A 55265-nucleotide genomic window follows, 5' to 3' on the forward strand; every position below is an offset into this window, starting at 1 on the left:
AGTGCTGGGCATCATCAGCGAGCGCGACTACGCACGCAAAATGGTCTTGCATGGCCGCTCCTCGGTGGGCACGAAAGTCAGTGACATCATGGTTTCGCCGGTCATCACCATCGATCCTCATCAAACCGTCGAGACTTGCCTGAGCATCATGACCGATAAGCACCTGCGGCATTTGCCGGTGGTGGAGGACGGCAAGCTGGTCGGCCTGTTGTCCATTGGTGACCTGGTCAAGGAAGCCATTGCCGAGCAGGCGGACCTGATCAGACAACTGGAGCAATACATTCGCGGCGAATGATTGGCGCGGACGGGTTGCTCATTTCCAACTCACTTCTATATTGAAGGAGTTGTCCCTGCCGAGCATCCCCATGGCCGTTACCGACCGACTGATCATTTGTGAGCATTGCGATGCGGTATACGAGCCGGTTGCGCTGGTCCCGCATCAAAAAGCCATGTGTTTGCAATGCCACGCGGTGATCCAGCGGTACAACGGCCTGAGCATTGAACAGCGCCTGGCCTTGAGCATCACTGCGGCGGTGCTGTGGACCTTCGCCAATGTGTATCCGGTGATGAGCATCCGGCTCCAGGGCCTGAGCAACAGCGCTACGTTGTGGGATTCCGTCTTGGCCCTGAGCCAGGGACCCATCACCTTCATCGCCCTGGTGGCTGCGGTCGCGATCATCATTGCTCCCGCCCTCCAACTTGCGCTGTTGCTATGGGTATTGGGCTACGCCCATGCCAATCGACGGGCACCCGCCTTCAACCTGTGCATGCGCAGCCTGGAAACCCTGCGACCGTGGAGCATGCTGGAGGTGTGCCTGCTGGGTGCGCTGGTAGCCGTCATCAAGCTTGCCGGGTTGCTCGACGTGCTGCCAGGCATCGGCCTGTTCGCCCTGGCCGTCTTGAGCCTGCTGATGATCCGTATTGCCGGTCGTGATATCCGCGACCTATGGGACAGCCTGTGAACGCTACACTGCGGGAAAACCCGCCCCGAGCCAGGGATTTCAACCTGTGCCTGTGCCACAGCTGCGGCCTGGCCTGCGACATGACCAACGAGCCCGAGGCCTGCCCGCGCTGCGATGCCGCCCTGCACCGGCGCAAACCCGATACCCTCACCCGCACTTGGGCCTACATGCTGGCGGCGCTGGTGTTCTACATCCCGGCCAACCTGCTACCGGTCATGAATACCCAGATGCTCGGCGACGGCGCGGACAGCACTATCATCAGCGGCGTCCTCGAGTTCTGGCACAGTGGTGCCTGGGACATCGCGCTGATCATCTTCATCGCCAGCATCGCGGTCCCCGGCATCAAGTTCGTCGTGCTGACGCTCTTGCTGGTGACCGTGCAACGCCGCAGCAACTGGGCCCAGGTCCAGCGCGCCAAGCTGTACCGGCTGGTCGAGATCATCGGCTACTGGTCGATGCTTGACGTGCTGGTGGTGGCCCTGGTGGCGGCGCTGGTGAAGTTCCAGGCCCTGAGCGACATCGAACCGCGACCGGGAATTCTGTTCTTCGGCCTCGTGGTGCTGTTTACCATGCTGTCGGCCATGAGTTTCGACCCACGGCTGATCTGGGATACCCAACCCTGCGAGGAGCTCGTGGATGAAGTCGCAAGCCACTGACGGACAGCCCACACCGGGCCGTGCCCATGTCACCACCCGTCGTTGGTCGGTCTCGCTGGTGTGGATCGTGCCGATCATCGCGGTGCTGGTGGGCGTATCCCTGGTGGTCCACAACTGGCTGCAGGAAGGGCCGACCATCACTATCACCTTCAAGACAGGTGAAGGCCTGACCGCCAACAAGACCCCGGTCAAATACCGCAATGTGGTGATCGGCCAGGTCACCGACGTGCAACTGAGCGACGATCAGAAAAACGTCACTGCCACGGTCAAGCTGGCCAAGACTGCCGACACCTTTACCCACGAAGACTCGGTGTTCTGGGTGGTGAGGCCGCGCATCGGCGCGGGCGGGATTTCCGGGATCGACACCTTGCTCTCGGGGGATTTCATCGGCGCCGACGCCGGGCATTCGAAGGTGCGCGCCAAAGCCTTTACCGGCCTGGAGGCGCCGCCGCCGATCACCTACGGCGAACCGGGCAAGCGCTTTACCCTGCACTCCCAGGACCTCGGCTCGCTGGACATCGGCTCGCCGGTGTACCTGCGCAAGATTCCGGTGGGCCAAGTGGTGTCCTACGCACTCGACGCCGATGGCAAAGGCGTCAACATCGAAGTGTTCATCAACGCGCCAAACGATGCCTACGTCACCGAGAACACCCGGTTCTGGAACGTCAGCGGCGTGGACGTCAACGTCGGCGCCAATGGTTTCGCGGTCAAGACCGAGTCCCTTTCCGCCTTGCTGGTTGGCGGCATTGCCTTCCGGGCTCCGGAATACAGCCCCAACGATATACCCGCTGCCGAAAGCAAGAACTTCGAGCTGTTCGCCGACCAGGAGAGCGCCCTGGCGCCGCCCAGTGGCAAGGCGCAATACCTGGCCCTGCGCTTTGACCAGGCCTTGCGTGGCTTGCGCGTCGGCGCACCGGTGGAGTTCCTCGGGATCGAGATTGGCCGGGTGGTCGCCATGAACCTGGACTTCGATGAGAAACAGCGCACATTCCCCGTCAACGTGGGAATCGTGATCTACCCACAATTGCTCGGCAAGGCCCATGAAAAACTGCTCAAGTCGCTCAACCACGATCCGGAAGACGAAGCCGCCGCTGCCCGCCTGGTCGGCAGTTTCGTTGAACGGGGCCTGCGCGCCCAGGCTCGCAGCGGCAACCTGCTGACCGGGCAGTTGTACATTTCGCTGGATTTTTACCCCAAGGCTGAAAAAGTCGCCTTCGACTCCTCCGCCCGGCCGCTCCGGATCCCGACCATTCCCGGCAGCCTCCAGCAGTTGCAGGAACAACTCCAGACGGTGGTCGAGCGAATCAACAAGCTGCCCCTGGAAAGCATCGCCAGCAACCTGGACGGTAACCTGGTGGAGCTGCGCAAAGGCTTGTCGCAATTCAACAACAAGACCCTCCCGGGCGTGCAAAACACCTTGCAGGACGTGAGCAAGACCTTGCAATCGGCAAACTCGACCCTGGCCGAGGACTCTCCCCAGCGTGAACAGTTGACCGAGACCCTCGATGACTTGGGGCGGATGTCACGATCGCTGCGCGAGCTGTCCGACTACCTGAGCCGTCACCCTGAATCGCTGCTGCGCGGTCGTCCGAAGGACGCTCCGGCGCAGAATCTGACCTTTCCGGTGAAAGAATGATCACAGGAGCACGCTTGATGCCGCTGACGCTGAAATGCTCGTTGATTGCCTTGGCGTTGCTGCTCGGTGCCTGCCGCAGCGACCCTATCCACTATCACACCCTGAGCCCGGCCCAGCCGGGCGGCTTGGCCCACGCCAGCGAGGACATCCAGATCGAGCACGTCAGTGTTCCTCCCCAGGTGGATCGCACCCAAATGGTCATCCGCCAAGGCGACAGCGGGTTGGCCATCCTCGAAACCGAATGGTGGGGTTCCAGCCTGGCAGATGAGCTTCGCAGCAGCCTTGACGAACAACTGAGCAACCCCGGGGCCCCGAAGCGGCTGTTGCGGGTAGATGTACAACGCTTCGACTCGATCCCTGGGCGCTATGCCCGCATGGACGTGCAATGGCGTTTGCGCAACCTTGGCGACGACGTTCGTACCCTCACCTGCCGCAGCAGCCTGCAGACACCGGCGGCGGGCAGTATTGACGACTTGGTGAAGAGCCATCAGAACAACGTCCGGCAGTTCGTCGCCCTGGTCAGGCAAGCCGCCTCTGGTCACGCATGCCCTTGATCACTGCGGCCAATGCAATGACAGCACTGGTGCGATCCGCGGATGGTGGTCGATGCGCTCCAGCAGGCCATAGAACTCAGGGCGAGCGCTGAGCATCGCTTCGCGCGTGTCGACCCACTTGGTGATCACCGCCGCCAGGATATCCAGCGCCCCGGGCTCGGCCCCACAAAGGAAAGGGGTCGCCGGGAACTGGTCGGCAAACAATGCCCAGTTGCGATACAAGCGTTGTTTCGTGCCCGCCACCAGTCGCTCTTGGGTAGCCTCGTCGCCGTCAGGCAGCCAGCGTTGTGGAAAATCGATGATGCCAATGGGCGTGTAGCAATTGGCGGCGATATACACCAGTCCGCGGATGATTTGCGCGCGACGGACCGGGTCTTCCGGGAGCAGTTTCGATTCCGGAAAAGACAAGCCCAGGTGAATCAGAATCGCTGCCGCCTCGGTCAGCACCGAGCCATCCGCCAGTTGCAGGGTCGGGACCTGCTTCTGCGGATTTAATGCCTCGAGCTCTTTTGCCGCCTCGTCGTCCTCAGTCGAATAGGTATCCACCCGGCGGTAAGGCACGCCGCACAGCGCCAGGGCAATCTCCACGGCCGAGGAACCGGACTGGCTGTGGCCGAATAACTGATACATGTCGTTTGCCTCCTGCGAAGGGATTCTGCCGGTAGAGCCCCGCTTGCCTATTCATGTTCCATCAACCTGACCGACAGCCAGCCAACCAGCTATCACCGCTGTCGATGTTCACCATCACGTCAATGAAGTTCTCACAATCAGTGCCCGGCGCAACAATGAGCCCACACCCAATAACTGCAACCCCGGAGCACACCACCATGAAACGCCAAATCATTCTCAGCGTCGCTTTCTCGGTTCTGGCAGCCAACGTATTCGCCGCCTCTTCCCACCCGATCGTTGCCGAAGGCGGCTCCGATCGTTTGATCGAAAACCGTGTTGCCGAAGGCGGTGCCGATCGCCTGCTGGAACGCCGCGTTGCCGAAGGCGGCTCCGATCGTTTGATCGAAAACCGTGTTGCCGAAGGCGGTGCCGATCGCCTGCTGGAACGCCGCGTCGCTGAAGGTGGCTCCGACCGCCTGATCGAAAACCGTGTTGCCGAAGGCGGTGCCGATCGCCTGCTGGAACGCCGCGTTGCCGAAGGTGGCTCCGATCGTTTGATCGAAAACCGTGTTGCCGAAGGCGGTGCCGATCGCCTGCTGGAACGCCGCGTCGCTGAAGGTGGCTCCGATCGTCTGGCTCAGAACCGTGCATGAGTTGCCTGACTGCGGCACCTGAGGAAGCCTCACGTAATGTTCAACACGATCCGTGGCGAGGACGACAGCTCGCCACGCTAACCCAGGTAGCATTGAAGCCCCCCCACTAAAAGCCCGGCCTTATCCGCCGGGCTTTTTCGTACTCATCCTGTTAGCGACCCGCAGACCGCGCCATGCACCGCTGGTAACGTTCGTCCACTCGTTTGGCAAACCAGGCGGTGGTCAGCTTGCGGGTAATCTTCGGGCTCTTGAGCACAATGCCCGGCAATATCGCCCTGGGCAGCGGCTTGCCCTCAGCCTTTTCCGCCAATTCGAACACACCCTTGTAGAGTTTGCTGTCCTCGAACGCCAGGCTGTCACCCAACTCCAATTGATTACGAATGGTCGGGTTGCGCATCCCCAATGACCTGCCCAACGTGCGCACCGCCAGTTCCGTGCTGCCGGGCATGATCGAATCGGGGAGGATCAAATCACCGTCCAAGGCCAAGGAAATGCCCGAAGCGCGACTCACGGCGTGCTGGAAAGCCGCGTTGCGGCTGGCGTACCACCCGGCGTTGAAGTCGGCGAAACGGTACAACGGCTCGGTGTAGCTGACGGGATACCCCAATAAGTGCGCGATACCGAAATACATCCCGCCGCGACGACTGAACACTTCGCGACGAATCGAGCCATCCACGGTATAGGGATAATCGCGCGCGTTGGCCTGGGCGAAGGCGATGCTGACTTGCATCGGCCCACCCGTGTGAACCGGATTGAAGCCGTCAAACAGCGTCTTGCCCAACGGCACCATGCTGATGAAGTCATCAAAAATCGCGCTGAGTTCTTTCTCGCTTCGCGCCGCATTGAGTCGATCGCTGTAGCTTTTGCCATTAGGCGAGCGCATCTGGAGCGCGCCGCTGACCAGCAGTCCGGGAATATGCACTTTCGCCGCGCGACGGTCGATTTCCTGACGGGCAATCTTACCCAGTCCCGGCACAGCCGGGTCGGCCTGGAAGGTTGATTCCTGTTCGGTCACGGCAAGCACCGAACAGATATTTTGCGTCGTGGCCGGGATCTGCTGTGCCGAAAACGCCACATAGATGTCCGTGGCCCAGCCTTCCCGATCAGCAGTCTTGGCCGGCAATAGCCGAACGATCTGCGCCTTGACTTCGGCTGGCTGGCGCTCAGGCTCTTGGACCTGTCGGCTGCCGCAGCCAGCCAGTGCCAGCAGTGCGGTGAGACTGATCATCAATCGAGTGAATTGCATGGTGCTCCGTCAGATCCAGTGTTCGGGAGCAACCATACGATCAAAAGCCAGCAGAAATCCAATGGGACGCGATGTCGGGTCAGATCCCGCTCAACGCCAGGTCCATCGCAAAATAGGTGAAAATCAGGTCTGCTCCGGCACGCTTGATCGCGCCAAGGCTTTCCCGGACCACGCGAGCCTCGTCGATGGCGCCAGCCTGGGCGGCGAACTTGATCATCGCGTATTCGCCGCTGACCTGGTAAGCCGACAACGGCAGGTTCGAGGCCTGGCGAATGTCGCGAATGATATCGAGGTAGGCACCGGCCGGCTTGACCATCAGTGCGTCGGCGCCCTCTTGTTCATCAAGCAACGACTCGCGCAGCGCCTCGCGACGGTTCATCGGGTTCATCTGATAACTTTTGCGGTCGCCTTTCAAAGCGCTGCCGCCTGCTTCGCGAAACGGGCCGTACAACGCCGAGGCGAATTTGGTCGAGTAGGCCATGATTGCCGTCTGGCTGAAGCCCGCGTCATCCAAAGCCTTGCGGATGGCCTGGACTTGCCCGTCCATGGCCGCAGACGGCGCGATGACATCGGCACCCGCGCGTGCGGCCGCCACGGCTTGCTTGCCGAGGTTGACCAAGGTCCGATCGTTATCCACTTCGTGGCCGTGCAGGACGCCGCAGTGACCATGATCGGTGTATTCACAGAAGCAGGTATCGGACATCACGACCATTTCCGGCACGGCATCCTTGCAGATTCCGGCCATGCGCGAGACCAGGCCACGCTCGCTCCACGTGTCGCTACCGTCGCTGTCCAAGTGATGGGAAACGCCAAACGTCATCACCGACTTGATGCCAGCGCGGGCGTACCGCTCAATCTCACCGGCCAGCTTGGATTCCGGAATGCGCGCCACGCCCGGCATGCTCTTGATCGGCACGAAGTCACTGATTTCTTCTTCGACAAATATAGGCAGCACCAGGTCGTTCAAGGTGAACTCGGTTTCCTGGAACAGGCTGCGCAAGCTGGCGTTGCGGCGCAGACGGCGTGGACGCGCTTCGGGGAACTGGCTGGACATGGGACTCCTGGGTAGACGATTGATCGCGAGGCAAAGCTTATGCCCTGACCCGGCAGGGCACAAACGCCGGCAACAGAACAGAGTATTACCCGCGCCGCAATAATCCGCCTACAACGTCAACGAGCCATTGATGCACGTCACCACCGCGCCACCAATCCAGACTTCTTCGCCAATCTGCTCGACATGAATCCGCCCGGCCCGGCCCATGGTCAGCCCCTGGCTGACCACATAGGAGGACGGCGCCAAACCCTCGCCCAGCATCCATTGGGCGAGCCCGGCGTTCAGGCTGCCCGTGGCTGGATCCTCCGGCATGCCGTCACCGGCAATGAAACCGCGCACTTCGAACTGCGCGGCGTCGCCATCCACGGCGGGGTTCCAAGGCGCGATCACGCCCACGGCCAGATCCAGCAATTGATGATAATCGGGCTTCAATGCCAGGACTTGCTGGCGGTCCTTGAGCATCAAGGCCAGCCAGCCGGCGCCGTTATCGACCCATTGCGCGGCGACAATCGCCTCGGCCGCCAGGCCAAGCCCACTGCGTACCCGTTCCACCAATCCGGCTTCCAGCGGGCCGGACTTGACCAGGGGCGGCGCCAGGAACGCCAGCCCGTAATCGCTGCGGCGGATCCTCACCAGCCCAACGCCACACTCCTGCACGATCTCCGGCCCTTTCGGAACCCCTCCGGCCTCCAGCCATGCATGGCAGCTGCCAAGGGTCGGATGTCCAGCGAATGGCAACTCGGTCATTGTTGTGAATATACGCACCCGGTAATCGGCTTCCGGGTGCCGGGGCGCCAGCAGGAACGTGGTCTCACTGAGGTTGGTCCAGTTGGCGAAAGCGCTCATGCGCTCATCGGTGAGGCCATCGGCACCCAGCACCACCGCCAGCGGATTGCCCTTGAGCGGCGTCTCGCTGAAGACATCCAACTGCTTGAAATCGAATCGGCGGGTCATCGGCGGCATCACTCAGGAATCTTCAAGCCGCGCGCCACTGCCGGGCGCGCCAGGAACCGCTCCAACACCCGAGTCACGTTGGGGAAATCGTGGATGCCCACCAGATCACCGGCCTCGTAAAAGCCGATCAGGTTGCGCACCCACGGGAATGTCGCGATATCGGCGATGGTGTAACGCTCGCCCATGATCCAGTCCCGCCCTTGCAGGCGCCCGTCGAGCACCTTGAGCAGGCGCTTGCTTTCCTCGACGTAACGATCGCGGGGACGCTTATCTTCGTAGTCCTTGCCGGCGAATTTGTTGAAGAAGCCCAACTGGCCGAACATCGGACCGATACCGCCCATCTGAAACATCAACCACTGGATCGTCTCGTAGCGCGCCGCCGACTCCTGGGCCAGCAGTTGGCCGCTCTTGTCTGCGAGGTAAATCAGGATCGCTCCTGACTCGAACAACGCCAGCGGCTGATCCCCAGGCCCATGGGGGTCGAGGATGGCCGGGATCTTGTTGTTGGGGTTCAGGGACAGGAATTCGGGGGACAGCTGGTCGTTGCTGGCAAAGTCGACCTTGTGCGGCTCGTAGGGCAGGCCGGTCTCTTCCAGCATGATCGAGACCTTCACCCCGTTGGGGGTCGGCAGCGAGTAGAGCTGGATCCACTCCGGGTACTGGGCGGGCCATTTTTGGGTGATGGGAAACGGGGTCAGGTTGGGCATAACGTGGATTCCAAGTGTCAGCCAGAAAGCTGAAGCATAAATCAGCTGATGGGGTTTTGGTGCCTCAATCATGCCCCCCTGCAAGGGACCGGACTGCCTGTTCTTAAAACCGCAACATCCTGTCGCTAACATTCGCCCCACCTGCCGGAAGGACGCCGCTACAGTGCATGGCGCCGGCCAGGATCGAACCAAAGGGCAGAAAGGGACTCAGAGAAGTGCCCCGAGGAATCGAAGCGGCGTAACGACATGGAAAACACCCGAGCCACAAGCTCCGCGGTGCCGAGGTTTGTCAGCCTGAATCGAGAAGACCGAAGACACCTATTCCATGATGACCCCACAGAGATTCACCGGTTACCTCAAACGCCGTTCGTGGTTGATGCTACCGACGTTGCTTGTGGCCTGTGGCCTGGTGCTGTCGCTGGAGTCCAGCGTGAGTCGCGCCCAGCCCGCCGATGGCGTCCAGACCCTGGTGTTCCTGCGTCATGCCGAAAAACCTGCCGGCGGGCTCGGCCAGCTCAATTGCCAGGGGCTGAACCGGGCCATCGACCTGGCGACCCTGCTGCCGGAAAAATTCGGCAAGGCCGACTATGTGTTCGCGGCCAACCCGACTCGAAACGTCGAAGAGGGTGAGCTGGATAATTCCTACAGCTATATTCGCCCGCTGATGACCATCAGCCCCAGCGCCATCAAGCTCGGGTTGCCGGTGAACATCGAATATTCGGCCAACGACACCAGCGACCTGGCTGACGAGTTGCTGCATGACAAGTACCACAACTCCACCATCTACACCGCCTGGTCCCACGGCTACCTGCCGGAACTGATCAATAAAGTCGCGGGTGAAGCGATGGGCAAGCGCCAGACAATCACCGATGACTGGGCATCGAGTGATTTCGATTCGCTGTATGTGCTGACCCTGACCTGGCACAACGGCAAGGCCAGCCTCACCAGCCAAAGCTACAAGCAAGGGCTGGACAACGGGCAAGAGACTTGCCCGACCTGACCTGATGGCCGTTTCCATGGGCAAAGCACCCGTGGAAACGAGCCCGCCAGCGCCTGCTTCGGCTCGGCGGGATGATGAGCGTCGAGTTCATCCTTGCCGAGCAGCGCGCTCACGCAAATACGCCAATACCGCCGCGTGCTCTCCGGCAAATTCGATTCGCCCGCCCTTCTTCTCCCGCTGGAACACATACATCGGGTCGTAATATTCACGCAGCAGGCCGTCGATCCAGCCGCGATGCAAGTCGACGGCGCCGGTACTGGCCTGCTCGGCCAGGGCTGCTTCCATGATGTCCATCAATCGCCGATGACGATCGCCACCCAGGCGCTTGTGAATATTGTCCAGGCTCGCGAGCAGCCGTTCGGAAAACAGCGAGAACCCTTCATCGCCATGCACGTCGATAAATTCGGCGCACAGGTTGACCACGTAGTCGCGCAGGATCCGCTCGACCCGCCGCTCCAGGCTGTCTTCAAGCCAAACCATCGGCACCTGCTGCATACGCTGGTACAAAGGTAATGGGACGGCGCAACTGCCAACCATGCGGCTTTCATCTTCCAGCACGAATTGCTCGATGCCGGCGGCACGCTTTTTCAGCACATCCACCGCCAACAGGTTCTCGAAATCGATGTTGGATGGCTGCCCGGTGGCGCGCTTGCCGAAACTTGAACCGCGATGGTTGGCATAGCCTTCCAGGTCAAGGGCATTGTCCAGTCGGGCCAGCACTTCCGTCTTGCCGGTGCCGGTCATGCCGCCCAGCAGGACCAGGTCGCACTGGGCAGCGGCCTGCTCGACCGTTTCAAGCAGGAATGTGCGCATGGCCTTGTAGCCGCCGCCGACCCTGGGATAGTCGATGCCCGCCTCGTCCTTGAGCCATTGCTGGACGATTTGCGAGCGTAAGCCTCCACGGAAGCAATACAACACTCCATCGGGATGGGACCGGGCGAAATCTGCCCAGGCCTGGATGCGCTGGGCCTTGGTTTCACCGGATACCAGTTGGTGGCCCAAGACAATAGCAGCCTGTTGGCCCTGCTGTTTGTAACAGGTGCCGACACGTTGGCGCTCGATGTCGGTCATCAAGGGCAGATTGATCACGCCGGGGAACGCGCCCTTGTGAAATTCGATGGGCGCGCGGGTGTCCATCATCGGACGATCGTTGAGAAAAATGTCGCGGTAATCGGTAATGTCGTTGGGCATCAAGACACCTCGACCGCGTAGCTCTGTCGCTCGACCAGCTCACCGATCGGCGCCAGCGCAAGACCCAGTTCGGCGGCAACCGCGAGGAATTGTTCGTTGCCCTCGGGGGTGACGGCGACCAGCAGGCCGCCGCTGGTCTGCGGGTCGCACAGCACGCGCTTGTGCAGTTCCTGGACACGTCCGACCTTGCTGGCGTAGCTGTCGTAGTTGCGTAGCGTGCCGCCCGGCACGCAGCCCTGATCGAGATAATACTCAACCCCCGGCAAGCGCGGCACCGCGTCATAGCGAATGCGGGCGGTGAGCTGGCTGCCGTCAGCCATTTCCACCAAATGCCCGAGCAAGCCGAAACCAGTGACATCAGTCATCGCCGTCACGCCATCGAGCTTGCCGAAACGGCTGCCGGGTTTGTTGAGGGTGCACATCCAGTCCCGGGCCAGGCCAACGTCGGCGGCGCGCAACTTGCCTTTCTTTTCCGCGGTCGTGAGGATGCCGATGCCCAACGGTTTGGTCAGGTACAACAGGCAACCGGCGGTGGCGGTGTCGTTGCGTTTCATGTGGCGCTTTTGCACCAGGCCCGTGACCGCCAGGCCGAACATCGGCTCCGGCGCGTCAATCGAATGTCCACCGGCCAGGGGAATGCCCGCCTCGTCACACACCGACCGACCACCACGAATCACCTCCCTGGCGATTTCCGGGGCCAGGACATTGACCGGCCAACCGAGAATGGCGATGGCCATCAGCGGATCACCGCCCATGGCATAGATGTCGCTGATGGCGTTGGTGGCGGCGATGCGACCGAAGTCGAACGGATCGTCGACGATGGGCATGAAGAAATCGGTGGTCGAGACCACGCCGCGCTCTTCGTCGATGGCATAGACCGCCGCATCGTCACGGGAGGCGTTGCCCACCCATAGCAGCGGGTCAAGGTTCTGCGCACCGCTGCCGGCCAGAATCACCTCCAGGACCTGGGGCGAGATCTTGCAGCCGCAACCGGCACCGTGGCTGTACTGGGTCAGGCGAATCGGCTCGCTCATGGGCATACCTCTCGTAAGTCAAGGTGGGCGATTCTACCAGCAACGCCCACCGTTCACCGCCCGCGTCGCGATCGATCGCCGGCCATCCAACGGAATTTTTCCGCGGCTGGAGGACTCACTTGATTAGAACCAGACACTCTTCCCGGGAGATTGCCGATGCCAACCGCCAGCAACCACCTTGATTACGGTCTCGATACGCTGTTCGGCCGCGAGACCAAAAGCGTCGACTGTCAATTCGACGTCAAGCGCCTCGATGACGGTGAGCCGCCATGGTTTGCCCTGCATGTACGCCCACCGCTGCCGGAAGACCTGGCGAAAGCCCAAATCGTGGTGTTCAGCGCCGAAGGCCGACGCGTCAGTGGCATTGTCCGACGCACCGAGCACCTGGCCGATGACAGCCTGCAACTGGACGTCGAACCCGCCTGAACCGTTCAGGTGCGCCGCGTATTGCTGCGGTACATGAACACCAGCGCCAGTGCCAGGCAGGCCATGGCCAAGAGGCGGCTGGCGGACAGCTCGATGGCCGGGTTGCCCAGCCAGCCAAAGTTGTCGATCAGCATGCCCATGCCCAGTTGCCCGGTGATGACTGCCACCGTTGCCACCGCCGTACCGATGCGCGGCACGGCCCCGACCATGACAATCATGTAGACGACGCCGAACAATGCGCCGCCCAGTTGCCATTTGGGCACGTCCAGCAGGCTGACCGCGTGAGCCGGCTCGAAAAAGACGATCAGCAGACCCGTGACCACGGTGCCCACGACGAAGGTCAGCAGGCTACTGCGCAACACGCCGACCGTCTGGCCCAGGCGGCCATTGACCGCCGCTTGCACACTCAACACCGCACCGGCGGCGACCACCACTAACAATAAAAAGAATGCGCTCATATCAACCTCGGGCAATCAGGACAAGGGCCACGACAATCAACGCCAATGCCAGCCAGCGCTCGCCGTTGACCCGCTTTCGGCTCGTGCCGAACCAACCGAAATGGTCAATCAGCACGCTTTTGCCGACTTGGCCGGAGAGGATCGCGATCATGGTCATGGCGACGCCGATATGCGGGGTGGCCAGCGTCAGCACGACCACGTAGATCGGCCCCAACAAGCCGCCGATCAGTTGCCAGCGTGGAAGCTCGTTCAGCGCCGGACCTTGTTGCGGACCGCTGAACAGCAGCAGCAGGAACAACAGCGCCGAGCCGACGCCAAAGATGCTCAGCGTTGCCCATAAATGACCGACCTGGACACCGAGCGGCCCCAACAGCCCGGCTTCTACCGACAAGCCCATGCCTGCGAGGATGACCAGCGGCAGCAATAGCCAGCGCAGGAACGCTCGTGGTTGTGTGGCCGTCGTCATGGACGCGGCCCCGTTGGTGGAGGTTGATTGCATTGGATGACCTGCCTGGAAACGAGATGACGGCTATTATCGGCTGGCGCCGATGTGCGATAAATGGGAGCATCCCGACAACACTTTTGCGCACTACGCACAGCGGACGCATCTCATGCACGGCCTCAACGACTTGGGTTTCAAGGCGCTACGATTGTTCGTCGCGGTGCTCGATCACGGCAGTTTTTCGGAAGTGGCACGGCGCGAAGGACTGGCCCCCTCCTCGATTTCCCGGCAGATCCAGTTGATGGAACAGGCGCTGAACCAGCAGTTGCTGTATCGCCATACCCGTGCTGTCACGCCCACCGAAGCCGGCCGCCTGCTTGGGCATCATGCGCGCCTGGTGCTGGTCCAATTGGAGGAAGCTGAACAGGCCCTGCAAGAACAGCACAGCGAACCCGCGGGCCTGGTGCGGATCAACGCTCCCGTGGTGTTTGGCCAACGTCACCTGACACCATGGCTGGGCCAATTGTGCGAACGCTACCCCAAGCTGCAATTGGATATCCAACAGACCGACAGTTACATCGACCCACTGCAGGAAGGCGCCGACCTGCTCTTTCGCATCGGCCCGCTGCACGACTCCGGCATGCAGGCGCGGATTGTCGCGCCGCACCGTTTCCAGATTGCCGCCAGCCCCACCTACCTGGCCCGCCACGGCACGCCGCGCAAGCCTCAGGACCTCGCCGCTCACCAATGCCTTGCCTATAAAGGCGTGGCCGGTCAACAACGTTGGTTTTTCCGCAAGTCGGGTCAAGCCTGGACGCCCTACAGCGTCAGGGGACCGATCACTGGCAACCACGCCGACACCTTGACCCAGGCCGCCGAGCAAGGCCTTGGCCTGGTGATGTTTCCGTCGTGGCTGATCGGCGAAGCCGTGCGCAACGGCACGCTGGTGCCGGTCCTGGCAGATTACGAAACGTCCAACAGCCTCGAACCCCAGCAGATCGCCATTCTCTGGCCCGGCAGCCGACGCCTGTCGGTGAAGGTCCGCACGGTGATCGACTTTTTCCTGGAGTGTTTCGGCGAAGTGCCGTATTGGGATCGTCCTTGAAATCGCGAGCGGCGCCATCGAACTTGACCCGATTGGAATCGGTCTTGCGCTGGAACCCGAGGCAACGCCCATGGGATGATCGGCCCTCAAGCACGACCATCCGTGGAGAGTTTCAATGTCATCGCTGCGTAAACAAGCCGCCACCCTGTTGCTGACGGCGATCGCCAGCCTGGTCGTATTGCCTGCCCTGGCCGCTCAGCCCAAAGCCGCGGCGCAGGCGCCGGCCCAGAAGATTTCGATGCTCGGCGGCAAATTCAGCTTCACCTTGCCCGAGGGTTTCATCGCCACCCCTCTGTCCGCCGGTGACGCGGCCCAGGGCACCGCCGGAGCGACCGGTACGATGTACAGCAATGCCACCACCCGAACGGTGGTGATCACCGCCGAAAACGCCCTGATCAATGGCACAACGGTGAAGGATAATGACGGTACGTTCCTCGACACCTCCATGGCGGATTTCGCCGCCCAGAAAAACAAGACGCTGGCCGACGTCAAGATACTGAGCGAAAAGAGCCTGACCCTAAAAACCTCCGGCCTGGGCCTGCGCCAGCTCGACACCCGCGCCATCCAGGGCGGCGGGCCAACCCTCGACACGACCTTGCTGGGCGCCTCCGATACGCGCATGGCGGTGGTGCAGGTCATTTCCAGGGCCAGCGATAGCGCCGGTCACGAGGCTTTGGTGAAGCAGATCGTCAGCGGAAAGTGACGGGCGTGACGTTCATGGGTTAAGCCGCTCCAGCCAGGCTCGTAGATCCTTCACTTCCAGCGCGCTGATGTTGTGGCCGAGGCCCGGATACGCGTGAAATTCAGGCTCAAGAGCCAGGGTCTTGAGAAACGTGTCGGCGTCGGTGCCGTCATGATAGGGAATGATCGGGTCCGCCGTGCCGTGCCCGATGAACACGGCCAGCGCCCGCCGCGATTCGTCTGGCGTCAGTTCAGCCCGCAGCACCGACAGGACGCGCCCGCCCATCGCGGCGATGCCGCCAACGGCTTCGGGGTGTCGCAGCGCCACTTCATAACTCATCATCGCGCCCTGGCTGAAACCCACCAGGTACACACTGCTCGCATCAGTGGGGTACTTGGCCCGGGCCTTTTCGATGAAATCCAACAGCATCTGGCCGCTGGCCTTCAGGTCTGACGTGTCACCGTCATAGGCGCCCTCGCCTTTCTTGGCAAACCACTGGTAACGCCCCGGTTCCATGGACTTGGGCGCCCGTACCGAGAGGTAGTTGTAGTGCTTGGGCAACTCGTCTGCGAGCGACAGCAGGTCTTCTTCGTTACTGCCCGAACCGTGCAGGAAAATCACCAGCGGCCGGTTCCTGGCCTGCTCATCGGCGCGAGCCAGGTAATTGAGCGGCAAGTCCGTGTGCAGCGCAGGTTGGGCCTGCACGCCGGCGGATACCAGCAGCATGAACAGGGCGAACGCTTTAAGCATCTGTCTTCCTCCATCGAGTGATAACCGCACGTAAACGACCCGTGCGGTGAGGTAGACAGCACTTCTCAGTCGTTGATCAATTTGCCCGTGCGAATCGGCTCGCGCCCGGCGATTTTTGCCTGCCAAACGCCCGGCTGGGTGTAGCGTCCGCGATCCAGGGCAAACAGTACCCCGCTGGTTCCGGCTCGAACAACGGTTACCTGGTCATTCAACGGATCGACCACTTCAAACAGCGGATCGCCGCGTTCGACCCACTCCCCCGCCTCGCGCAGAAAACTCACCACGCCATGATGCGGCGCGAACAGGTATTGGGTGCCCTCGAACGGGAAACCTTCGCAGCATTGCGCTGGCGCAGCCGGCCAGTCGCCGCCAATAAAGCCCTGTTCAGCCAGGAATCCAAGGATGGCTTGGCAATTGGCCTGGGCCTGATCGACTCGGGTGTCGCTCATGCTGCCCAGTTCCAGCGTCGTCGCCAGGTTGGCCGCCGGGATGGCCGCATTCGGGAAAATCCTCGCCAGGCGCAACCAGGGCGTGGAGCAGGACTCGTCGAACGAGCTGCCACCGGAATCTTCGCATAACAACGCCACCCTGGCCTTCAGCCGCGCAGCCAGTGAGCGCCATTGCGGCCATTGTTGTGGCAAGGCATACAGATGGATCGCGGCCTCGAAATCACAATGAAGGTCCAGGGTGACGTCGGCGTCGCAGGCATGGCGAAGCAACAACCGATGCAGTCCTTCGAGTTGCGAAGGCGCCGCGGGCAAGTCATCGAGGACCTCGACCATCGTCTGGCGGATCAAGGTGATATTGGCAGCGAGATCATCCCCCAGGCGGCCCCCGATGCGCTCCGCCACCGGGGCGCTGAGTTCGACGAAGGAACGGTTGAAATTCTTGCCGCTGCCCAGTTCGAAGCGCCCCATGTGGGCACTTTGCAGGTGCTGGTCAAGGCCTATGGGATTGGCCACCGGCACGAGCTCGATGACGCCCTTGAGCAGCCCTTGGGTCTCAAGGTCGTTGAGTTGCTGTTTCAACTCCCAGGCCGTGCGCATGCCCGGCAGTTCATCGGCGTGCAAACTGGCCTGGATGTATGCCTTGCGCGGACCGTGGCCGTAACGAAACACACTGAGCCGGCGCTCCGTGCCTAAATGGCTCCACGGCAGGATATGGTCGATGCGTTGCATAGTCTCTCCCGGATAACGGTTTTCGACAGGCGCAGGGTAAAACAATCGCCCATGAAAAAGGTGGCCGGCCGGGTCAACGGCGGGCCACCTGGTTGCTTCAGCGATTAATGCCCGTAGACGTCAAAGGCGAAGTATTTGTCCTGCACTTTCTTGTAGGTGCCGTTGGCGCGGATTTCGGTGATGGCGGCGTTGAATTTCTCGGCCAGGGCCTTATCACCCTTGCGCACCGCAATGCCGGCGCCGCCGCCGAAGTATTTGGCATCTTCATAGGTCGGCCCTACGAAGGCAAAGCCCTTGCCAGCGTCGGTTTTCAGGAAACCTTCGTCGAGGTTGACCGAGTCGGCCAGCATGGCGTCGAGGCGACCGGCGACCATGTCCAGGTTGGCTTCCTGCTGGGAGCTGTAGCGCACCAGGTTGATCCCCGCCGGCACCAGCACTTCGGTAGCGAAGCGGTCATGGGTACTGGCGCGCAGCACACCGACTTTCTTGCCTTTGAGCTCGGTCAGCGGATCCTTGACGTCGGTGCCTTCCTTCATCACGAAACGCGCCGGGGTATGGTAGTACTTGATGGTGAAGTCGACGTTTTTCTTGCGGTCGTCGGTGATGGTCATCGACGACAGGATGGCGTCGATCTTCTTGACCTTCAACGCTGGAATCAACCCGTCGAACTCTTGCTCGACCCAGGTGCATTTGACCTTCATCTGTTCGCACAGCGCGTCGCCGATGTCCACGTCGAAGCCGGCCAGCTTGCCGTCGGGGGTCTTCATCGAAAAGGGCGGATAGCCTGCCTCGATCCCGAGGCGGATCGGCTTGGCGTCTTCGGCCACGGCCGAAAGGGACAACACGGACAGTGCCAGGGCACCGAACATGACTAGCTTCTTCATTTTTGCTCCTGAGTGCGCAGGTTTTCTTGATGTTATTGGCAGGTTCGGACACAGCGTTCGGTCAGCGAAAAACCGAAGTGGGCGGAGTCTAGAGGGGCGCTCAGGCGGGGAATTATGTTGAGGCGACAAATAGTTATAAAAATCCTCAGGCTTGGCTGAGGACGATCGGGTCTGGGAAAGTCCTGACAGATAAGCGCCAGTGGCGAGGGAGCATGCGCCCTCGCCACTGGCTGAACTGGCTTGTAGAAAGTCTCAGCAATCGCAGCTGATGACCTTCTCCGCCACGCGCTCCACCGAGCCGGTCAGGCGAAAACCCTCATCGAGCCAACCCATGACGCCACCGATCATTTCCTTGACCGGGTAGCCCAGGGTCGCCAGGCGCACCGCGGCCTTGTTGGCACCGTTGCAATGCGGCCCGGCGCAATAGACCACGAACAACGTGGCCTTGGAATAAGCGGCTAGCGCCTGGGCGGTGAGCGTACGGGTTGGCAGATTGATCGCCCCTGGCACGTGCCCGCGTTCGTAGGCCAGCGGGCCACGCACATCCACCAGCACAAAATCGGCATCGCCTGCCGCTTGGCTGGCATGCACGTCGGAACAATCGGTTTCGAACATCAGGCGACGACTGAAATGTTGCAGGGCAAGATCGGACGGGGCAGCAGGTACTTCACGCACGGGACTGGTCATCGGTGTGTCTCCTGGGACAGAAAGGGCTGTAAGAGACTTTATCCACCCGAGGCGAACCGCTACAGTGGCGCACACGACACTCTGTGGGAATTTTCCGCCAATGCAGCCCACCCCCGGCCTGGTTGCAATCCTCGCTTATGACGGCTTGTGCACCTTCGAATTTGGCGTCGCCGTGGAAATTTTCGGACTGGCACGGCCCGAGTTCGATTTCCCCTGGTATGAGCACCGCATCGTCGCCGTCGACGACGGGCCACTGCGCGCCATGGGCGGCTTCCAGGTATTGGCCGATGGCGGCATGGAGCTGCTCGACACAGCCCGGACCATTATCGTGCCGGGCTGGCGCAGCCGCAGCGATCCACCGCCCGATGCCCTGCTCCAGGCCCTGCGTCGCGCCCACGCCCGCGGTGCCCGCTTGCTGTCGATCTGCTCCGGGGCTTTCGTCCTGGCGGCCACCGGACTGCTCGATGGCTTGGGCGCGACGACGCACTGGCGCTACACCGACGAACTCGCCGAACACTACCCCGCCATTGCCGTAGACCCCGATGTGCTTTACGTCGATTCGGGCCAGGTCATCACCTCGGCTGGCAGCGCGGCAGGCATCGATGCCTGCCTGCATCTGGTGGCACGTGATTTCGGAACCCAAGTCGCCAACGCCGTGGCGCGTCGACTGGTCATGGCAACGCAGCGCACGGGCGGCCAGGCGCAATTCATTCCCTCGCCGGTCAGCCGAACACCGCGCAGCGACCTGTCCGGGGTCATGCAGTGGGCCCGCGAACGTCTGCATGAACCGCTGGGCGTGCGCGAACTGGCCAGCCATGCGGCCATGAGCGAACGGACCTTCCTGCGCCGCTTCACCGAGGCCTGTGGCGTGTCCCCCAAGGCTTGGCTGCAACATGAACGCCTGGCGCGGGCCCGGGAGTTGCTGGAAAGCACCGAGGACAACACCGACATCATCGCCCAGGTGTGCGGCTACCGTTCGGTGGAAAGCTTCCGCGTGGCGTTTCGCAGTGTGGTGGGGCTGGCGCCATCGGTGTATCGGGAGCGGTTTGGGCGGGGGTGAGTTCGGTGCATCTGCCAAGCACTATTGTGGCGAGGGGGGCATCAACGCTTGCGCAACAAATAAGTATCCATGATCCAGCCATTGACCTGCCGCGCCGCCTTGCGGGTGCGTTCGATGTCGTCGGCCACGTCGCCCAGCCGGCCGGCGATGAGTTGCTCACCCGGCGTTCCCACGTAGGCGCCCCAGTAAATATGGGTATCGGGATCGCTCACCTGGCGATACGCATCTTCGGCGTCGAGCATCACCACCACGCTGCCCGCATCGCCCAGTTGCCCCGCCGCCAGCCGGCGGCCCGTGGTGATTTCCAGCGAGCCACCGATGTCATTCAACGGCACCTTGTGTCGTGCTGCGAGGGCCTGGACGCTGGTGATGCCAGGGATCACGTCGTATTCAAAAGCACAACGTCCCGAGTCAAGGATCGCCTGCAGGATACGCAGGGTACTGTCGTACAGCGCCGGATCGCCCCACACCAGGAAACCGCCGCGCTCCCCGTCAGACAACTCTTCATTGATCAGTCTTTCGAAAGTGTCCTGCTTCGCACGATTCAGTGCCTCGACACTGATCGTGTAGTCCAAGTCGTTGCGCTGGCGCTCAGGGCTATGGGTTTCGACGAAACGGTAGGGATGGTCGACGATGTAGCGTCGGCAAATGTCACGCCGCAGGTCCAGCAGCTTGTCCTTGGCAGGCCCCTTGTCCATCAGGAAAAACACATCCACCAGGTTCAGGGCCTTCACCGCCTGCATCGTCAGGTGGTCCGGATCGCCAGCGCCGATGCCGATCACTGATAATTTCTTCATTCCAGCACCTCCCTGGCAGGCCCCTGAGCGCGTAACCGCCAGACGTGGTTGAACCGCAGGTCGATGACAGAAAGCGGTTCAATGTCGATCCGGTTGACCATGGCGGCAGGACACCCGAGGACATTGATCAAGGCCGCACGGATTACGAACGGATGGGTAACGGCCAGCCAGTGGCCCGGTGTATTTTCCAGGGAGGCCAGCCAGTCGCCGACACGGCGACACAGGTGGGAGACGGATTCACCACCATGCGGCGCGGCATCCGGATCGTCGCGCCAGGCTTGAAGCTGTTGCGGCTCAGTCTGGAGCAATTCATCGACAGACAATCCCCGCCAGCGACCGAAGTCACAATCGGCCAACGCTTGTACCAGCCGCGGCTCGTTGTCCAACAACGCGGCGGTCTGGCGCGTGCGCAGCTCCGGCCCGCACAGCAGACCGCGGACGTTCCGGTATTCACGTCCTATCTCAGCACGCTTCTCCAGCCAGGCCACATCCAACGGTTCGTCCAGCCCGAAGCGTGCTTGTTTCTGGGCGGCGGTGCGCGCATGGCACATCAGGGTCAGGCGGGTTGCTTGCACGCTGGATACTCAGGCATTTTGGAAGTTGATGACCGGGAGAGTCCCCTGCTTTCTTGTACAGCACCTTATATGAAATCAACTATTCGAGACAAAAGGCGTCTTGTCCTACACAGGCAGGAGCAATGCCTGACATACGTCGATTACTCGAGCCAGGCCCTTGCCCTACAAGGCTTCTGGATAATTCCAGGGCTTTTTAAACTGATCATAAAAACCTCTGGACATGCGGCCCCCGCTAACCAAATACTATTTTCGAAGTTACGGAAGAACCCAGTATTTATCCAGGCAAGGAGCATGGATCCTCTCTCCAGAGACCCGATCATCGATCCGTGCCTGGTCCGTTGGTGCAAACCCGTTTCGCCTTGAAGGCCCAGAAGCTGGCCTTGGCCCAGGCACCGTCGCCTGCCAAACTTTGTGAGCACTATGCGTGAATCCATTGAATGTACCGAATGGGGTCTGTACACCAAGCCGGCGTTCCGATTGCTCCGGGAAGACTCCGAGCACCCCGTGCTGCTGGTTTGCGAACACGCCAGCCGCTTCATCCCAGACGCGCTGAACGAGCTGGGCCTGGATGAAACGGCCGCCCAGGAACATATTGCCTGGGACATTGGGGCCTTGGCCCTCGCCGAACGGCTGTCCGAAACCCTCGGAGCGACCCTGCTGTCGGCTAATTACTCGCGATTGTTGATCGACCTGAACCGCCCACTCCACGTCGCCGACAGCATTCCGGCACAAAGCGAGATCTATCAGGTTCCCGGTAACCAATCCCTGGACGACGCAACGCGCGAATATCGCCAACAGTGCCTCTTCCATCCATTTCATGATCAACTGCGGGCGTTGATCGACCAACGCCTGGGCGAAAACCGCACCGTGCGAGTGGTGGGTATCCACAGTTTCACACCGGTTTTCTATGGACAACCGCGCGCCCTCGAGGCCGGCGTGCTGTATGGCGAAGCCAGGGACTATGCCCAGCGCATCGTCGACGGCCTCGGGCGACATTCGTTGCGGGCGGCCGGTAACCAGCCCTACAAAGTCAGCCCCTTGAGCGACATGACAGTTCCGGTACATGGCGACGGCCGCGGCCTGGACTCAGTGCTGATCGAAGTACGCAATGACCAGTTGCGCAGTCCCGAGTCAGTGCAGACCTGGAGTGCCTATCTCGCTCCGCTGCTATAACACGACGGTGATGAAATTTCGGCTACAAGCTACAACGCGTGGACATCGACAGTGATCGTCAAGCCCGGCACCTGACAGCGGGCTCTTTTGAACAGGAGTGCTATCCATGCTGGCCTTACGTCCAGTTCAGTTAAGCGATTTGCCGCAGTTGCAACAACTGGCCCGCGACAGCCTGGTAGGTGTCACTTCGCTTCCTGACGACACTGATCGCCTGCGGGACCGAATCCTCACTTCGTGCGCCGCTTTCGACGCCGATGTGCAGGCCCCTGGGGCAGAGAACTACTTTTTTGTCTTGCAGGACCTGGCGTCAGGCCGCCTGGTGGGCTGCTCGGAGATTGTCGCCGCTACCGGTTGCGATGAACCGTTCTACAGCCTGCGCAACCGGCCGTTTTCCAGCGAGTCCCGGGAGCTGAACATCCAGCATGGCGTACCAGCGCTGTCGTTGTGCCAGGACCTCAACGGCCAGACGCTGCTACGCGGTTTCCACATCGACGCAGCCCGCGTGCGCACGCCTGAATCGGAGCTGCTCTCCCGGGCCCGGCTGATGTTCATTGGTGCTCATCCCCGGCGCTTTGCCGAGGCGGTAATCACCGAAATCGTCGGTTTCAGCAGTGAAGACGGCCAGTCGCCCTTCTGGGACGCCGTCGGCCAGCATTTCTTCGACCTGCCCTACACCGAAGCCGAACGTCTGTGCGGCCTGCAAAGCCGTACCTTTCTCGCCGAACTGATGCCCCAATATCCGATCTATGTCCCCATGCTGCCGCCAGAGGCGCAGGCCTGCATCGGCCGGGTGCATCCCGATGGCCAGGAAGCCTTCGACATTTTAAAGCGCGAGGGTTTCGAAACGAATAGCTACGTGGACATCTTTGACGGCGGGCCGACGCTGCATGCCCGGATAACGAACATTCGCTCGATTACCCACAGCCGTTCAGCCATCGTGCGACAGAGCCGGCAGATCGATGCCCGCGGTCGTTACCTGGTCAGCAATGATGGCCTTGGAAACTACCGGGCCATCATTGCCGAGCTGGACGTCAACGCCGAAGAGCCGGTGTCCCTGCACCCTGACATGCTGGCAGCGCTGGGTATCGCAGAAGGCGATCGGGTCCGGGTGGTCAGCCTATGAAACGCGTTCGATTGCGTACCTCGTGCCAAGACCGTGCCCGGCATGATGAAGGAGCCACGTCATGATAGTTCGCCCGGTTGCCCTGACCGACCTCCCCGCCCTGCTGGAACTGGCCCGTTGCGCCGGCCCGGGGTTTACCAGCCTGCCGGCCAATGAGGAGCGCCTGGCACACCGCGTGCGCTGGGCCCAACGCACCTTTGCCGGGCAGGTCGAGCGGGCCGACGCTGACTACCTGTTCGTGCTCGAGGACGATGACCGTCGAGTGGTGGGCATCAGCGCACTGACCGGCGCGGTCGGGCTACGCGAGCCCTGGTACAACTATCGCGTCGGTGTAACGGTCAGCTCGGCGCCTGAGCTGGGCATCCAACGGCAAATCCCCACGTTGTTCCTCAACAATGAAATGACCGGGCAATCGGAAATCTGCTCGTTATTCCTCCATCCGGAGCTGCGTCGCGGCCACAACGGGCGCTTGTTGTCCCTTGCACGCCTGCTGTTCGTCGCCGAATTTTCCCGGTTGTTTGGAGAAAAGCTGATCGCCGAACTGCGAGGCCAAGCGGATGAACAAGGCTGCTCGCCATTTTGGGATAGCCTGGGGCGACACTTTTTCAAGAAGGACTTCAGCTGCGCCGATCAGTTGTCTGGGATGGGCAACAAATCGTTCATCGCCGAGTTGATGCCACGTCAACCGTTGTATACGTGTCTGCTCACCAAACAGGCCCAGGCTGTAATAGGCAAGGCGCATCCGGACACCGAACCCGCCCTCAGGATCCTCAACGCCGAAGGTTTCGTCCATAAGGGATACGTTGATATTTTCGATGCCGGCCCGGTGATCGAGGCGCCGGTATCGACGATCCGTAGCGTGCGTGACAGCCGGTCGCTGTCCTTGATGATCGGCACGCCCGACGAACAGGCCCCGATCTGGCTGATTCATAACCGCCGCCTGGAAAACTGCCGCGTCACCAGCGCCCGGGCGCACCAGCACGGCGAAAGCCTGCTCGTCGACCGCGTCACCGCCAAACGCTTGCAAGTGCAACCGGGCGACACGGTTCGCGCCGTAACTTTACTCAAGCAGGGGCGACATGCCGTGGCGGCCTAGCCTTGGCACAGCTGTTTCGCCCTCAAACAGCGCCTTGCCTCATAAAGCCAAATAGCCAGACAGTTGATAAGCAATACTTATCGACAATTCCTTAATTGCCCTCACCCGCGCAAAACTCATACTCTCCAACACTCTTTCCAACTGAACGAATAACGCGCTCATGATAAAAAATCTAATAAGCAGGAGAATGCCGCCAGAACGCATCAGGCAAACAATAGCCACATTAGACATGACGACTGAAGTCAAACAATTGATCAGCCACCTGAGCGTACAATCAGAATTTGCCACTGCGCAATCCCGCCGCGCGGCCATTATGAGTTTCACCAATCTGCACACGGCAACTTTAATATTGCACTGCACCAGTATTGGCAATATAAGCATCAAGACATTGACACTTGACGCTCCGCGCTCGCCATTGTATTCGGTGCCTGGGCAGAGCATTTTGTTCGCCCTTGACCGACCCTTTGAAATTCTACGGTACACCCTTGACGGACAGCATCTGCGAAAGGCCGACAAGGTAGTTATAGATAAAGCGAACCCAGTCATTATCGATGGCCGCGATACGTTATTCGACTATTGCCAAGGACACCGGGAGCACGGTGGTCTAGCGGGCAGAATCAATCTGCCGGACCGAAGTGCGGACATCAGCGTGTTCGATCGCGTCTCGCTGCGCAAGATAGCCTGGCTACCTCAAGACGAAAGTGCTGCCCGTTACCTGGTAAGCCTGGAGCTGCTCGAAACGATTCAGGACCCCAATGGGCCCAAGGTCGCCGAGGAATTGATTTACCACTATCACCCCGCCGTGGCGTGGAAAGCCTTCCAGATGCTTTATCGGACCGACCGGCAAAAAGCAATGAGCTACGTCCCGCTGCTGAAAAAGCATCGAAACACGCGGCTGGATAATCTGCTCCAGCCCTTGGAGGCGACAGCATGAATCTGAACACATTTGTCGAGCGCCTGAACACATATGATAGCCAGCGAGACCAAACCAGGATCGCCGAGGACCTGCGTCAGTTGGCAAAAAACCGTTCTTTATTGAGCGACCATCTATATTCCACCATCCAGCAGGACGGTTTCAGCACGCGCAGCAGCCTGTACAACGCTTATGCGTTTGTCTTGCACAGCAATAACGAATTTACCCTCCGCCTGGGGTTTTGGTCGCCGGTCGATACATACGACGAAAGCGAAACATTTATCTATGGCCTGAACCATAGTCATGACTTTGAAATGTACGCTGTCGGCTACAGCGGTGATGGTTATACAAGCATCGTTCGGGAAATATTGGATGATCTGCCATTGCAAGCTGGCCACGCACCTCGACTGGGAAAAGAACGCACGGTCAAACTTGCACCGGGCGAAGTGCTGTACATGCCCGCATTACGAGAAATCCATAGACAACTTGCGCCGCAGTCCATGTCCGCATCGCTCAGTTTACTCATTCATCCTGAAGATTCAGTCAGGGCCGACGAGTCCTGGTGTTTCGATGAACATTACACGCCGCTTTACCCCGGCGTAGCTGCGCAAGAGATGATGCTGTTTGCAGAAACACTGTTATTACTAAACCCAGGCAGCCAGTCGCTGCCCGGCAACAACAAGAGGAAGAAACATGAACAACAACAATAACTTGATTAATGAGTGGGACGCAGCGCCTTTGCTGCGAGCGGGTACTAATGTGGTTGATACTGCGACAAAGCTACGGAGTGAGGCTCCGTGCCAGCTACCGGAATGGACACTTCGCTTCAACGTCGCAAACATCCATGAGATCAAGAAGATCTGGGGCGAACCGACTCAAGATTGATGACAGGTAAGTAAAAAGGCATTTTTTCCAGGCTGTAGGCCTCCCAGGGCTTGCGGCCTTTTTTTCGATGCGCCGGAAACATGACCCATGCGCATTCGTCATCATCTTTTCGCCTGCTACGTGATAGCCTTTGGACATTCGGCGTTGACATCTTTGCTCAAGCCCTTCCATTCCCATTGGTGGAACTCACATGTCCAGGCTTTCCCATCAAGATTTGCGTCGTAACTTTCGCCACCTGCTGGCTTCCCAAACGTGCTACCACACCGCCTCGGTGTTTGATCCGATGTCGGCGCGCATTGCCGCCGACCTGGGTTTTGAAGTGGGTATCCTGGGCGGCTCAGTCGCGTCATTGCAGGTACTGGGCGCGCCGGACTTTGCCTTGATCACCCTCAGCGAGTTCGCCGAACAGGCCACCCGCATCGGTCGCGTGGCTCAACTGCCGGTGATTGCCGACGCCGACCATGGCTATGGCAACGCGCTCAACGTGATGCGCACCATCATCGAACTTGAACGTGCCGGCGTAGCTGCGTTGACGATTGAAGACACCTTGCTCCCGGCGCAATTTGGCCGCAAATCCACTGACCTGATCAGCGTGGCCGAAGGCGTCGGCAAGATCCGCGCGGCGCTGGAAGCGAGAGTCGATTCGGAAATGGCGATCATCGCCCGCACCAACGCCGGGATCCTGCCAGTCCAGGAAATCATCAGCCGCACCCAGCAATACGAACGCGCTGGCGCTGACGGGATCTGCATGGTGGGCGTGCAGGACTTCGAACACCTGGAAAAGATCAGCGAGAACCTGAGCGTGCCATTGATGCTGGTCACTTACGGAAACCCGCTGTTGCGCGACGACAAACGTCTGGCCGAGCTGGGCGTACGCGTCACCATCGATGGCCACGGCGCCTATTTTGCCGCGATCAAGGCCACCTATGACAGCTTGCGGGAACAGCGGCAGATCTTCACGCAGGCTTCGGACCTCAGCGCCACCGAACTGACCCACACCTACACCCAGCCAGAGGAATACATCCGCTGGGCCGAGGAATACATGAGCGTCAAGGAGTAAGGTCGACCATTGGCCGGTAGGTCATGCAAGTACGCCATCGCGAGCAGGCTCGTGATGGCGTAGGCAGATTGAAGTGAATTTCACTGCCCGCTGCGGAGCATTTCCTTGGGCACGTACTTGCCGATCTCGAACTTGCCGATGGCGGCGCGGTGGACTTCATCCGGACCGTCGGCCAGGCGCAGGGTGCGTTGCATGGCGTACATATAGGCCAACGGGAAATCGTTGGAAACCCCAGCGCCGCCGTGGATCTGGATCGCCCGGTCGATTACCTTCAAGGCGACGTTCGGCGCAACGACCTTGATCTGGGCGATTTCGCTCTTCGCCACTTTATTACCTGCAGTGTCCATCATGTAAGCCGCTTTCAAGGTCAACAGGCGAGCCATGTCGATCTCCATCCGCGAATCGGCAATTTTGTCGATGTTGCCCCCCAGGCGCGCCAGTGGTTTGCCGAAGGCCGTACGACTGATGGCGCGCTGGCACATCAATTCCAACGCCCGTTCGGCCATGCCGATGGAACGCATGCAGTGATGAATCCGACCCGGGCCCAGGCGACCTTGGGCGATTTCAAAGCCGCGCCCCTCGCCCAGCAGGACGTTTTCATACGGAACCCGCACGTTATCAAACAGCACTTCGGCGTGACCGTGGGGCGCATCGTCATAACCAAACACCGGCAGCGGCCGGACGATTTTCACCCCTGGGGTATCAACGGGTACCAGGATCATCGAGTGCTGGGCGTGACGCGGTGCGTCGGGATTGCTCAGACCCATGAAGATGAGGATTCTACAGCGTGGATCGCAAGCACCTGATGTCCACCACTTCTTGCCATTGATCACCCACTGGTCGCCGTCGCGCTCCGCACGGGCGGCCATGTTGGTGGCGTCAGAAGAGGCGACGTCCGGTTCGGTCATGGCGAAAGCCGAACGAATCTCGCCCCGTAGCAGCGGCTCGAGCCAGCGCTGCTTTTGTTCTTCGTTGGCATAACGCACCAGCACTTCCATATTGCCGGTGTCCGGCGCCGAACAGTTGAACGGCTCCGGCCCCAGCAACGAACGTCCCATGATTTCTGCCAGCGGCGCGTATTCCAGATTGGTCAGGCCGGCCCCCAGCTCGGACTCCGGCAGGAAAAGATTCCACAGCCCCTCGGCCCGAGCCTTCGCCTTGAGTTCCTCCATGATCGCAGTGGGCTGCCAACGGTCGCCTTCAGCCACTTGCCGTTCGAACACGGCTTCAGCCGGGTAGACATAGGCATCCATGAACGCCGTGACGCGTTCACGCAGTTCCTGAACCTTGGGGGAATAGGCAAAATCCATGGGCAGCACCTTCTTGGCAGAGGTTGTTTTTAGGTCATGAAATCGATGCTAGTTCAGCTACGAAAATTTACCTAACCTATTCTCGGCGTGTATTAACATTCATCACCGATATATGTTTCACTGATTCGCATTGCCACCCGGCACCTCATAACAAGCCCAAGAATAAGAGTGCAGCGCCATGAATCTGAGCAAGGTCGACCTTAACCTTTTCATTGTTTTCGATGCGATCTACACCGAAGCCAACCTGACCCGAGCCGGGCAAATCGTTGGCATCACTCAGCCGGCGGTGTCCAATGCCCTGGCGCGTTTGCGCGAGACCTTCAACGACCCGCTGTTCGTGCGCACCGCCCAAGGCATGGTGCCTACGCCGATGGCGCAGAATATTATCGGGCCGGTGCGCAACGCCCTGTCGCTGCTGCGGGTGTCGGTGCAGGAAAGCCGGATCTTCAACCCTTTGCAGGCCGTCAAGACTTACCGCATCAGCATGACCGACCTCACCGAAGGCGTGATCCTGCCCCCGTTGTTCCAGCGCCTGCGCCGCCTGGCGCCGACCGTGGCCATCGAAAGTTTCCTCTCCAAGCGCCGTGAAACCACTAAGGAACTGGCCGCCGGCCGCCTGGACTTCGCGGTCGACGCGCCGCTTAATACCGACCCACAGGTGCGGCACGTCAAGCTGATGGAAGACCGCTATGTCTGCGCCATGCGCAAGGGCCACCCGTTGGCGGGCAAGGATAAAATCAGCCTCGACGATTACCTGGCCCAAACCCACGTGCACATTTCCAGCCGCCGCAACGGTTTGGGCTATGTCGACCTGGCCTTGGGCAAAATGGGCATCCAGCGCAAGATCGCCCTGCGCTCGCAGCATTATCTAATGGCGTCCCAAGTGCTCCAGCAGACCGACATGGTCATGACGGTTCCCGAGCGCTTTTCTCGCCGTCACGACTTGCATGCCTTCCTGCTTCCGGTCAACGACGTACCGCCAGTGGAAACCCACCTCTACTGGCACGAAAGTACTGACCAGGACCCGGCGAACCGTTGGATGCGCGAGCAGATGATCGAACTGTGCCAACAAGTCACGGCCCATGAGAAGAAGCTCGACAAAGTGGTGTGAAGCGATAGACGGCGTAAACGTTCGCGAGCAAGCCCCGCAGCTTGACGTGAACGTCAAGCTGCCATTAGCTTAGCGCCAACCTCTTTCGTTTCGAGCGCTTCCATGAGCAGCCAGACCTACAGCATCTCCGACCTCGCCCGCGAATTGGACATCACCACCCGCGCCATCCGCTTCTATGAAGAACAAGGCCTGTTGAGCCCGGAACGGCGTGGCCAGGAGCGCATCTATTCGCCTCGGGATAAAGTCAGCCTGAAGCTGATTCTGCGGGGCAAGCGTATCGGGTTTTCCCTGGCCGAGTGCCGTGAGTTGATCGAACTCTACGACCCCAGCAGCGGCAATCAGAAACAGTTGCACAGCATGCTGGCGAAAATCGTCGAGCGCCGGGAACAACTCGAACAACAACTGCTGGACATCGAACAGATGAAGCTGGAACTCGACACCGCCGAAGAACGCTGCATCCAGGCGCTGGAGCAGACGATCAAGGGCGAGGAAAGCGTCCAATAACGTCGCCAAGCCCGCTGCCGCAGCGAAATATCGCCCTTCACTAACAGGTCAATCGCCATGTCCCTTCCCTCCTTTGTACGCCTGATCGAGGTCGGCCCTCGCGACGGGTTGCAAAATGAAGCACAGCCCATCAGCGTCGTCGACAAGGTGCGCCTGGTGGACGCACTGAGCGCTGCCGGCCTTGGTTACATCGAGGTCGGCAGTTTTGTTTCGCCCAAATGGGTACCGCAGATGGCCGGCTCCGCCGAAGTGTTTGCGCAAATCCAACGCAAGCCCGGTGTCACCTATGGCGCCCTCGCGCCAAACCTGCGCGGTTTCGAGGACGCGCTCGCGGCCGGGGTCAAGGAAGTGGCGGTATTCGCCGCGGCATCCGAAGCGTTCTCTCAGCGCAACATCAATTGCTCTATCAAGGAAAGCCTGGAGCGCTTCGCCCCGATCATGGAAGCGGCGAAACGCAACGGCATCAGCGTGCGCGGTTACGTGTCGTGCGTGCTGGGCTGCCCTTACGAGGGCGAGGTCAAGCCAGAGCAAGTGGCCTGGGTTGCCAGGGAGCTATACGCCATGGGCTGCTACGAAGTGTCCCTGGGCGACACCATCGGCACCGGTACCGCTGGCGCAACGCGCAGGATGTTCGAAGTGGTTTCAGCGCACGTGCCGCGGGAAAAACTGGCAGGACATTTCCACGACACCTACGGCCAGGCGATGGCCAACGTCTACGCCAGTCTCCTGGAGGGCATTGCAGTGTTCGACAGCTCCATTGCCGGCTTGGGCGGCTGCCCATATGCCAAGGGAGCCAGCGGTAACGTTGCGACGGAAGACGTGCTGTACCTGCTCAATGGCTTGGGCATCGAGACCGGTATCAACCTGGACGCCTTGATCGCCGCGGGCCGACAGATCTGTGAGGTGCTAGGTCGCCCGACCGGTTCGCGCGTCGCCAAGGCTCGGCTGGCACAGTGAGGTGTTACCGCCCCGCTTGTAACGGGCGCGAAACGAGTAACACGGAAACAATTTGTCAGGTTTGGCGTGCCAGCTTTTTCAGTGAAAATCCATATTCCATTGATTTATATAGGTTTTTAAAAGTTGGCACGGCACCTGCTATATCTCTTGCACAACAAAAATAAAAAAAAGCGACACACCCAATAAAAACAAGACGAAACGACTCTGACATAACAAGAACAACACGGCAGAGACGCAGCTAACAGATTTTTTTGGAGAAGATGTGCTTTTCAGGGTGCTTCCAGGAGCAACCCGCAACCGGGCAGAGAACAATAAAACTACCTTCAGGTAGCTCCCGAATCGGTTGGATCGCCAGGCGAAAAAGCAGGTCAGCGCTCAAAAAAATACGTTTGCTCTTGATCCCGGATGGGGATCGCCAAAACAGCGGTAAAGGGTCACGGCTACCAAAAACAACAACAGGCCGCCCCTCAATAATAAAAAAAGAGCACGCGACGACAAAATTAAAGGGGAGCTTCGGCTCCCCTTTGTGCTTTTCCGTATTTGGATTTGCAATGTGCCAGCCAGCCTATTCCAGAGCCGATCGTTTTCGGTCAGGCCCAAGTTTCTCCCCCTATAACTAAGCGTACCTAATCTGGCTCAAGTTGACGTTAACGTAAAGAGCATTGACAGCTCTTCATCCCACGCTTACGTTAACGTAAAGGTGAGAACGGTCCTACGACCTTCCACAGCCGATAAAAAAGCCAAAAAGGTGCCCCATGAGCTACCCATCCCTGAATTTTGCCCTCGGCGAAACCATCGATATGTTGCGCGATCAAGTGCAATCCTTCGTCAAGGCAGAGCTGGCGCCTCGGGCGGCGCAGATCGATATCGACAATCTGTTTCCCGCCGATATGTGGCGCAAATTCGGTGACATGGGCTTGCTGGGCATCACCGTAGCTGAAGAATACGGTGGCGCCGGCCTGGGCTACCTGGCTCATGTGGTCGCCATGGAAGAAATCAGCCGCGGCTCGGCCTCGGTCGCCCTCTCCTATGGCGCTCACTCCAATCTTTGCGTCAACCAGATCAACCGCAACGGCAACCATGAGCAGAAGAGCAAATACCTGCCCAAGCTCATCAGCGGCGAACACGTCGGCGCATTGGCGATGAGCGAACCGAACGCCGGCTCCGACGTCGTCTCGATGAAACTGCGGGCCGACAAACGCGGCGATCGCTACGTGCTCAACGGCAGCAAGACCTGGATCACCAACGGCCCCGACGCCAACACCTACGTGATCTACGCCAAGACCGACCTGGAGAAAGGCGCCCATGGCATCACAGCCTTCATCGTCGAGCGCGATTGGAAAGGCTTCAGCCGAAGCAACAAGTTCGACAAGCTCGGCATGCGCGGCTCCAACACCTGCGAGCTGTTTTTCGATGACGTCGAGGTGCCGGAAGAGAACATCCTCGGCGTGCTCAACGGCGGTGTGAAAGTCCTCATGAGCGGTCTCGATTATGAACGCGTGGTCCTGTCCGGCGGCCCAACCGGCATCATGCAGGCCTGTATGGACCTGATCGTGCCCTACATCCATGACCGCAAGCAGTTCGGCCAGAGCATTGGCGAATTCCAGCTGATCCAGGGCAAAGTCGCCGACATGTACACCCAGCTCAACGCCAGCCGCGCGTATCTCTATGCGGTGGCCCAGGCCTGCGAACGCGGTGAAACCACCCGCAAGGACGCCGCCGGGGTGATCCTCTACAGCGCCGAACGCGCCACGCAAATGGCCCTCGACGCGATCCAGATCCTGGGCGGTAACGGCTATATCAATGAGTTCCCGGCCGGGCGATTGCTGCGTGACGCCAAGCTGTATGAAATCGGTGCCGGCACCAGTGAGATTCGTCGGATGCTGATCGGTCGCGAACTGTTCAACGAAACCCGCTAACGGAGCTGACCATGGCCACGCTGCACACTCAGCTCAATCCACGCTCGCCGGAGTTCATCGCCAACCGCGATGCCATGCTCGGACAGGTCGAGGCGCTGCGCACCTTGCTCGCGCACGTCCAGCAAGGCGGCGGCCCCAAGGCGCAGGAACGGCATACCTCCCGGGGCAAGCTACTGCCGCGCGAACGCATCAACCGCTTGCTGGACCCGGGTTCACCCTTTCTCGAAATCAGTCCGTTGGCGGCCTACGAGGTGTATGGCGAAGACGTCCCGGCTGCTGGCGTGATCGCCGGCATCGGCCGCGTGGAAGGCATCGAATGCATGATTGTCGCCAACGATGCGACGGTCAAAGGTGGCTCCTACTATCCGTTGACGGTGAAAAAACACCTGCGCGCCCAGACCATCGCCCAGCAAAATCGCCTGCCGTGCATTTATTTGGTTGATTCCGGCGGCGCCAACCTGCCACGCCAGGACGAAGTGTTCCCGGACCGCGAGCATTTTGGCCGGATCTTCTTCAACCAAGCCAACATGAGTGCCCAAGGCATCCCGCAGATTGCCGTGGTCATGGGCTCCTGCACCGCCGGTGGCGCCTACGTGCCAGCGATGGCCGACGAGGCGATCATGGTCCGCCAGCAGGCGACGATCTTTCTTGCCGGCCCACCGTTGGTAAAAGCGGCGACTGGCGAGGTGGTCAGCGCCGAGGACTTGGGCGGTGCCGATGTGCACTGCAAGATTTCCGGCGTCGCCGACCATTACGCCGACAGCGATGAACACGCCCTGGCGCTGGCCCGCCGCAGCGTGGCCAACCTCAACTGGCGCAAGCTTGGCGATGTGCAGCAACGCACGCCCATCGCCCCGCTGTATTCTAGCGACGAGCTGTACGGCGTGGTACCGGCCGACGCCAAGCAGCCGTTCGATGTCCGCGAGGTCATCGCGCGACTGGTGGACGGTTCGGTGTTCGATGAATTCAAGGCACTGTTCGGAACGACCCTGGTGTGCGGCTTCGCCCACTTGCACGGTTACCCCGTCGCGATCCTGGCCAATAACGGCATCCTGTTCGCCGAGGCGGCGCAGAAAGGCGCGCACTTCATCGAACTGGCCTGTCAGCGCGGGATACCGCTGCTGTTCCTGCAAAACATCACCGGTTTCATGGTCGGCCAGAAATACGAAGCCGGCGGCATCGCCAAGCACGGTGCGAAACTGGTCACCGCCGTGGCCTGTGCCCGGGTACCGAAATTCACCGTGATCATCGGTGGCAGTTTCGGCGCGGGTAACTACGGCATGTGCGGACGCGCCTATGATCCGCGCTTCTTGTGGATGTGGCCGAACGCACGAATCGGCGTAATGGGCGCCGAACAGGCGGCCGGCGTGCTGGTACAGGTCAAGCGTGAGCAGGCCGAACGCAGCGGCCAGTCATTCAGCGCCTCCCAGGAAACCGAGATCAAGCAACCGATTCTCGACCAGTACGAAGAACAAGGGCATCCCTACTATTCCAGCGCACGGCTGTGGGACGACGGCGTCATCGACCCAGCGCAAACCCGTGATGTGCTGGGCCTGGCCTTGTCCGCGTCGCTGAACGCACCCATCGAACCGAGCCGCTTCGGCGTGTTCCGGATGTAACCGGGGAAACACCCATGAACCAGTACAACACGCTCGAACTGCACACCGACCCGCGCGGATTCGCCACCTTGTGGCTCAGCCGTGAGTCGAAGAACAACGCGTTCAACGCCGAAATGATCCGTGAGTTGATCCTCGCCCTGGACCAGGTCGGCGGCGATTCGAACCTGCGTTTCCTGTTGATCCGTGGCCGGGGTAAACACTTCAGCGCCGGCGCTGACCTGGCCTGGATGCAACAGTCCGCCGAACTTGATTACCACACCAATCTCGACGACGCCCGGGAGCTGGCGGAGTTGATGTACAACCTCGCCAAGTTGAAGATTCCGACGCTCGCCGTGGTCCAGGGCGCAGCGTTTGGTGGCGCGTTGGGTCTGATCAGCGCCTGCGACATGGCCATCGGCGCCGACGAAGCGCAGTTCTGCCTGTCCGAAGTGCGCATTGGCCTGGCGCCTGCGGTAATCAGCCCGTTCGTGGTGCAAGCCATCGGCGAACGGGCCGCACGACGTTATGCCCTGACGGCGGAACGCTTCGGCGGACAACGTGCGAAGGAGATCGGTTTATTGTCGGAAAGTTACCCGGCCGAGGCGCTGGACAGTCAGCTCGGGCAATGGATCGACAACCTGCTTCTCAACAGCCCGGCGGCGATGCGCGCCAGCAAGGAACTGTTGCGCGAAGTCGGCAACGGCGCACTCACCCCGGCGTTGCGACGCTACACCGAAAACGCCATCGCCCGGATACGTGTCAGCGCCGAAGGCCAGGAGGGTCTGCGAGCCTTCCTGCAAAAGCGCGCGCCGAACTGGCAACCCGAGCCAACCAACAAGGAGCCGCGTTGATGAGCGCCCCTGTCCTCACCACGCTACTGGTCGCCAACCGCGGTGAGATCGCTTGCCGCGTCATGCGCACCGCCAAGGCCATGGGCCTGACCACCGTCGCCGTGCACAGCGCCACCGACCGTGACGCACGGCATAGCCGCGAAGCTGACATCCGCGTCGACCTCGGTGGCAGCAAGGCCGCCGACAGCTACCTGCAAATCGACAAGCTGATCGCCGCGGCCCAAGCCAGTGGCGCCCAGGCGATTCATCCAGGCTACGGTTTTCTCTCGGAGAACGCCGCGTTTGCCAGGGCTATCGAAACAGCCGGGCTGATCTTCCTTGGCCCGCCCGCCTCGGCCATCGACGCCATGGGCAGCAAATCCGCGGCCAAGGCCTTGATGGAAACCGCTGGCGTGCCGCTGGTGCCCGGCTATCACGGTGAAGCCCAGGACCTGGACACATTCCGCGATGCCGCCCAGCGCATCGGCTACCCGGTACTGCTCAAGGCTACCGCAGGCGGCGGCGGTAAAGGCATGAAGGTCGTCGAGGACGTCAGCCAGCTGGCCGAAGCATTGGCCTCAGCCCAGCGTGAAGCGCAATCTTCGTTCGGCGATGCCCGGATGCTGGTGGAAAAATACCTGCTCAAGCCGCGTCACGTGGAGATCCAGGTGTTCGCCGACCAGCACGGCAACTGCCTGTACCTGAATGAACGCGATTGCTCGATCCAGCGTCGGCATCAAAAAGTCGTGGAGGAAGCACCGGCTCCCGGGCTGAGTGCGCAGACGCGCAGGGCGATGGGCGAAGCCGCCGTGCGTGCCGCCCAGGCAATCGGCTATGTCGGGGCGGGCACGGTGGAGTTCCTGCTGGATTCGCGGGGCGAATTTTTCTTCATGGAGATGAACACCCGGCTGCAGGTGGAGCATCCCGTCACCGAAGCCATCACCGGGCTGGACCTGGTGGCCTGGCAAATCCGCGTCGCCCAGGGTGAGCCGCTGCCCATTACTCAGGAACAAGTGCCGTTGCGCGGCCATGCCATTGAGGTACGGCTGTACGCCGAAGACCCTGCCAACGACTTCCTGCCAGCCACCGGGCGCTTGTCGCTGTATCGGGAGTCCGCCAAAGGAGAAGGCCGGCGGGTCGACAGCGGGATTGCAGAAGGCGACGAGATTTCGCCGTTCTACGACCCGATGCTCGGCAAGCTGATCGCCTGGGGCGAGAACCGCGAACAGGCGCGCTTGCGGCTGCTGGCGATGCTCGACGAGTTCGCTATTGGCGGGCTGAAAACCAATATCGGCTTTCTTCGTCGCATCATCGCTCACCCCGCTTTCGCGGCGGCGGAGCTGGACACGGGATTTATCCCACGCTACCAGGCGCAATTACTGCCAGAACCTGGCGAACTGGACGACGACTTCTGGCACGCAGCGGCCCAGGGCTTCGCCTTGAGCCTGACGCCACGTGTCCGAGCCGATGATGTCAATTCCCCCTGGGCCGATACCGCCGGGCTGCGTCTGGGGCTGCCTGGGGAAATCACTCTGCACTTGAGCTGCGACGGCCAGGATCGCGCCGTGACATTGGACGTTACCGCCCGTTGCGCCGAACTCGGGAATGAGCATCTGGTCATCGAGCACAACGGCCTGCGTCGCAGCCATCGCGCCATTCGCCAGGGCGACAGTCTGTACCTGCGGTGGAAAGGCGACTTGCATCGAGTCGATGCCTATGACCCATTGGCCGCGGCCGAAGCAAGCCACAGTCATCAGGGCGGGCTGGTCGCGCCGATGAACGGCAGCATCGTTCGGGTATTGGTGAGTGCCGGCCAGGCGGTGGAGGCTGGCGCGCAACTGGTGGTGCTGGAAGCGATGAAGATGGAACACAGCATCCGTGCGCCCAAGGCCGGCATCGTCAAGGCGCTGTATTGCCAGGAAGGCGAAATGGTCAGCGAAGGCAGCGCGCTGGTGGCGCTCGAGGAATAGGCATCGGCCCGTTCCCGGGCCGATCCAGTCAGAACCTGATGGTGGCTTGCACGACCACGCCGATGATGCGGCATTGCTCGGTGTAAAGGGTTTTCGGGTAAGTAGGATTGAGCGGGACCAGGTAACGCTGACCGCTCTCTTCGATCAATTTGCGAAAGGTCGCATCGCTGCTTCCGGGCAATTGAGCGACGACCAATTTACCGGGCGCCGCTTCAATGGCCGGGTCGACCAGGATCGACATGCCCTCGGGAATACTCAGCCCGCTCGGCGCGGTCATCGCGTCGCCCACCACCACCAGCCAGAATGCATCGCCTTTGGCATGGTAGTCCGTCAGTTCGTAGCGGGACTGTCCGTAGTCAGCCTGATCACCTTCGCGAACGACAGTGATGTCGCGCCAGTCGCTGACTGGGTAGCGGAAGTACGGGTTGTACTTCTGCGCCAGGGCCATGCCTTCGTCGGTGGAGGTATCCGGCTCGCGGATGACCATTGCCACCTCGAGGAACTCCAGTCCCAATTCCTGCAGCACCCTGTTCATGTCCTCAAGACTGGGTTGCCGGCGCTTGGTCAGCCAATGGCCGACACCGCCTTGAGACATTCCCAAACGTTCTGCAAGCACCACCTGCGTGATGTGCAGCTCCTTCATCTTGGCCTTGACCAACTCTATCCATTTATCCATGAGCGGCACGATACGTGGATGGCCACGCCCATCAAAACACGAATTGTAGTATTTAATTTATCGTCACAATTACGTCGCGTACTAAGCTGGGCTCAGGATTCCAAACCTGCACGGAGAAACTCGACACCATGGAAACGCCCAACAAAAACGAGCCCACAATACCTTCCGACGGCACATTTCCCTCTTTTCAGGATTGCCCAGCGGCTCAACGCGCCTTGGATTACTACTTGAAACCGAGTATTACCGACGCCCAGGCCGAACATCGCTTCTTCGACGTCAACCGTAACATCAGCGGCGAAGAGGCCTTGGTGCATGCCTGCGACCTACTGCGCTGCGCCGCCGCCACCGCGAACGAATCCGCCCGCCAACTCACGGGTTCGAGCCGCGACCTGGCGTTTTCGGTGGTGCATATGATTGATCTGGTCAAGGTCATGCTTGACCGCTCATTGGACGGTTACCCTGCTCGCTAGGTGCCGCCAGGACCGGGCGCCACGAACGTGGGCACGGAAAATAATTTTCAATCGATGCTATAAAACCATTTGACTTGCAAATGATAATGATTATTATTGCATCAGCTGGTCGCGAGATCAGTCGATAGGCCAGAAGACCTTAGGTCGGACTTCTGGAATATCTCCTCATCAGGCTAATCACGGTTTTTGACCCGGCTTTTTGCCGGGTCTTTTTTTGCCGATTTTTCGGCTTATGTCTTCAGGCTAATGAAGTCTTCAGATGTCGCTAAATTCGATGACGGCGATGATAGCAAACGAACATTCAATAACAAAAGTCCCTGCACCGCATGCGCGTTAACGATCGACAGGCAGCACTTGAGAATCAATCAGGGACGCTCTAATCTGGCTTCGCGTCCAGGGAGGACGCCCCCTCGTGCCAACGTGCAAATCGTCCCGGTTTTCCTTTCCCAGCGTGTAAAGTAACGGCCATGAACATCCTCTGCAGGAATCGTGACCGTGGCAAAATCCTCGTTTGATATCAGCGCCAATTTCGACAGTGGCAACATTGAGGTCGTGGACATCAGCAACCCGTTGCAATCGCTGCTGAAGATCAGGCCCGACACCCGCAGCGCGCATTTCCAGTGGTTCCACTTCAAGGCCAGCGGCTTGCATGTCGGCCAGGAATATTCCTTTCGCCTGCTCAATGCCAGTCAATCGGCCTACAACCAGGCATGGACCGGCTACCAGGCCGTCGCTTCCTATGATCACGTCAACTGGTTCCGTATTCCTACCCAATTCGAGGGCGACGCCCTGCGCTTCCACTTGGAAGCCGAACAGCCGCACGCCTGGTTTGCCTACTTCGAACCCTACAGCCGCGGGCGTCACGACTGGCTGATCGAACAGGCCCTGCACAAGGCCGGCACCGAGCTGTTGGCAACGGGTAAAAGCGTCGAAGGGCGCGATATTCAATTACTGCGCAAAGGCAGCGGTACCGAAGGCCGGCGCAAAGTCTGGATCATCGCCCAACAGCATCCCGGCGAGCACATGGCCGAGTGGTTCATGGAGGGCGTCATCGAACGCCTCCAGCATCAGGACGATGCGCAATTGAACCGGTTGCTGGCCAAGGCCGATTTGTACCTGGTGCCGAACATGAACCCGGATGGCGCTTTCCACGGTCATCTGCGCACCAATGCCAAGGGCCAGGACCTCAACCGGGCGTGGCAGAACGCCAATCCGGAAACCAGCCCCGAGGTGTTTTTCGTACAGCAGCAGATGGAAAAGTACGGCGTCGACCTGTTCCTCGACGTTCATGGCGATGAAGAAATTCCCCACGTCTTCACCGCCGGTTGTGAAGGCAACCCAGGCTATACGCCACGCATCGCCGGGCTCGAAGAACGCTTTCGCAGCCATCTCAAGCGCCAGACCAAAGACTTCCAGACCACCCACGGCTACACACGCGACGAACCGGGCCAGGCCAACATGACCCTGGCCTGCAATGCCGTCGGCCAAAAGTACGACTGCCTGTCCCTGACCCTGGAAATGCCGTTCAAGGATCACGACGATCACCCGGACCCACGCACCGGTTGGTCCGGCAAGCGATCGATGCAGCTGGGCAAGGACGTCTTGAGCACAATCGAGGACATGGTCGACGAATTGCGCTGATTCGATCCCCGTGGCGCGGGAGCGGGCCCCCTCGCCACGGATCATGCGTCAGCTCTTGCCGCGCAACATGCTGTCCAGCACCTCATCCCGGCGCACCCAGCCGTGAAAAAGCGCCGCCGCCAGGTGCACCAGCACCGTCAGGAACAGCAGATACGCCAGGTAACCATGGGCCTTGCGCAACAACGCAAAGGTCTGGGCATCCGCTGGCAGGATGGAGGGCAACCGAAGCGATTCGCTGAGCATCACCGGATCTCCCGCTGCCGAAATCATGCTCCAGCCCAACAGCGGCAGAATCAGCATCAACGCGTACAGCAAGACATGCGAAGCCTTGGCCGCCAACGCCTGCCAACCCGGCAGATCAGCCGGAAGCGGCGGCGTGCGTGTGGTGAAGCGCACCACCAGGCGCACCATCACCAACAGCAGAATCGCGATGCCCAAGGGTTTGTGCAATTGCAGCAGCCATTCATGGCGCTCGGACACCGAGGCAACCATGCCTGCGCCGATGAACAACATCGCGATAATCATCAAGGCCATCAGCCAATGCAGCAGCCGGGCCAGCGCTGTGAAATGTCGGGGGGCGTTCATTGGCGGGACTCCTGGGCGGCGGGCAGTTGGCCGACTTCGCTGGTACGTCGCAGATAAGAACTGGCATAGGCAGCCGAGCGCGCGGCCAGCAACGGGTCGTCAGAGCCTTCGATACCCTTGGGCAGAATCAACGGGTCGTAGTTGATGTCGCGGCATTCACCCTTGTCCTGCGCCTGGGCACGCTCCAGCACCAAGGTGCCGGCATTGATCACCTTGCGGTCATCAGGCCAGACCTTGCTGGCGTCGTCGACCGGATCGCCCGGGTTGGCCAAGGTGATGTTCAACTGCCAGCGCAGTGGTCCGGCCGCCAAGCGTTTCGTCAGGTCCTGTTCAAGGAAATCGGCGCCTTGGGGAGGCGCCGCATCTGCAGCATCCTGGCTCATCGGCTGCACACCCCAGCGCACGGCCTGGCGCTCACCTTTCGGGTTGACCAGATAGAATGCGTTGATGCCGTTATAGGTTTCGGTGGCGTAGCTGGCCGAGGGTTTCGCGGTCTTGACCCATTGCAGGAACGGCATCGCCTCAGGGTGCGCGGCAAAAAACGCGGGCACGGCTGCCGGGTTCGGTTTCCCCGTGGCCGGGTCTGGCGATTGAGCCTGTTGCAACTGGTAGAAAGCCTGGGGCGTTCCCACGGGGAACACCGGCATGCTGTTCATACCCGTGCGCCATTGCTGACCGTCGGCCTGGGTAAAACGCAGCGCCAGGCTGCGGATCGGCACGCTGCCGTCCGGTGCGTAAGGATTGCCGCTGGGCAATGCAAAACGGCCGACCACAGGCGTCCGCGCATCATTGAACACGCGTGCGCTGGAGTAAGTGCGCGCCTCGCCGCTGCTTTCAAAATAACCGGCAACACAGACGCCTTTGGAGTGATTGCGCCGAAAGCCCGGATGAACCCCATTGTTCGTTTCCAAGACGTTGACCAAAGCCTTGGGCGTCAGGCGTTGTGGGTCGAGGGTGCCATTGACGTAGGCAAACGCCCCGGCCAGCGCGGCAACGACCAGCGCAATGCCCGTCAGGCGCAGTGTCAGGCTGGCGCCGCTCAATGGCGGCCGACTCGGTTCGGAGGAAGGGTCAACCATTTGCAGACTCCATGGCACAAGGCCGTTTATGGACAAGACCCGTCAGACGAAAGCCCGACGGGTTTATTCCCACGCTCCGTATTTATTTTTCCTGCGCTGGAATAATCTCGCGGCTGGATCGTCTTTCCAGTCCCCACACAGTGACTGCCCAACGAAGCCGCTCGCCCATGAATGAACTCGACGACCAGTTGCGCCTGCTCATCCCACGGCTGAGACGCTTTGCCGTGTCCCTGACGCGCAATCCCAGCAATGCCGATGACCTGGTGCAGGCGTGCCTGGAACGGGCCTTGTCAAAGTGGAACGACAAGCGCCCGGACGGCGACCTTCGAGCCTGGCTGTTTTCGATTCTTTATCGGCAATTCCTCGATGCCCACCGCCGCTCCCGACGTTACGCGCGCATGCTGGAATTCTTCACCGGCCGCGACGAGGCACATCCTTCGGCCGAACGCAGCGTCATCGCCCAATCGTCACTCCAGGCTTTCGATCAACTGCCCACCGAACAGCGCGCGCTGCTGTTGTGGGTGTCGGTGGAAGGCTTGAGCTACCAGCAAGTCGCCGACATCCTCGGCGTGCCGACCGGCACCGTGATGTCGCGCCTGTCCCGCGCCCGCCAGAAGTTGCGTCAACTCAGCGAAGGCGAAATTGCCCGCCCTGCCCTGCGGATACTCAAATGATCAGCATGCCTCCCAGTGACAACGACCTGCACGCCTACGTCGATCATCAATTGAACGAGGACGACCAGCGGCGAGTGGAAACCTACCTGGCCGCAAACCCCGCTGCCGCCAAGCGCGTGCAGGCCTGGCAACAGGACGCGCAACACTTGCGCGCGACCCTGAGCGCAGCCTTGCAACAGCCACCCAATCCAGACTTGGACCCGGCGATCATCCGTCAACGCCTGAGGCATCGCGCCCGTCGCCACCTCGCCAGCGCGGCAGTGCTGGTGCTGGCCGTCGGGGTGGGCGGATTCGGTGGCTGGCAGGCACGGCAAATGACTCTGCTGAGCGCCGCCGCGCCTATGGCTGACGCCTTGCAGGCATATCGGTTGATCGCCCAGCAGGGCATCCTCCCAGCCGATTACCAGACGGGCGACGAACAGAGCATGCAGGGCTGGCTCGACCGTTACTTCACCCAGGCTGATCGCCTGCCGGACCTCTCGGCAGCGGGCTTCAAGCCGGTCAGCGGGCGATTGCTCAGCACCGAACAAGGCGCGGCGGCGATGGTGATTTATCAGGACCCGAGCGGCCAGAAGATCAGCTTCTACGTGCGCCCACCAGGCCCGAAAAACTTCCTGCTGCCCCGTGGCAGTCGGCGCGACGGCGAATTGCAGGCGCAATACTGGTCCGGCCCGGGGTACAACTACGCGATAGTCATCCCCAGCGATACGCCCGCCGCGCAGAAGCTCAAGCAGACGCTGGACTTCTGAGTTCAGAACCGCGACTTACGCCTGCCTGAACACCTGCGAAGGCCTGCGCAGCAGTGGGTCGAAGGGGTTGATTCGCGGCCCGATCACGGCGGCTTCGCGCTTGAGCATCTCCACCACCGTCGGCAGGCGATCCGGCCCGAGCCGGTCGCTGATCGTCGCCACACTCAACGCTGCAACGGCCCGGCCTTCACGATCGAGGATGGGCACCGCCACCCCGGCCATGCCCTGCAGCACGCCGGTGTTGCGCCCGGCGTAACCCAGCGTGCGGACGTTCTCGACTTCCGTGCGCAGGAAGACTTCATCGTACAAATGAAAATCCTTGAGTCGCGGCAGGTTGTAATGGATCACCGTTTCGCGTTCCTCCTCCGGCAGGAACGCCAGGATCGCCAGGCTGCCTTGCCCCACGCCCAAGGCCACTCGACCGCCGATGTCGCCCGTGAAGGTGCGGATCGGAAACGGACCTTCACTGCGATCCAGGCAAATCGCATCGAAGCCGCAGCGCGCCAGCAGAAACAACGAATCCCCCAATGACGCCGACAGCCGCAACATGGCAGGCCTGGCCAGTTCGCGCAGGTTGCCGGTGTTGCCCGCACGGGCCGCCAGGGCGAAGAAGTCCAGGCTCAGGCGATACCGTTTGCTGCGCGCATCCTGCTCGACCATGCCTTCGTCCATCAGGCTGCGCAGCAAGCGGTGCGTGGTCGGTTGTGACAAGCCGATGCGCTGGGCCAGTTGCGTCACCCGCTCCCCGCCTTCAACGGTCTCCCCGAGGCTGCGCAGCACGGCAAACAACCGCGAGACCGAGCCGACACCGACTTCACCTTTTTCGTTATTCCGCTCAGTGGAATCAGGCATGTATTTTCTCGTTAGATAATTTACTCACCGAATGAAAATGAAAATAGTCATCGCTTCAGTGAAATAGTCCATTGAGCCCATCCTAGTCTTCGTCCTACTCTGCGTCCATACAGGGGCGATTCGAACAACAGCGGCAGCCGACTTGAGGTCGAGCGCCAACGCACCCCGCAGCACCCTTTCGTATCTGCCCATAAAAAAGCGCGCCTTGCGGCGACGCATAACAATCTCAGGTGGAGCGCAGTCATGGCTTTCGTGCAACTTGAAGACTTGAGCAAACGTTACGGCGACTTGGATGCCGTGGTGGCCACCAACCTCTCGGTGGAGAAAGGTGAATTCGTTTCGCTGTTGGGCCCCTCTGGTTGCGGCAAGACCACGACCTTGCAAATGATCGCCGGCTTCGTTGAAGCCAGCAGCGGTCGTATCCTGCTGGACGGACGCGATATCACCCACGCCAAACCCGCCAGCCGAGGCCTGGGCGTGGTGTTCCAAAGCTACGCTCTGTTTCCCCACATGACCGTCAAGGACAACGTCGCCTTCGGCTTGCGCATGCGCAAAGTACCCGGTGCCCAATTGCAGTCGCGGGTCGATCGGGTGCTCAAGCTGGTGCGCCTGGACCTGCATGCCGAGCGCTACCCACGGGAACTCTCCGGCGGCCAGCGCCAGCGCGTGGCACTGGCCCGGGCGTTGGTGATCGAACCGCCGGTACTGCTGCTCGATGAACCGCTGTCCAACCTTGACGCCAACCTGCGCGAAGAAATGCAGTTCGAGATCCGCCGCATCCAGCGCGAAGTCGGCATTACCACCTTGATGGTGACGCACGACCAGTCCGAGGCGCTGTCGATCAGCGACCGGGTCGTGGTGATGCAGGCTGGGCGCATCACCCAGATCGACGCGCCCTACACCCTTTATGAACACCCTCGCACCGAGTTCATCTCAGGGTTCGTCGGCAAAGCCAACCTGCTGCCCGGTACGCGTGACAGCGCCGCAATTGCGCAGGTCAGCAGCACCGGCCAAGGCGAGCTGACCCTGAGCCTGCGTCCGGAAAAAATCGACCTGTGCGCCCCCGGTTCGGGCCGACTGCAAGGCACCCTCACCAGCCGCTTTTTCCTCGGCAGCCAATGGCTGTACAGCGTTGCCACGCCACTGGGCGAGCTCAGCGTGGTGCGCCGCAACGACGGCTCAGCGCCGTTGAGCGAAGGCACCGTGGTTGGCCTTGACTGGGATCCTGCGCTGCTGCGGGTGCTGAGCGTGGACGAGGTGCCGGCATGAAACTGATCGACGCGATGCGCCGGGGCCGCCAAGGCTATTTGATGTCGGCCCCAGCCCTGGCCTTGTACCTGGGCCTGCTGGTGATTCCCCTCGGTTTGACACTGGTGCTGTCGTTCAATGTCTTTGACTACGGCTCGGGCATCAACAGCGAGGCCTACACCTTCGAGCATTACACCAGCCTGCTGGGCGACCCGTATTTCTATGAAATCTTCCTGCGCACGTTCTGGATCAGCGCGCTGACCACCGTCTTGTGCGTGGTGATCGGCGTACCCGAGGCCTACATCCTCAGCCGCATGGGCGCGCCTTGGCGTTCGATTTTCCTGATCCTGATCCTTACGCCGCTGCTGATATCGGTGGTGGTGCGGGCCTTCGGCTGGAGCCTGCTGCTCGGTGCCGATGGCCTGGTCAATCAGACTCTGCAGGCCCTGGGCGGCTCGCCGATGAAGCTTCTTTATACGCCGTTCGCCGTGGTCATCGCCCTGGTGCACGTGATGTTGCCGTTCATGATCATTCCGGTGTGGACCTCGCTGCAAAAGCTCGACCCGGCTGCCGAACAAGCCGCGCTCTCCCTCGGTGCGAGCCAGTTCACGGTGATCCGCAAAGTGGTGCTCCCGCAGATCATGCCCGGCGTGTTGTCCGGCACGCTGATCGTGTTCGGCCTCGCCGCCAGTTCCTTCGCCATCCCGGGCCTGCTCGGCGGGCGGCGCTTGAAGATGGTCGCCACGCTGATCTACGACCAGTACCTGTCGGAGCTCAACTGGCCCATGGGCGCAGCCATTGCCGTCGCGCTGTTGCTGCTCAACCTGCTGATCATGTTGTCGTGGAACCGCATGATCGAAGGCCGCTACAAGAAGTCATTGGGGTAATTCACCATGTCCAGGAACGGTCCTTTCGCCCTGTTGTTTCACACCCTGGTGGTGATGTTCATGCTGGCGCCTCTGGTGGTGGTCTGCCTGGTCGCCTTCACCCCGGAGAACACCCTGAGCCTGCCCACCACGGAATTTTCCCTGCGCTGGTTCCGCGCCGTATTCGAGCGCGCGGACTTCGTCGATGCCTTCTACAACAGCCTGATCCTGGCGTTCTGTGCAGCCTCGCTGGCGACCTTGATCGCGGTGCCGGCGGCGTTGGCGATCACCCGGCTGGAGTTTCCCGGACGGGATTTTTTCAACGGTTTGTTTCTTTCGCCGATCATCATTCCGCACCTGGTGCTGGGCGTGGCGCTGCTGCGGTTGTTCGCACTGATGGGCGTGAACGGCAGCTTCGCCTGGTTGATCTTCGCCCATGTGTTGGTGATCACGCCGTATGTGTTGCGCCTGGTGCTGGCCTCCGCCATCGGCTTGGATCGTAGCGCCGAACAGGCGGCGCAATCGCTGGGGGCCGGACGTTTCACGCTGTTCAGGGAAATCACTTTGCCGATGATCCTGCCGGGCGTGGCTGGCGGTTGGCTGCTGGCGTTCATCAACAGTTTCGATGAGGTCACGCTGTCGATCTTCGTCACCTCGCCGGCCACGCAAACCCTGCCGGTGCGCATGTACGTCTACGCCACCGAATCCATCGACCCGATGATGGCGGCGGTGTCGGCGCTGGTCATCGGGCTCACCGCGCTGACCATGATTCTGCTCGACCGGGTCTACGGCCTGGACCGGGTCCTGGTAGGCAAACAATGAGGGCACCATGGCGCTGCTGAAACGACTGGCCGAAGGCGACCGCCCGGCCCTGGACTTCACCCTTGACGGCGAACCGGCCAGCGGCCTGCTCGGCGATACCGTGTTGACCGCCGTGCTAACCAGCAGCGAACACCTGCGCGGCAGTGATTTCAGCGCCGAGCCCCGGGCCGGTTTCTGCCTGATGGGCGCCTGCCAGGATTGCTGGGTCCGATTGGGCGACGGCCGCCGCGTGCGCGCCTGTTCGACCCTGCTCGAAGCCGGCCAGCAGATCAGCCGCGAACCGGGACGCCAGCTATGAAATCCATCGCCATCATCGGCGCCGGCCCTGCCGGTATCCGTGCCGCGCAGACGCTGGTTGGCCACGGCATCTACCCGATCCTGCTCGACGAAGCCGCACGCGGCGGCGGGCAGATTTACCGGCGCCAGCCGGCCCACTTCAAGCGCTCGCCGGCCAAGCTCTACGGCTTCGAAGCGCGCAAGGCCAGCGCCATTCACCAAGCCGTGGATGAATTGCGCGAACGGATCGACTACCGCCCCGACACCTTGGTGTGGAATGCCGAGGCCGGACAGCTGGACACCTTGCACGCTGGCCGCGCCGCTCGCCTGGCGTACACCAGCGTGATCGTCGCAACGGGCGCCACCGACAGGATCCTGCCGGTCCCTGGCTGGACCCTGCCGGGGGTGTACAGCCTGGGCGCGGCGCAGATCGCCCTGAAATTCCAGGGCTGCGCCATCGGTGAGCGCATCGTGTTCGCGGGCAGTGGACCGCTGCTGTATCTGGTGGCTTACCAATATGCCAAGGCCGGCGCGAACGTGGTCGCGGTACTCGACAGCTCCCCGTTCAACGCCCAGGCCCGCGCCCTGCCCGGCCTGCTCGCTCAACCGGCGACCCTGGCCAAGGGGATTTACTACCGCGCCTGGCTGACGGCCCATGGCGTCTCTGTGCACCAAGGCGCGAGCCTTTCGCGCATCGACGGCGAACGTCGAGTGCAGTCGTTGCAATGGCAAAACAAAAAAGGCCAGCACGTACTCGATTGCGATGCGGTCGCCTTCGCCCATGGCTTGCGCAGCGAAACCCAACTGGCCGATCTGCTGGGCTGCGAATTTTCCTGGAGCCCGCTCAATCGCGCCTGGCTGCCGCAACGCGACAACGCGGGTCGCAGCAGCGCGGCGGGAGTTTACCTGGCCGGTGACGGCGCCGGCATCATGGGCGCAGACGCCGCCGAAATGGCGGGCGAACGGGCGGCCCTGGCGTTGCTCGAAGACCTCGGTTACCGGATCGACCCGCAACGTTGCGGGCAATTGGAACAATCCCTCGAACGCATCGGCCATTTCCGGCAAGGCCTGGAGCGCGCGTTTGCCTTTCCCGAGGACTGGGCAAGCGGTGCCGCCGACGATCTGATGATCTGCCGCTGCGAAGAAGTCAGCGTTGGCGACATTCGTCGGGTCGTCGGCGAAGGCCATTGGGAGATCAACCGGGTCAAGGCCCATTGCCGGGTCGGCATGGGCCGTTGCCAGGGACGGATGTGCGGTGCCGCGGCAGCGGAAATCATCGCCTGTGAAAGTGCGCGCACTGTCGATCAGATCGGTCGCCTGCGGGCGCAGGCACCGATCAAGCCCGTGCCGTTTGGCCTGGAGGTCGAGCCATGATCGAAGTGGACGTGATGATCGTCGGCGGTGGCATCGTCGGCGCCTCGGCGGCACTGTTCCTGAGCAAGGCCGGACGTCGCGTGGCGCTGCTGGAGCGGGATTTCTGTGGCGCGCATTCGAGTGGCGTCAACTACGGCGGCGTGCGACGTCAGGGCCGGCCATTGTCGCAGCTGCCGCTGTCGCAACGCGCCCATGAAATCTGGGGCCAATTGCCACAACTGATTGGCATCGACGGTGAGTATCAGCGCAGCGGCCATCTGAAGCTCGCCCGCAGCCTCGATGACCTGCGGGCATTGCACGACTATGCCGCCAGCAGCCAGGGCTTCGGCCTTGATTTGCAGTTGCTGGATCGCGACGAACTGCGCAGGCGTTTTCCCTGGGTCGGCAGCGTCGCGGTCGGCGCCTCCCTGTGCCCTGGCGACGGCCACGCCAATCCACGCCTGGTGTCGCCGGCGTTTGCCCAGGCCGCCCGCCGGCATGGCGCACAGGTTCACGAACAATGCCCGGTCAGCAGCGTTACGCACGACGGCCAGCGCTTTGCCGTGCGGACCGAAACCGGCCTTGAACTGCGCGCGCCGTGGCTGCTGAACTGCGCCGGGGCCTGGGCGAGCCGGTTCGCCGCGCAGTTTGGCGAAGCGGTACCGATGCACGCCGGTCATCCGGCGATGCTGGTCACCGAACCGCTGCCCTTGGTGATGGACGCCAGCACCGGCGTCGAGGGCGGCGGCATCTATGCGCGTCAGGTCGCCCGTGGCAATTGCGTACTGGGCGGGGGTCAGGGTTTCGCCTTGGACGATGCCCGTGCCCGCCCCGGCCAGAACGCCGTCGTCGAGATCCTGCGCCAAGCCGTCGAGCTCTATCCGTTCCTCAAAGGCGCCCAGGCGATCCGCACCTGGAGCGGCACCGAAGGTTATCTACCCGATCGCCAACCGGTGATCGGTCCCAGCAGCACCCAACCCGGTCTGTTGCACGCGTTCGGCTTTGCCGGCGCGGGTTTCCAGATCGGCCCGGCGGTGGGCCAGGCGCTCGCCGAGATCATCTGCAGCGGCGCCTCAACCACGCCGCTGGATGCGTTTTCCATCACCCGGTTTCACTCCATCTCCGTTGCTTGATAGAGGAAGGTCGCGCCAATGAATAACGTCAAACGCAGTGCACTGTTCGGTTTCTGCTCGCTGGGTTCCGCTTGCCTGGGCGCCCTGCTCCCGGTCACCCAGGCGTTGGCCGAGCCGACGCTCTACCTGGGCATGAACGGCGGCACCATGGAGCGGCTGTATGCCGACAAGGTCTTGCCGGCTTTCGAGAAGGCAAACAATGTCAAAGTGGTGATCGTGCCCGGCACCTCTGCGGACATCCTGGCAAAAGTCCAGGCGAGCAAAGGCAATCCGCAGATGCACGTGATGTTCCTCGACGACGGCATCATGTACCGCGCCATCGCCATGGGCCTGTGCGACAAGCTGGAAGACAGCCCGCCCCTGGCGCAGATTCCGGCCAAGGGGCGTATCAAGGATCAGGCCGTTGCGGTAAGCCTCGGGGTCACCGGGCTGGCCTACAACACGCGGCTGTTCAAGGAAAAAGGCTGGAGCGCGCCGACTTCATGGATGGATTTGGCCGACCCGCGCTTCAAGGACAAAGTGGTGTTCCAATCCATGGCTTCGTCCACCTTCGGCCTGCACGGGTTCCTGATGTTCAACCGGATCCAGGGCGGCAGCGAAACCGACGTCGAGCCAGGCTTCAAGGCTTGGCCGAACACGATCGGACGCAATGTGCTGGAGTACATCCCCAGCTCGGCGAAAATTTCCGAAATGCTGCAAACGGACGAAGCGGCGCTGTTCCCGCTGACGCCAACCCAAGTGACCGCGTTGAAACTCAAGGGCATGCCGGTGGAGTACGCGCAACCGAAGGAAGGCGCGGTGGTGCTGAACGTCGCCGAGTGCGCCGTTGCGAAAAACAGCGAACCTGAATTGGCGCAGAAGCTCGCCGCTTTCCTGCTGACGCCCGAAGCCCAGGCCATCGCCCTTGAAGAAGGTGACCAGATCCCCTCCAACCCCAACACCCCGACCACCGAAAAGACCGGTGGCCAGGTGCAAGCAATGAAGCAATACCTGGAAACCGCGATCGCGGTGGATTGGGATCAGGTCAACGAACAGCGTCCGGCCTGGAATGCCCGGTGGAACCGTAGCATCGAGCGCTAGGCAACAGGCGCCGGTCTTTTTGTTTATCATGCGGGCCAACAACGCCAACGAACTCGGCGCTTGATCCCCGTGGCGAGGGAGCTTGCTCCCGCTGGGCTGCGAAGCAGACCCGAATCTGGCACCTCGGTGTGTCAGGTTGATGGAGTTGCAGCTTTTGGGGCTGCCCTGCAGCCCAGCGGGAGCAAGCTCCCTCGCCACGGGTTCGGTGCCGAGTTCGATATTTGCGCTCCCCTCATGGCCCTTATGCGACCCCACCCATGCACACCCTCACCCAACTGCGCACCGGCCAACTGTCGGGCATCACCCGGCTGAAGCTGTCCTGCGGACTGACCGACTTTCCCCAGGAAATTTTCGACCTGGCAGACTCGCTCGAGATCCTCGACCTGAGCGGCAACCAGCTCGATACGCTGCCCGACGATCTGCATCGACTTACGCGCCTGCGCATCCTGTTCTGTTCGGACAACCGCTTCACCGAACTGCCCGAATGCCTGGGGCGCTGTAGCGCATTGACCATGATCGGCTTCAAGGCCAATCGCATCGAACGCGTGGCCGGCACCGCCTTGCCGCCCCTGCTGCGCTGGCTGATCTTGACCGACAACCGCATCAGCCGACTGCCGGATGAGCTGGGCCACCGTCCGCACTTGCAAAAGTTGATGCTGGCGGGCAATCGCCTTCGCCAATTGCCCGGGAGCCTGGCCCAGTGTCAGCGCCTCGAACTGCTGCGCATCGCCGCCAACCAACTGGACGAACTGCCGTCGTGGCTGCTGCGGATGCCCAGCCTCAGTTGGCTGGCCTACGCCGGCAATCCACTGGAAGCCCAAGCCGAGGCTGCCGCACTTCATGGCGCCACGCCTGTCGATTGGTCGCAACTGAGCTTGCAAGCTTTATTGGGCGAAGGGGCTTCAGGCGTGATTCATCAAGCGCTGTGGCAACCGCCCGGCCAAGTCGCGCGAAACGTCGCCGTCAAGTTGTACAAGGGTCAGATGACCAGCGACGGCTCCCCGTTGCATGAAATGCACGCCTGCATCACAGCCGGTCACCACCCTAACCTGATCGGGGTGCTGGGCCAGATCGACGGCCATCCCGAGCAACAGGCTGGGCTGGTGATGACGCTGGTCGGCCCCGATTACTACAACCTGGCCGGACTACCGAGCCTGACGTCCTGTACCCGCGACGTGTATGACGATGAGCTGCGGCTGCACGCCGGTGTGGCGTTGCGCATCGCCCGGGGCATTGCATCGGCGGCGGCGCACCTGCATCGCCAGGGCATTACCCACGGTGATCTGTACGGGCACAATATCCTTTGCAATGACCAGGGCGACTGCCTGCTCGGAGACTTTGGCGCGGCGTCTTTCCATGCCACCACGGACAACGTACAGACCCGCGCACTGCAGCGCATCGAGGTGCGGGCCTTCGGGATTTTGCTGGGGGAGTTGCTGGCGCGGATCGAACCGGCGCTCAGTGCTGAGGAGCTGGCGACGTTGCAGGATCTGCAGGCGCGCTGCTGTCAGCCGGAGGTGCTGGAACGGCCGGGGTTCGATGAGATTGAAGGCTTACTGCGCGAACGTGACGAGGGAGCAAACTCCCTCGCCAGAGGAAATCGCGGGTAATGCTTAGCCGGCCAAGCCGACAAACATGTCCTGCACATCGTCATGGTTATCGAGGCCTTCAAGGAAGGCTTCGACTTCGGCCATCTGCTCGTCGGTCAGGCCGCTGACCGGGTTCTTCGGCTGATAGCCCAGTTTGGCCGACAACACCGTGAAGCCCTGCTCCGGCAATGCCTTTTGCACAGCATCGAGGTCGGCAGGTTCAGTGAGGAACAACGTTGCGCCATCTTCGCCCGGCTCGAAATCCTGGGCACCGGCCTCGATGGCGGCCATTTCCGGATCGGCGTCGGGGCTGTCCGGGGCGGCCTCGATCATGCCGACGTGGTTGAAGTCCCAGGCGACCGAACCCGACGCGCCGAGCTGTCCCTTACGGAACGCAACGCGAATCTCCGCGACGGTACGGTTGATGTTGTCGGTCACGCACTCGACGATCAGCGGCACCTGATGGGGCGCGAACCCCTCGTAGGTAACGCGATGGTACTGCACGGTTTCGCCGAGCTGGCCGGAGCCTTTCTTGATCGCACGCTCCAGGGTCTCGCGGGGCATCGAGGCTTTTTTCGCCTGTTCGACCACCAATCGCAGGTGCGCATTGGTCGCGACGTCAGCGCCGTTGCGCGCGGCAATGGTGATCTCCTTCACCAATTTGCCGAAGATCTTGCCCTTGGCGTTGGCAGCCGCTTCTTTGTGTTTAACCTTCCACTGTGCGCCCATTACTCACTCTCTTGTCTGACGCGCCGAGACATCTGCCGGCCGGCGCTGTGGCGCAAGTTTATACGGCCTATACCGGCTGATCGACCAAAAAATCGCTCCCGTCGCAGCCAGTCTTGAATCGACATTTTCCCGTTGTGCTGTAGGGCGTTTCTGAAACAGCGATTCGGGGACAGCGTTGCACGCTGGGGTTTCGTACCCTTTGCACCTCTCTCTCAGCAAGTATGGGCTGCAATGCGCAACGATACGGAATACCCCTTCAGCCTGACGATCATCGAAAGCGATATGCGCCTGCAAGTCCTCAGGCTCAACGGCCGGGAGGCCTTGAATCAGCCGTACCGCTTCGACCTCGACCTGATTGGCCTGGTGCCGCCGATCAGCCCCGACGCGTTGCTCGGACAAGTGGCCTTCCTGCGCCTGAGTGAAGCGTCAGGGGTCCACGGAATCGTGCACAGCGTCAGCCTGGCCGCTGACACGGCACACCAGGTCGACTACCGCTTGACGCTGGTTCCCTACCTCCAGCAACTGGACCAGGGCCCGCGGCGTCGGGTTTTCCATCGGCTCAGTGTCGTACAGATTTTGCAGCGTCTGCTAGAGGAAAATGCGGTGCCTTCCCACAGCTATCGTTTTGAGCTGCCGCACGGGCGTTATCCGAGTCGCCCATTCTGTATTCAATATGAGGAAAGCGATCTGACGCTTTTACAGCGGTTGTGCGAGGAAGAAGGCATCCATTATCACTTCGAACACAACGCCCGGGGACATGTCGCGGTATTTGCCGAGGACGCCATAAGCTTCCCGGCGCAGGCGGTTGAGCTGGTCATGCGCCCGGATGCGGACCGGCGCGCGACGCTCAAGCAGCTATACCAACGGCATCGCTCGATAACCGCAGGCCCTCCCGCCGGATTCCGTGACCGAGCACCTGCCGAATCCGCCCCGCACACTGCCCTCGCCACAGGCGCGGCCGGCGAAGGGATACGTGAAGATCCGGCGCAGCTTCATCGTTTTCAGGCCGGTGGCCGCAGCCTTGAGCGGTTGCGCTATCGACACGGCGAGATACACGGCCATTCCATCGAGCCGGCGCTGCGCAGCGGTCATATCGCACAGATTTGCAATCACCCGATATCGGCCTTCAATGACCAATGGTTGATTGTCGAGGTCCAGCATCGCGGACGACAGTTTTCCATTCTTGAAACGAACCTGCCGGCCACGCCGCCCGAGCGGAACTACCGCAACCGGTTTTCCGCCATACCCTGGTCCGCTGTGTTCCGGCCACCCCTGAAGCACCCGAGGCCGCGCATACCCGGTTATCACGTCGCCTACGTGCTCGGCCCGGCCGGCCAGCCGGCCTGGCCCGATGAGCATGGCCAGGTCGAGGTGTGTCTCTGGAGTCCGGCCGAAGAAGCAATCACCTTGCCAGTGTCGTGGCAGGCGCCTGACGAGCGTTCCCGGTTGATCGCCGGCAGTGAAGTATTGGTCAGTTTTCTCGAGGGCGATCCCGACCGGCCAGTACTGTGCCCGGCAATGTCCAATTCGGGACTGAACAGCGATGGCTCATCCCCGGCGCCCCCGTCGGAGCCAGGCGGCAAAGAGGTGGGCTTGCTGTTCGACTGGCTCATGAACCCACCGGACGCCTCGCCTTGAGGCGCTATCAGATCCTGGCAAGCGTGCTATCGCCGCTTCGACCGCATTGGCCGCAA

The 55265-nt window shown here is 61.2% G+C and carries 59 protein-coding genes (1 of these 59 only partly in view); 38 read left to right on the forward strand and 21 right to left on the reverse strand.

The genetic code is table 11. The annotated features are described in order from the left end of the window. From HU742_RS16225 to HU742_RS16245, 5 genes are all read left to right on the forward strand, one after another. Positions 1–295 carry the 3' portion of a CBS domain-containing protein gene (locus HU742_RS16225; protein WP_186640281.1) on the forward strand. 146 nt of this gene lie to the left of the window's left edge, so the window shows 295 of its 441 coding nt (coding positions 147–441); its start codon lies off the left edge, out of view; it ends in the stop codon at positions 293–295. Between the two features lie 70 nt (positions 296–365). Beyond that, complete coding sequence (locus HU742_RS16230; protein ID WP_186643219.1) at positions 366–962, forward strand: paraquat-inducible protein A; 597 nt, start codon at positions 366–368, stop codon at positions 960–962. After that, complete coding sequence (locus HU742_RS16235) at positions 947–1618, forward strand: paraquat-inducible protein A (protein ID WP_186640277.1); 672 nt, start codon at positions 947–949, stop codon at positions 1616–1618. Before HU742_RS16230 ends, HU742_RS16235 begins: the two co-directional genes overlap by 16 nt. After that, positions 1599–3254 carry a PqiB family protein gene (locus HU742_RS16240; RefSeq protein WP_186640275.1) on the forward strand — a complete coding sequence of 552 codons (1656 nt, stop codon included), beginning with the start codon at positions 1599–1601 and terminating at the stop codon, positions 3252–3254. Before HU742_RS16235 ends, HU742_RS16240 begins: the two co-directional genes overlap by 20 nt. A 17-nt stretch (positions 3255–3271) precedes the next feature. Continuing rightward, entirely contained in the window at positions 3272–3808 is a 537-nt protein-coding gene (locus tag HU742_RS16245; RefSeq protein ID WP_186643218.1) for a PqiC family protein, read from the forward strand. On the opposite strand, the gene HU742_RS16250 is transcribed toward HU742_RS16245, so the two are convergent. Next, positions 3809–4438, reverse strand: coding sequence for a glutathione S-transferase family protein (locus HU742_RS16250; RefSeq protein WP_186640271.1), 630 nt, complete (start codon positions 4436–4438; stop codon positions 3809–3811). Positions 4439–4635: 197 nt separating this feature from the next. On the opposite strand from HU742_RS16250, the gene HU742_RS16255 reads away from it, so the two are divergent. Continuing rightward, positions 4636–5070 carry a phage infection protein gene (locus HU742_RS16255; protein WP_186643217.1) on the forward strand — a complete coding sequence of 145 codons (435 nt, stop codon included), beginning with the start codon at positions 4636–4638 and terminating at the stop codon, positions 5068–5070. A 151-nt stretch (positions 5071–5221) separates the two neighbouring features. Here the strand turns inward: HU742_RS16255 and HU742_RS16260 are convergent, their stop codons facing one another. The 4 genes from HU742_RS16260 to HU742_RS16275 all read right to left on the reverse strand — a co-directional run bounded on the left by HU742_RS16260 (position 5222) and on the right by HU742_RS16275 (position 9031). Then, the gene (locus HU742_RS16260; RefSeq protein WP_186643216.1) at positions 5222–6316 is read right to left on the reverse strand and encodes a DUF1615 domain-containing protein; all 1095 of its coding nucleotides are present in this window, start codon (positions 6314–6316) and stop codon (positions 5222–5224) included. A 79-nt stretch (positions 6317–6395) separates the two neighbouring features. Then, positions 6396–7370, reverse strand: coding sequence for a porphobilinogen synthase (gene hemB / locus HU742_RS16265; RefSeq protein WP_186640267.1), 975 nt, complete (start codon positions 7368–7370; stop codon positions 6396–6398). A 108-nt stretch (positions 7371–7478) separates the two neighbouring features. Beyond that, positions 7479–8324, reverse strand: coding sequence for a PhzF family phenazine biosynthesis protein (locus HU742_RS16270; RefSeq protein WP_186643215.1), 846 nt, complete (start codon positions 8322–8324; stop codon positions 7479–7481). 8 nt (positions 8325–8332) lie between these two features. Continuing rightward, positions 8333–9031, reverse strand: coding sequence for a glutathione binding-like protein (locus HU742_RS16275; RefSeq protein WP_186643214.1), 699 nt, complete (start codon positions 9029–9031; stop codon positions 8333–8335). A 325-nt stretch (positions 9032–9356) separates the two neighbouring features. Between HU742_RS16275 and HU742_RS16280 the strand changes: the two genes are divergently transcribed. Further along, positions 9357–10031: a histidine phosphatase family protein gene (locus HU742_RS16280; RefSeq protein ID WP_186643213.1), complete on the forward strand. Its 675-nt coding sequence runs from the start codon at positions 9357–9359 to the stop codon at positions 10029–10031. 87 nt (positions 10032–10118) lie between these two features. Here HU742_RS16280 and mnmH read toward each other — a convergent pair whose 3' ends face one another. Together mnmH and selD are read right to left on the reverse strand one after the other, a co-directional pair. Continuing rightward, complete coding sequence (mnmH, locus tag HU742_RS16285) at positions 10119–11222, reverse strand: tRNA 2-selenouridine(34) synthase MnmH (protein WP_186640259.1); 1104 nt, start codon at positions 11220–11222, stop codon at positions 10119–10121. Next, the gene (selD, locus tag HU742_RS16290) at positions 11222–12256 is read right to left on the reverse strand and encodes a selenide, water dikinase SelD (RefSeq protein ID WP_186640257.1); all 1035 of its coding nucleotides are present in this window, start codon (positions 12254–12256) and stop codon (positions 11222–11224) included. The genes mnmH and selD overlap by 1 nt, the downstream gene beginning before the upstream one ends. Positions 12257–12412: 156 nt before the next feature. Here selD and HU742_RS16295 point away from each other — a divergent pair, with 156 nt between their 5' ends. After that, on the forward strand, positions 12413–12682 hold the full coding sequence (locus HU742_RS16295; RefSeq protein WP_186640255.1) for a hypothetical protein: 270 nt from the start codon (positions 12413–12415) through the stop codon (positions 12680–12682). A gap of 5 nt (positions 12683–12687) precedes the next feature. Here the strand turns inward: HU742_RS16295 and HU742_RS16300 are convergent, their stop codons facing one another. Together HU742_RS16300 and HU742_RS16305 are read right to left on the reverse strand one after the other, a co-directional pair. After that, positions 12688–13140: a DMT family transporter gene (locus HU742_RS16300; RefSeq protein WP_186643212.1), complete on the reverse strand. Its 453-nt coding sequence runs from the start codon at positions 13138–13140 to the stop codon at positions 12688–12690. A gap of 1 nt (position 13141) precedes the next feature. Next, entirely contained in the window at positions 13142–13606 is a 465-nt protein-coding gene (locus HU742_RS16305; RefSeq protein ID WP_437179886.1) for a DMT family transporter, read from the reverse strand. 145 nt (positions 13607–13751) lie between these two features. On the opposite strand from HU742_RS16305, the gene HU742_RS16310 reads away from it, so the two are divergent. Together HU742_RS16310 and HU742_RS16315 are read left to right on the forward strand one after the other, a co-directional pair. Further along, positions 13752–14687 (forward strand): LysR family transcriptional regulator, encoded by a 936-nt coding sequence (locus HU742_RS16310; protein WP_186643211.1) that lies wholly within the window; start codon positions 13752–13754, stop codon positions 14685–14687. 115 nt (positions 14688–14802) lie between these two features. Beyond that, positions 14803–15390 (forward strand): DcrB/PsbP domain-containing protein, encoded by a 588-nt coding sequence (locus tag HU742_RS16315; protein WP_186643210.1) that lies wholly within the window; start codon positions 14803–14805, stop codon positions 15388–15390. A 12-nt stretch (positions 15391–15402) separates the two neighbouring features. Here the strand turns inward: HU742_RS16315 and HU742_RS16320 are convergent, their stop codons facing one another. The 4 genes from HU742_RS16320 to HU742_RS16335 all read right to left on the reverse strand — a co-directional run bounded on the left by HU742_RS16320 (position 15403) and on the right by HU742_RS16335 (position 18868). After that, positions 15403–16119: an alpha/beta hydrolase gene (locus HU742_RS16320; protein ID WP_186640245.1), complete on the reverse strand. Its 717-nt coding sequence runs from the start codon at positions 16117–16119 to the stop codon at positions 15403–15405. A 65-nt stretch (positions 16120–16184) separates the two neighbouring features. Further along, positions 16185–17297, reverse strand: a complete 1113-nt coding sequence (locus HU742_RS16325; protein WP_186643209.1) for a M14 family metallopeptidase — start codon at positions 17295–17297, stop codon at positions 16185–16187. Between the two features lie 104 nt (positions 17298–17401). Then, on the reverse strand, positions 17402–18181 hold the full coding sequence (locus HU742_RS16330) for an ABC transporter substrate-binding protein (protein ID WP_186643208.1): 780 nt from the start codon (positions 18179–18181) through the stop codon (positions 17402–17404). 252 nt (positions 18182–18433) lie between these two features. Continuing rightward, positions 18434–18868 carry a rhodanese-like domain-containing protein gene (locus tag HU742_RS16335; RefSeq protein ID WP_186643207.1) on the reverse strand — a complete coding sequence of 145 codons (435 nt, stop codon included), beginning with the start codon at positions 18866–18868 and terminating at the stop codon, positions 18434–18436. A gap of 100 nt (positions 18869–18968) precedes the next feature. On the opposite strand from HU742_RS16335, the gene ftrA reads away from it, so the two are divergent. Beyond that, a complete protein-coding gene (ftrA, locus tag HU742_RS16340; RefSeq protein ID WP_186643206.1) occupies positions 18969–19928 on the forward strand; it encodes a transcriptional regulator FtrA in 960 nt (319 codons plus the stop codon). Positions 19929–19969: 41 nt separating this feature from the next. On the opposite strand, the gene cobF is transcribed toward ftrA, so the two are convergent. Continuing rightward, positions 19970–20725: a precorrin-6A synthase (deacetylating) gene (gene cobF, locus HU742_RS16345; RefSeq protein ID WP_186643205.1), complete on the reverse strand. Its 756-nt coding sequence runs from the start codon at positions 20723–20725 to the stop codon at positions 19970–19972. Beyond that, positions 20722–21300, reverse strand: a complete 579-nt coding sequence (locus tag HU742_RS16350; protein WP_186643204.1) for a histidine phosphatase family protein — start codon at positions 21298–21300, stop codon at positions 20722–20724. The genes cobF and HU742_RS16350 overlap by 4 nt, the downstream gene beginning before the upstream one ends. A 420-nt stretch (positions 21301–21720) precedes the next feature. On the opposite strand from HU742_RS16350, the gene HU742_RS16355 reads away from it, so the two are divergent. The 7 genes from HU742_RS16355 (at position 21721) to HU742_RS16385 (ending at position 27550) form a co-directional block, all read left to right on the forward strand. After that, positions 21721–22473: an N-formylglutamate amidohydrolase gene (locus HU742_RS16355; RefSeq protein ID WP_186643203.1), complete on the forward strand. Its 753-nt coding sequence runs from the start codon at positions 21721–21723 to the stop codon at positions 22471–22473. Positions 22474–22579: 106 nt separating this feature from the next. After that, positions 22580–23596: an arginine N-succinyltransferase gene (locus tag HU742_RS16360; RefSeq protein ID WP_186636291.1), complete on the forward strand. Its 1017-nt coding sequence runs from the start codon at positions 22580–22582 to the stop codon at positions 23594–23596. A gap of 61 nt (positions 23597–23657) precedes the next feature. Then, on the forward strand, positions 23658–24692 hold the full coding sequence (gene astA / locus HU742_RS16365) for an arginine N-succinyltransferase (protein WP_186636294.1): 1035 nt from the start codon (positions 23658–23660) through the stop codon (positions 24690–24692). 229 nt (positions 24693–24921) lie between these two features. Further along, positions 24922–25626: a hypothetical protein gene (locus HU742_RS16370; RefSeq protein ID WP_225923584.1), complete on the forward strand. Its 705-nt coding sequence runs from the start codon at positions 24922–24924 to the stop codon at positions 25624–25626. Next, positions 25623–26315 (forward strand): transposase, encoded by a 693-nt coding sequence (locus tag HU742_RS16375; protein WP_186643202.1) that lies wholly within the window; start codon positions 25623–25625, stop codon positions 26313–26315. The genes HU742_RS16370 and HU742_RS16375 overlap by 4 nt, the downstream gene beginning before the upstream one ends. Then, entirely contained in the window at positions 26299–26490 is a 192-nt protein-coding gene (locus HU742_RS16380) for a hypothetical protein (RefSeq protein ID WP_186643201.1), read from the forward strand. The genes HU742_RS16375 and HU742_RS16380 overlap by 17 nt, the downstream gene beginning before the upstream one ends. Before the next feature lie 190 nt (positions 26491–26680). Then, entirely contained in the window at positions 26681–27550 is an 870-nt protein-coding gene (locus HU742_RS16385; RefSeq protein ID WP_186636310.1) for an isocitrate lyase/PEP mutase family protein, read from the forward strand. An 80-nt stretch (positions 27551–27630) separates the two neighbouring features. On the opposite strand, the gene HU742_RS16390 is transcribed toward HU742_RS16385, so the two are convergent. Next, positions 27631–28860: an acyl-CoA dehydrogenase gene (locus tag HU742_RS16390; protein WP_186643200.1), complete on the reverse strand. Its 1230-nt coding sequence runs from the start codon at positions 28858–28860 to the stop codon at positions 27631–27633. Positions 28861–29038: 178 nt separating this feature from the next. On the opposite strand from HU742_RS16390, the gene HU742_RS16395 reads away from it, so the two are divergent. The 7 genes from HU742_RS16395 (at position 29039) to HU742_RS16425 (ending at position 37749) form a co-directional block, all read left to right on the forward strand. Continuing rightward, complete coding sequence (locus HU742_RS16395) at positions 29039–29971, forward strand: LysR family transcriptional regulator (RefSeq protein ID WP_186636312.1); 933 nt, start codon at positions 29039–29041, stop codon at positions 29969–29971. A 102-nt stretch (positions 29972–30073) separates the two neighbouring features. Next, complete coding sequence (locus HU742_RS16400) at positions 30074–30475, forward strand: MerR family transcriptional regulator (RefSeq protein ID WP_186609729.1); 402 nt, start codon at positions 30074–30076, stop codon at positions 30473–30475. Positions 30476–30532: 57 nt separating this feature from the next. Next, entirely contained in the window at positions 30533–31432 is a 900-nt protein-coding gene (locus HU742_RS16405) for a hydroxymethylglutaryl-CoA lyase (RefSeq protein ID WP_186636313.1), read from the forward strand. Positions 31433–32187: 755 nt separating this feature from the next. After that, positions 32188–33351 (forward strand): isovaleryl-CoA dehydrogenase, encoded by a 1164-nt coding sequence (locus HU742_RS16410; RefSeq protein WP_186636315.1) that lies wholly within the window; start codon positions 32188–32190, stop codon positions 33349–33351. Positions 33352–33362: 11 nt separating this feature from the next. After that, complete coding sequence (locus tag HU742_RS16415) at positions 33363–34970, forward strand: carboxyl transferase domain-containing protein (RefSeq protein WP_186643199.1); 1608 nt, start codon at positions 33363–33365, stop codon at positions 34968–34970. Between the two features lie 14 nt (positions 34971–34984). Continuing rightward, on the forward strand, positions 34985–35800 hold the full coding sequence (locus HU742_RS16420) for a gamma-carboxygeranoyl-CoA hydratase (protein ID WP_186643198.1): 816 nt from the start codon (positions 34985–34987) through the stop codon (positions 35798–35800). Continuing rightward, positions 35800–37749, forward strand: a complete 1950-nt coding sequence (locus HU742_RS16425; protein WP_186643197.1) for an acetyl-CoA carboxylase biotin carboxylase subunit — start codon at positions 35800–35802, stop codon at positions 37747–37749. The genes HU742_RS16420 and HU742_RS16425 overlap by 1 nt, the downstream gene beginning before the upstream one ends. Before the next feature lie 28 nt (positions 37750–37777). On the opposite strand, the gene HU742_RS16430 is transcribed toward HU742_RS16425, so the two are convergent. After that, a complete protein-coding gene (locus HU742_RS16430; protein WP_186636324.1) occupies positions 37778–38425 on the reverse strand; it encodes a LexA family protein in 648 nt (215 codons plus the stop codon). A 128-nt stretch (positions 38426–38553) separates the two neighbouring features. Between HU742_RS16430 and HU742_RS16435 the strand changes: the two genes are divergently transcribed. Together HU742_RS16435 and HU742_RS16440 are read left to right on the forward strand one after the other, a co-directional pair. Then, positions 38554–38895 carry a DUF6124 family protein gene (locus HU742_RS16435; RefSeq protein WP_186643196.1) on the forward strand — a complete coding sequence of 114 codons (342 nt, stop codon included), beginning with the start codon at positions 38554–38556 and terminating at the stop codon, positions 38893–38895. Between the two features lie 489 nt (positions 38896–39384). Then, entirely contained in the window at positions 39385–40536 is a 1152-nt protein-coding gene (locus HU742_RS16440; RefSeq protein WP_186643195.1) for a M14 family metallopeptidase, read from the forward strand. A gap of 48 nt (positions 40537–40584) precedes the next feature. On the opposite strand, the gene HU742_RS16445 is transcribed toward HU742_RS16440, so the two are convergent. Both HU742_RS16445 and HU742_RS16450 read right to left on the reverse strand, forming a co-directional pair. Then, the gene (locus tag HU742_RS16445; RefSeq protein WP_186636328.1) at positions 40585–41121 is read right to left on the reverse strand and encodes a cytochrome b; all 537 of its coding nucleotides are present in this window, start codon (positions 41119–41121) and stop codon (positions 40585–40587) included. After that, complete coding sequence (locus HU742_RS16450; protein WP_186636331.1) at positions 41118–42200, reverse strand: catalase family peroxidase; 1083 nt, start codon at positions 42198–42200, stop codon at positions 41118–41120. The genes HU742_RS16445 and HU742_RS16450 overlap by 4 nt, the downstream gene beginning before the upstream one ends. Positions 42201–42367: 167 nt before the next feature. Here HU742_RS16450 and HU742_RS16455 point away from each other — a divergent pair, with 167 nt between their 5' ends. Both HU742_RS16455 and HU742_RS16460 read left to right on the forward strand, forming a co-directional pair. Further along, on the forward strand, positions 42368–42874 hold the full coding sequence (locus tag HU742_RS16455; RefSeq protein ID WP_186636334.1) for a sigma-70 family RNA polymerase sigma factor: 507 nt from the start codon (positions 42368–42370) through the stop codon (positions 42872–42874). Beyond that, on the forward strand, positions 42871–43623 hold the full coding sequence (locus HU742_RS16460; protein ID WP_186643194.1) for an anti-sigma factor family protein: 753 nt from the start codon (positions 42871–42873) through the stop codon (positions 43621–43623). Before HU742_RS16455 ends, HU742_RS16460 begins: the two co-directional genes overlap by 4 nt. 15 nt (positions 43624–43638) lie before the next feature. On the opposite strand, the gene HU742_RS16465 is transcribed toward HU742_RS16460, so the two are convergent. After that, positions 43639–44475: an IclR family transcriptional regulator gene (locus tag HU742_RS16465; protein ID WP_186643193.1), complete on the reverse strand. Its 837-nt coding sequence runs from the start codon at positions 44473–44475 to the stop codon at positions 43639–43641. 243 nt (positions 44476–44718) lie between these two features. Between HU742_RS16465 and HU742_RS16470 the strand changes: the two genes are divergently transcribed. The 8 genes from HU742_RS16470 to HU742_RS16505 all read left to right on the forward strand — a co-directional run bounded on the left by HU742_RS16470 (position 44719) and on the right by HU742_RS16505 (position 52863). After that, the gene (locus HU742_RS16470; RefSeq protein ID WP_186636343.1) at positions 44719–45744 is read left to right on the forward strand and encodes an ABC transporter ATP-binding protein; all 1026 of its coding nucleotides are present in this window, start codon (positions 44719–44721) and stop codon (positions 45742–45744) included. Then, a complete protein-coding gene (locus HU742_RS16475) occupies positions 45741–46610 on the forward strand; it encodes an ABC transporter permease (protein WP_186636346.1) in 870 nt (289 codons plus the stop codon). Before HU742_RS16470 ends, HU742_RS16475 begins: the two co-directional genes overlap by 4 nt. Positions 46611–46616: 6 nt before the next feature. After that, positions 46617–47411, forward strand: coding sequence for an ABC transporter permease (locus HU742_RS16480; protein ID WP_186636349.1), 795 nt, complete (start codon positions 46617–46619; stop codon positions 47409–47411). A gap of 7 nt (positions 47412–47418) precedes the next feature. Beyond that, complete coding sequence (locus HU742_RS16485) at positions 47419–47709, forward strand: (2Fe-2S)-binding protein (protein ID WP_186636352.1); 291 nt, start codon at positions 47419–47421, stop codon at positions 47707–47709. Then, positions 47706–49061 carry an FAD/NAD(P)-dependent oxidoreductase gene (locus tag HU742_RS16490; RefSeq protein ID WP_186643192.1) on the forward strand — a complete coding sequence of 452 codons (1356 nt, stop codon included), beginning with the start codon at positions 47706–47708 and terminating at the stop codon, positions 49059–49061. Before HU742_RS16485 ends, HU742_RS16490 begins: the two co-directional genes overlap by 4 nt. After that, positions 49058–50173, forward strand: coding sequence for an NAD(P)/FAD-dependent oxidoreductase (locus HU742_RS16495; protein ID WP_186636358.1), 1116 nt, complete (start codon positions 49058–49060; stop codon positions 50171–50173). Before HU742_RS16490 ends, HU742_RS16495 begins: the two co-directional genes overlap by 4 nt. Positions 50174–50191: 18 nt before the next feature. After that, complete coding sequence (locus HU742_RS16500; protein WP_186636361.1) at positions 50192–51253, forward strand: ABC transporter substrate-binding protein; 1062 nt, start codon at positions 50192–50194, stop codon at positions 51251–51253. Positions 51254–51510: 257 nt separating this feature from the next. Beyond that, the gene (locus HU742_RS16505) at positions 51511–52863 is read left to right on the forward strand and encodes a leucine-rich repeat-containing protein kinase family protein (RefSeq protein ID WP_186643191.1); all 1353 of its coding nucleotides are present in this window, start codon (positions 51511–51513) and stop codon (positions 52861–52863) included. Positions 52864–52866: 3 nt separating this feature from the next. Here HU742_RS16505 and HU742_RS16510 read toward each other — a convergent pair whose 3' ends face one another. Further along, a complete protein-coding gene (locus tag HU742_RS16510; protein WP_186643190.1) occupies positions 52867–53571 on the reverse strand; it encodes a YebC/PmpR family DNA-binding transcriptional regulator in 705 nt (234 codons plus the stop codon). A 231-nt stretch (positions 53572–53802) separates the two neighbouring features. Between HU742_RS16510 and HU742_RS16515 the strand changes: the two genes are divergently transcribed. Then, entirely contained in the window at positions 53803–55209 is a 1407-nt protein-coding gene (locus tag HU742_RS16515) for a type VI secretion system Vgr family protein (protein WP_186643189.1), read from the forward strand. The last annotated feature ends 56 nt before the right edge of the window (positions 55210–55265 follow it).

It is taken from the genome of Pseudomonas marvdashtae, from assembly GCF_014268655.2.
Taxonomy (GTDB): domain Bacteria; phylum Pseudomonadota; class Gammaproteobacteria; order Pseudomonadales; family Pseudomonadaceae; genus Aquipseudomonas; species Aquipseudomonas marvdashtae.

Excerpts from the sequence above, each read along its gene's own strand:
- HU742_RS16230 (WP_186643219.1), top strand. The coding sequence starts at position 366 with ATGGCCGTTACCGACCGACTGATCATTTGTGAGCATTGCGATGCGGTA.
- HU742_RS16235 (WP_186640277.1), top strand. The coding sequence starts at position 947 with ATGGGACAGCCTGTGAACGCTACACTGCGGGAAAACCCGCCCCGAGCC.
- HU742_RS16240 (WP_186640275.1), top strand. The coding sequence starts at position 1,599 with ATGAAGTCGCAAGCCACTGACGGACAGCCCACACCGGGCCGTGCCCAT.
- HU742_RS16245 (WP_186643218.1), top strand. The coding sequence starts at position 3,272 with ATGCCGCTGACGCTGAAATGCTCGTTGATTGCCTTGGCGTTGCTGCTC.
- HU742_RS16250 (WP_186640271.1), bottom strand. The coding sequence starts at position 4,438 with ATGTATCAGTTATTCGGCCACAGCCAGTCCGGTTCCTCGGCCGTGGAG.
- HU742_RS16255 (WP_186643217.1), top strand. The coding sequence starts at position 4,636 with ATGAAACGCCAAATCATTCTCAGCGTCGCTTTCTCGGTTCTGGCAGCC.
- HU742_RS16260 (WP_186643216.1), bottom strand. The coding sequence starts at position 6,316 with ATGCAATTCACTCGATTGATGATCAGTCTCACCGCACTGCTGGCACTG.
- hemB (WP_186640267.1), bottom strand. The coding sequence starts at position 7,370 with ATGTCCAGCCAGTTCCCCGAAGCGCGTCCACGCCGTCTGCGCCGCAAC.
- HU742_RS16270 (WP_186643215.1), bottom strand. The coding sequence starts at position 8,324 with ATGACCCGCCGATTCGATTTCAAGCAGTTGGATGTCTTCAGCGAGACG.
- HU742_RS16275 (WP_186643214.1), bottom strand. The coding sequence starts at position 9,031 with ATGCCCAACCTGACCCCGTTTCCCATCACCCAAAAATGGCCCGCCCAG.
- HU742_RS16280 (WP_186643213.1), top strand. The coding sequence starts at position 9,357 with ATGATGACCCCACAGAGATTCACCGGTTACCTCAAACGCCGTTCGTGG.
- mnmH (WP_186640259.1), bottom strand. The coding sequence starts at position 11,222 with ATGCCCAACGACATTACCGATTACCGCGACATTTTTCTCAACGATCGT.
- selD (WP_186640257.1), bottom strand. The coding sequence starts at position 12,256 with ATGAGCGAGCCGATTCGCCTGACCCAGTACAGCCACGGTGCCGGTTGC.
- HU742_RS16295 (WP_186640255.1), top strand. The coding sequence starts at position 12,413 with ATGCCAACCGCCAGCAACCACCTTGATTACGGTCTCGATACGCTGTTC.
- HU742_RS16300 (WP_186643212.1), bottom strand. The coding sequence starts at position 13,140 with ATGAGCGCATTCTTTTTATTGTTAGTGGTGGTCGCCGCCGGTGCGGTG.
- HU742_RS16305 (WP_437179886.1), bottom strand. The coding sequence starts at position 13,606 with ATGACGACGGCCACACAACCACGAGCGTTCCTGCGCTGGCTATTGCTG.
- HU742_RS16310 (WP_186643211.1), top strand. The coding sequence starts at position 13,752 with ATGCACGGCCTCAACGACTTGGGTTTCAAGGCGCTACGATTGTTCGTC.
- HU742_RS16315 (WP_186643210.1), top strand. The coding sequence starts at position 14,803 with ATGTCATCGCTGCGTAAACAAGCCGCCACCCTGTTGCTGACGGCGATC.
- HU742_RS16320 (WP_186640245.1), bottom strand. The coding sequence starts at position 16,119 with ATGCTTAAAGCGTTCGCCCTGTTCATGCTGCTGGTATCCGCCGGCGTG.
- HU742_RS16325 (WP_186643209.1), bottom strand. The coding sequence starts at position 17,297 with ATGCAACGCATCGACCATATCCTGCCGTGGAGCCATTTAGGCACGGAG.
- HU742_RS16330 (WP_186643208.1), bottom strand. The coding sequence starts at position 18,181 with ATGAAGAAGCTAGTCATGTTCGGTGCCCTGGCACTGTCCGTGTTGTCC.
- HU742_RS16335 (WP_186643207.1), bottom strand. The coding sequence starts at position 18,868 with ATGACCAGTCCCGTGCGTGAAGTACCTGCTGCCCCGTCCGATCTTGCC.
- ftrA (WP_186643206.1), top strand. The coding sequence starts at position 18,969 with ATGCAGCCCACCCCCGGCCTGGTTGCAATCCTCGCTTATGACGGCTTG.
- cobF (WP_186643205.1), bottom strand. The coding sequence starts at position 20,725 with ATGAAGAAATTATCAGTGATCGGCATCGGCGCTGGCGATCCGGACCAC.
- HU742_RS16355 (WP_186643203.1), top strand. The coding sequence starts at position 21,721 with ATGCGTGAATCCATTGAATGTACCGAATGGGGTCTGTACACCAAGCCG.
- HU742_RS16360 (WP_186636291.1), top strand. The coding sequence starts at position 22,580 with ATGCTGGCCTTACGTCCAGTTCAGTTAAGCGATTTGCCGCAGTTGCAA.
- astA (WP_186636294.1), top strand. The coding sequence starts at position 23,658 with ATGATAGTTCGCCCGGTTGCCCTGACCGACCTCCCCGCCCTGCTGGAA.
- HU742_RS16370 (WP_225923584.1), top strand. The coding sequence starts at position 24,922 with ATGACGACTGAAGTCAAACAATTGATCAGCCACCTGAGCGTACAATCA.
- HU742_RS16375 (WP_186643202.1), top strand. The coding sequence starts at position 25,623 with ATGAATCTGAACACATTTGTCGAGCGCCTGAACACATATGATAGCCAG.
- HU742_RS16380 (WP_186643201.1), top strand. The coding sequence starts at position 26,299 with ATGAACAACAACAATAACTTGATTAATGAGTGGGACGCAGCGCCTTTG.
- HU742_RS16385 (WP_186636310.1), top strand. The coding sequence starts at position 26,681 with ATGTCCAGGCTTTCCCATCAAGATTTGCGTCGTAACTTTCGCCACCTG.
- HU742_RS16390 (WP_186643200.1), bottom strand. The coding sequence starts at position 28,860 with ATGGATTTTGCCTATTCCCCCAAGGTTCAGGAACTGCGTGAACGCGTC.
- HU742_RS16395 (WP_186636312.1), top strand. The coding sequence starts at position 29,039 with ATGAATCTGAGCAAGGTCGACCTTAACCTTTTCATTGTTTTCGATGCG.
- HU742_RS16400 (WP_186609729.1), top strand. The coding sequence starts at position 30,074 with ATGAGCAGCCAGACCTACAGCATCTCCGACCTCGCCCGCGAATTGGAC.
- HU742_RS16405 (WP_186636313.1), top strand. The coding sequence starts at position 30,533 with ATGTCCCTTCCCTCCTTTGTACGCCTGATCGAGGTCGGCCCTCGCGAC.
- HU742_RS16410 (WP_186636315.1), top strand. The coding sequence starts at position 32,188 with ATGAGCTACCCATCCCTGAATTTTGCCCTCGGCGAAACCATCGATATG.
- HU742_RS16415 (WP_186643199.1), top strand. The coding sequence starts at position 33,363 with ATGGCCACGCTGCACACTCAGCTCAATCCACGCTCGCCGGAGTTCATC.
- HU742_RS16420 (WP_186643198.1), top strand. The coding sequence starts at position 34,985 with ATGAACCAGTACAACACGCTCGAACTGCACACCGACCCGCGCGGATTC.
- HU742_RS16425 (WP_186643197.1), top strand. The coding sequence starts at position 35,800 with ATGAGCGCCCCTGTCCTCACCACGCTACTGGTCGCCAACCGCGGTGAG.
- HU742_RS16430 (WP_186636324.1), bottom strand. The coding sequence starts at position 38,425 with ATGGATAAATGGATAGAGTTGGTCAAGGCCAAGATGAAGGAGCTGCAC.
- HU742_RS16435 (WP_186643196.1), top strand. The coding sequence starts at position 38,554 with ATGGAAACGCCCAACAAAAACGAGCCCACAATACCTTCCGACGGCACA.
- HU742_RS16445 (WP_186636328.1), bottom strand. The coding sequence starts at position 41,121 with ATGAACGCCCCCCGACATTTCACAGCGCTGGCCCGGCTGCTGCATTGG.
- HU742_RS16450 (WP_186636331.1), bottom strand. The coding sequence starts at position 42,200 with ATGGTTGACCCTTCCTCCGAACCGAGTCGGCCGCCATTGAGCGGCGCC.
- HU742_RS16455 (WP_186636334.1), top strand. The coding sequence starts at position 42,368 with ATGAATGAACTCGACGACCAGTTGCGCCTGCTCATCCCACGGCTGAGA.
- HU742_RS16460 (WP_186643194.1), top strand. The coding sequence starts at position 42,871 with ATGATCAGCATGCCTCCCAGTGACAACGACCTGCACGCCTACGTCGAT.
- HU742_RS16465 (WP_186643193.1), bottom strand. The coding sequence starts at position 44,475 with ATGCCTGATTCCACTGAGCGGAATAACGAAAAAGGTGAAGTCGGTGTC.
- HU742_RS16470 (WP_186636343.1), top strand. The coding sequence starts at position 44,719 with ATGGCTTTCGTGCAACTTGAAGACTTGAGCAAACGTTACGGCGACTTG.
- HU742_RS16475 (WP_186636346.1), top strand. The coding sequence starts at position 45,741 with ATGAAACTGATCGACGCGATGCGCCGGGGCCGCCAAGGCTATTTGATG.
- HU742_RS16480 (WP_186636349.1), top strand. The coding sequence starts at position 46,617 with ATGTCCAGGAACGGTCCTTTCGCCCTGTTGTTTCACACCCTGGTGGTG.
- HU742_RS16485 (WP_186636352.1), top strand. The coding sequence starts at position 47,419 with ATGGCGCTGCTGAAACGACTGGCCGAAGGCGACCGCCCGGCCCTGGAC.
- HU742_RS16490 (WP_186643192.1), top strand. The coding sequence starts at position 47,706 with ATGAAATCCATCGCCATCATCGGCGCCGGCCCTGCCGGTATCCGTGCC.
- HU742_RS16495 (WP_186636358.1), top strand. The coding sequence starts at position 49,058 with ATGATCGAAGTGGACGTGATGATCGTCGGCGGTGGCATCGTCGGCGCC.
- HU742_RS16500 (WP_186636361.1), top strand. The coding sequence starts at position 50,192 with ATGAATAACGTCAAACGCAGTGCACTGTTCGGTTTCTGCTCGCTGGGT.
- HU742_RS16505 (WP_186643191.1), top strand. The coding sequence starts at position 51,511 with ATGCACACCCTCACCCAACTGCGCACCGGCCAACTGTCGGGCATCACC.
- HU742_RS16510 (WP_186643190.1), bottom strand. The coding sequence starts at position 53,571 with ATGGGCGCACAGTGGAAGGTTAAACACAAAGAAGCGGCTGCCAACGCC.
- HU742_RS16515 (WP_186643189.1), top strand. The coding sequence starts at position 53,803 with ATGCGCAACGATACGGAATACCCCTTCAGCCTGACGATCATCGAAAGC.